Annotated in this window: 72 protein-coding genes and 2 other annotated features; of the genes, 70 read left to right on the forward strand and 2 right to left on the reverse strand. The window is 41.3% G+C overall.

Annotated elements, in window-relative coordinates; genetic code table 11:
* Positions 1 to 238 precede the first annotated feature (238 nt).
* From CS060_RS08730 to salA, 69 genes are all read left to right on the forward strand, one after another.
* Positions 239 to 649, forward strand: coding sequence for a CtsR family transcriptional regulator (locus CS060_RS08730; RefSeq protein ID WP_369795720.1), 411 nt, complete (start codon positions 239 to 241; stop codon positions 647 to 649).
* Positions 650 to 663: 14 nt separating this feature from the next.
* Positions 664 to 1218 carry a protein-arginine kinase activator protein McsA gene (gene mcsA / locus CS060_RS08735; RefSeq protein ID WP_035046908.1) on the forward strand — a complete coding sequence of 185 codons (555 nt, stop codon included), beginning with the start codon at positions 664 to 666 and terminating at the stop codon, positions 1216 to 1218.
* The gene (mcsB, locus tag CS060_RS08740; RefSeq protein ID WP_035046906.1) at positions 1211 to 2275 is read left to right on the forward strand and encodes a protein-arginine kinase McsB; all 1065 of its coding nucleotides are present in this window, start codon (positions 1211 to 1213) and stop codon (positions 2273 to 2275) included. The genes mcsA and mcsB overlap by 8 nt, the downstream gene beginning before the upstream one ends.
* Before the next feature lie 20 nt (positions 2276 to 2295).
* Positions 2296 to 4728, forward strand: a complete 2433-nt coding sequence (gene clpC / locus CS060_RS08745; RefSeq protein WP_035046904.1) for an ATP-dependent protease ATP-binding subunit ClpC — start codon at positions 2296 to 2298, stop codon at positions 4726 to 4728.
* A gap of 58 nt (positions 4729 to 4786) precedes the next feature.
* Entirely contained in the window at positions 4787 to 6181 is a 1395-nt protein-coding gene (gene radA / locus CS060_RS08750) for a DNA repair protein RadA (protein ID WP_035046902.1), read from the forward strand.
* Positions 6182 to 6271: 90 nt separating this feature from the next.
* Positions 6272 to 7360, forward strand: a complete 1089-nt coding sequence (locus tag CS060_RS08755; RefSeq protein WP_099668884.1) for a PIN/TRAM domain-containing protein — start codon at positions 6272 to 6274, stop codon at positions 7358 to 7360.
* 19 nt (positions 7361 to 7379) lie between these two features.
* Complete coding sequence (ispD, locus tag CS060_RS08760; protein ID WP_035046915.1) at positions 7380 to 8066, forward strand: 2-C-methyl-D-erythritol 4-phosphate cytidylyltransferase; 687 nt, start codon at positions 7380 to 7382, stop codon at positions 8064 to 8066.
* Positions 8066 to 8548, forward strand: a complete 483-nt coding sequence (gene ispF, locus CS060_RS08765) for a 2-C-methyl-D-erythritol 2,4-cyclodiphosphate synthase (RefSeq protein WP_035046913.1) — start codon at positions 8066 to 8068, stop codon at positions 8546 to 8548. Before ispD ends, ispF begins: the two co-directional genes overlap by 1 nt.
* 63 nt (positions 8549 to 8611) lie before the next feature.
* On the forward strand, positions 8612 to 10072 hold the full coding sequence (gltX, locus tag CS060_RS08770; protein WP_035046900.1) for a glutamate--tRNA ligase: 1461 nt from the start codon (positions 8612 to 8614) through the stop codon (positions 10070 to 10072).
* Positions 10073 to 10114: 42 nt separating this feature from the next.
* Positions 10115 to 10334 (forward strand) — a binding site (T-box leader).
* A 53-nt stretch (positions 10335 to 10387) separates the two neighbouring features.
* On the forward strand, positions 10388 to 11053 hold the full coding sequence (cysE, locus tag CS060_RS08775; RefSeq protein WP_032101439.1) for a serine O-acetyltransferase: 666 nt from the start codon (positions 10388 to 10390) through the stop codon (positions 11051 to 11053).
* A complete protein-coding gene (gene cysS / locus CS060_RS08780; protein WP_099668885.1) occupies positions 11034 to 12431 on the forward strand; it encodes a cysteine--tRNA ligase in 1398 nt (465 codons plus the stop codon). Before cysE ends, cysS begins: the two co-directional genes overlap by 20 nt.
* A 4-nt stretch (positions 12432 to 12435) precedes the next feature.
* On the forward strand, positions 12436 to 12861 hold the full coding sequence (locus tag CS060_RS08785) for a Mini-ribonuclease 3 (protein WP_035046898.1): 426 nt from the start codon (positions 12436 to 12438) through the stop codon (positions 12859 to 12861).
* A gap of 2 nt (positions 12862 to 12863) precedes the next feature.
* Complete coding sequence (gene rlmB, locus CS060_RS08790; RefSeq protein ID WP_035046896.1) at positions 12864 to 13601, forward strand: 23S rRNA (guanosine(2251)-2'-O)-methyltransferase RlmB; 738 nt, start codon at positions 12864 to 12866, stop codon at positions 13599 to 13601.
* Position 13602: 1 nt separating this feature from the next.
* Entirely contained in the window at positions 13603 to 14112 is a 510-nt protein-coding gene (locus tag CS060_RS08795; RefSeq protein ID WP_099668886.1) for an NYN domain-containing protein, read from the forward strand.
* A 67-nt stretch (positions 14113 to 14179) separates the two neighbouring features.
* Positions 14180 to 14830, forward strand: coding sequence for an RNA polymerase sporulation sigma factor SigH (gene sigH, locus CS060_RS08800; protein ID WP_035046894.1), 651 nt, complete (start codon positions 14180 to 14182; stop codon positions 14828 to 14830).
* Positions 14831 to 14893: 63 nt separating this feature from the next.
* Entirely contained in the window at positions 14894 to 15043 is a 150-nt protein-coding gene (gene rpmG, locus CS060_RS08805; RefSeq protein WP_035046891.1) for a 50S ribosomal protein L33, read from the forward strand.
* Positions 15044 to 15074: 31 nt separating this feature from the next.
* On the forward strand, positions 15075 to 15257 hold the full coding sequence (secE, locus tag CS060_RS08810) for a preprotein translocase subunit SecE (RefSeq protein ID WP_032101432.1): 183 nt from the start codon (positions 15075 to 15077) through the stop codon (positions 15255 to 15257).
* Between the two features lie 120 nt (positions 15258 to 15377).
* Positions 15378 to 15911, forward strand: a complete 534-nt coding sequence (nusG, locus tag CS060_RS08815) for a transcription termination/antitermination protein NusG (protein WP_035046889.1) — start codon at positions 15378 to 15380, stop codon at positions 15909 to 15911.
* A gap of 151 nt (positions 15912 to 16062) precedes the next feature.
* On the forward strand, positions 16063 to 16488 hold the full coding sequence (rplK, locus tag CS060_RS08820) for a 50S ribosomal protein L11 (RefSeq protein ID WP_003397643.1): 426 nt from the start codon (positions 16063 to 16065) through the stop codon (positions 16486 to 16488).
* Between the two features lie 103 nt (positions 16489 to 16591).
* Complete coding sequence (gene rplA, locus CS060_RS08825; RefSeq protein ID WP_006322669.1) at positions 16592 to 17293, forward strand: 50S ribosomal protein L1; 702 nt, start codon at positions 16592 to 16594, stop codon at positions 17291 to 17293.
* Between the two features lie 52 nt (positions 17294 to 17345).
* Positions 17346 to 17491, forward strand: a sequence feature (ribosomal protein L10 leader region).
* 42 nt (positions 17492 to 17533) lie between these two features.
* A complete protein-coding gene (rplJ, locus tag CS060_RS08830; RefSeq protein ID WP_004888648.1) occupies positions 17534 to 18034 on the forward strand; it encodes a 50S ribosomal protein L10 in 501 nt (166 codons plus the stop codon).
* 45 nt (positions 18035 to 18079) lie between these two features.
* Positions 18080 to 18445, forward strand: a complete 366-nt coding sequence (gene rplL / locus CS060_RS08835; protein WP_035046887.1) for a 50S ribosomal protein L7/L12 — start codon at positions 18080 to 18082, stop codon at positions 18443 to 18445.
* A gap of 87 nt (positions 18446 to 18532) precedes the next feature.
* Positions 18533 to 19132, forward strand: coding sequence for a class I SAM-dependent methyltransferase (locus CS060_RS08840; RefSeq protein WP_099668887.1), 600 nt, complete (start codon positions 18533 to 18535; stop codon positions 19130 to 19132).
* A 207-nt stretch (positions 19133 to 19339) separates the two neighbouring features.
* On the forward strand, positions 19340 to 22900 hold the full coding sequence (gene rpoB, locus CS060_RS08845; RefSeq protein WP_035020781.1) for a DNA-directed RNA polymerase subunit beta: 3561 nt from the start codon (positions 19340 to 19342) through the stop codon (positions 22898 to 22900).
* Positions 22901 to 22949: 49 nt separating this feature from the next.
* Positions 22950 to 26549, forward strand: a complete 3600-nt coding sequence (gene rpoC / locus CS060_RS08850) for a DNA-directed RNA polymerase subunit beta' (RefSeq protein WP_035046884.1) — start codon at positions 22950 to 22952, stop codon at positions 26547 to 26549.
* A gap of 125 nt (positions 26550 to 26674) precedes the next feature.
* The gene (locus CS060_RS08855; RefSeq protein WP_035046882.1) at positions 26675 to 26923 is read left to right on the forward strand and encodes a 50S ribosomal protein L7ae-like protein; all 249 of its coding nucleotides are present in this window, start codon (positions 26675 to 26677) and stop codon (positions 26921 to 26923) included.
* Positions 26924 to 27024: 101 nt separating this feature from the next.
* Positions 27025 to 27447, forward strand: a complete 423-nt coding sequence (gene rpsL, locus CS060_RS08860) for a 30S ribosomal protein S12 (protein WP_003397652.1) — start codon at positions 27025 to 27027, stop codon at positions 27445 to 27447.
* Between the two features lie 44 nt (positions 27448 to 27491).
* On the forward strand, positions 27492 to 27962 hold the full coding sequence (gene rpsG / locus CS060_RS08865; RefSeq protein ID WP_004888658.1) for a 30S ribosomal protein S7: 471 nt from the start codon (positions 27492 to 27494) through the stop codon (positions 27960 to 27962).
* 134 nt (positions 27963 to 28096) lie between these two features.
* The gene (fusA, locus tag CS060_RS08870) at positions 28097 to 30175 is read left to right on the forward strand and encodes an elongation factor G (protein ID WP_035020779.1); all 2079 of its coding nucleotides are present in this window, start codon (positions 28097 to 28099) and stop codon (positions 30173 to 30175) included.
* Positions 30176 to 30302: 127 nt separating this feature from the next.
* On the forward strand, positions 30303 to 31490 hold the full coding sequence (tuf, locus tag CS060_RS08875) for an elongation factor Tu (RefSeq protein ID WP_003397655.1): 1188 nt from the start codon (positions 30303 to 30305) through the stop codon (positions 31488 to 31490).
* Between the two features lie 276 nt (positions 31491 to 31766).
* Entirely contained in the window at positions 31767 to 32075 is a 309-nt protein-coding gene (gene rpsJ, locus CS060_RS08885; protein WP_021095335.1) for a 30S ribosomal protein S10, read from the forward strand.
* 23 nt (positions 32076 to 32098) lie between these two features.
* Positions 32099 to 32725 (forward strand): 50S ribosomal protein L3, encoded by a 627-nt coding sequence (rplC, locus tag CS060_RS08890; RefSeq protein ID WP_004888665.1) that lies wholly within the window; start codon positions 32099 to 32101, stop codon positions 32723 to 32725.
* 27 nt (positions 32726 to 32752) lie between these two features.
* The gene (rplD, locus tag CS060_RS08895) at positions 32753 to 33376 is read left to right on the forward strand and encodes a 50S ribosomal protein L4 (protein WP_099668888.1); all 624 of its coding nucleotides are present in this window, start codon (positions 32753 to 32755) and stop codon (positions 33374 to 33376) included.
* Positions 33376 to 33663 carry a 50S ribosomal protein L23 gene (gene rplW / locus CS060_RS08900; RefSeq protein ID WP_035046878.1) on the forward strand — a complete coding sequence of 96 codons (288 nt, stop codon included), beginning with the start codon at positions 33376 to 33378 and terminating at the stop codon, positions 33661 to 33663. The genes rplD and rplW overlap by 1 nt, the downstream gene beginning before the upstream one ends.
* A gap of 27 nt (positions 33664 to 33690) precedes the next feature.
* Positions 33691 to 34521, forward strand: coding sequence for a 50S ribosomal protein L2 (gene rplB / locus CS060_RS08905; RefSeq protein WP_035046876.1), 831 nt, complete (start codon positions 33691 to 33693; stop codon positions 34519 to 34521).
* A 57-nt stretch (positions 34522 to 34578) separates the two neighbouring features.
* Positions 34579 to 34857, forward strand: a complete 279-nt coding sequence (gene rpsS, locus CS060_RS08910) for a 30S ribosomal protein S19 (protein WP_004888674.1) — start codon at positions 34579 to 34581, stop codon at positions 34855 to 34857.
* 20 nt (positions 34858 to 34877) lie between these two features.
* On the forward strand, positions 34878 to 35219 hold the full coding sequence (rplV, locus tag CS060_RS08915; protein ID WP_006322652.1) for a 50S ribosomal protein L22: 342 nt from the start codon (positions 34878 to 34880) through the stop codon (positions 35217 to 35219).
* A gap of 3 nt (positions 35220 to 35222) precedes the next feature.
* Positions 35223 to 35879 carry a 30S ribosomal protein S3 gene (gene rpsC, locus CS060_RS08920; protein WP_003397666.1) on the forward strand — a complete coding sequence of 219 codons (657 nt, stop codon included), beginning with the start codon at positions 35223 to 35225 and terminating at the stop codon, positions 35877 to 35879.
* A 2-nt stretch (positions 35880 to 35881) separates the two neighbouring features.
* On the forward strand, positions 35882 to 36316 hold the full coding sequence (rplP, locus tag CS060_RS08925) for a 50S ribosomal protein L16 (RefSeq protein ID WP_003397670.1): 435 nt from the start codon (positions 35882 to 35884) through the stop codon (positions 36314 to 36316).
* Positions 36306 to 36506 carry a 50S ribosomal protein L29 gene (gene rpmC / locus CS060_RS08930; RefSeq protein ID WP_003397671.1) on the forward strand — a complete coding sequence of 67 codons (201 nt, stop codon included), beginning with the start codon at positions 36306 to 36308 and terminating at the stop codon, positions 36504 to 36506. Before rplP ends, rpmC begins: the two co-directional genes overlap by 11 nt.
* Positions 36507 to 36531: 25 nt before the next feature.
* Positions 36532 to 36795, forward strand: a complete 264-nt coding sequence (gene rpsQ / locus CS060_RS08935; RefSeq protein ID WP_003397674.1) for a 30S ribosomal protein S17 — start codon at positions 36532 to 36534, stop codon at positions 36793 to 36795.
* 48 nt (positions 36796 to 36843) lie between these two features.
* Positions 36844 to 37212 carry a 50S ribosomal protein L14 gene (gene rplN, locus CS060_RS08940; protein ID WP_003397675.1) on the forward strand — a complete coding sequence of 123 codons (369 nt, stop codon included), beginning with the start codon at positions 36844 to 36846 and terminating at the stop codon, positions 37210 to 37212.
* A 36-nt stretch (positions 37213 to 37248) separates the two neighbouring features.
* Positions 37249 to 37560: a 50S ribosomal protein L24 gene (rplX, locus tag CS060_RS08945; protein WP_003397676.1), complete on the forward strand. Its 312-nt coding sequence runs from the start codon at positions 37249 to 37251 to the stop codon at positions 37558 to 37560.
* Between the two features lie 29 nt (positions 37561 to 37589).
* A complete protein-coding gene (gene rplE, locus CS060_RS08950) occupies positions 37590 to 38129 on the forward strand; it encodes a 50S ribosomal protein L5 (protein WP_032101421.1) in 540 nt (179 codons plus the stop codon).
* Positions 38130 to 38163: 34 nt separating this feature from the next.
* The gene (gene rpsN / locus CS060_RS08955; protein ID WP_003397678.1) at positions 38164 to 38349 is read left to right on the forward strand and encodes a 30S ribosomal protein S14; all 186 of its coding nucleotides are present in this window, start codon (positions 38164 to 38166) and stop codon (positions 38347 to 38349) included.
* Between the two features lie 33 nt (positions 38350 to 38382).
* A complete protein-coding gene (gene rpsH / locus CS060_RS08960; protein ID WP_003397680.1) occupies positions 38383 to 38781 on the forward strand; it encodes a 30S ribosomal protein S8 in 399 nt (132 codons plus the stop codon).
* A 29-nt stretch (positions 38782 to 38810) separates the two neighbouring features.
* On the forward strand, positions 38811 to 39350 hold the full coding sequence (rplF, locus tag CS060_RS08965) for a 50S ribosomal protein L6 (protein ID WP_003397681.1): 540 nt from the start codon (positions 38811 to 38813) through the stop codon (positions 39348 to 39350).
* Positions 39351 to 39382: 32 nt separating this feature from the next.
* On the forward strand, positions 39383 to 39745 hold the full coding sequence (rplR, locus tag CS060_RS08970) for a 50S ribosomal protein L18 (RefSeq protein WP_009361496.1): 363 nt from the start codon (positions 39383 to 39385) through the stop codon (positions 39743 to 39745).
* A gap of 19 nt (positions 39746 to 39764) precedes the next feature.
* On the forward strand, positions 39765 to 40265 hold the full coding sequence (rpsE, locus tag CS060_RS08975) for a 30S ribosomal protein S5 (RefSeq protein WP_004888691.1): 501 nt from the start codon (positions 39765 to 39767) through the stop codon (positions 40263 to 40265).
* A gap of 14 nt (positions 40266 to 40279) precedes the next feature.
* Positions 40280 to 40468 carry a 50S ribosomal protein L30 gene (gene rpmD, locus CS060_RS08980; protein WP_035020776.1) on the forward strand — a complete coding sequence of 63 codons (189 nt, stop codon included), beginning with the start codon at positions 40280 to 40282 and terminating at the stop codon, positions 40466 to 40468.
* Between the two features lie 14 nt (positions 40469 to 40482).
* The gene (rplO, locus tag CS060_RS08985; protein WP_032101416.1) at positions 40483 to 40923 is read left to right on the forward strand and encodes a 50S ribosomal protein L15; all 441 of its coding nucleotides are present in this window, start codon (positions 40483 to 40485) and stop codon (positions 40921 to 40923) included.
* Positions 40923 to 42215 (forward strand): preprotein translocase subunit SecY, encoded by a 1293-nt coding sequence (secY, locus tag CS060_RS08990; RefSeq protein ID WP_035049792.1) that lies wholly within the window; start codon positions 40923 to 40925, stop codon positions 42213 to 42215. The genes rplO and secY overlap by 1 nt, the downstream gene beginning before the upstream one ends.
* A 59-nt stretch (positions 42216 to 42274) precedes the next feature.
* Complete coding sequence (locus CS060_RS08995) at positions 42275 to 42925, forward strand: adenylate kinase (RefSeq protein WP_035049791.1); 651 nt, start codon at positions 42275 to 42277, stop codon at positions 42923 to 42925.
* Positions 42925 to 43671 (forward strand): type I methionyl aminopeptidase, encoded by a 747-nt coding sequence (gene map, locus CS060_RS09000; protein ID WP_035049789.1) that lies wholly within the window; start codon positions 42925 to 42927, stop codon positions 43669 to 43671. Before CS060_RS08995 ends, map begins: the two co-directional genes overlap by 1 nt.
* A gap of 98 nt (positions 43672 to 43769) precedes the next feature.
* A complete protein-coding gene (gene infA / locus CS060_RS09005) occupies positions 43770 to 43988 on the forward strand; it encodes a translation initiation factor IF-1 (RefSeq protein ID WP_003247618.1) in 219 nt (72 codons plus the stop codon).
* A gap of 30 nt (positions 43989 to 44018) precedes the next feature.
* Complete coding sequence (gene rpmJ, locus CS060_RS09010) at positions 44019 to 44132, forward strand: 50S ribosomal protein L36 (protein WP_000868344.1); 114 nt, start codon at positions 44019 to 44021, stop codon at positions 44130 to 44132.
* A gap of 22 nt (positions 44133 to 44154) precedes the next feature.
* Complete coding sequence (rpsM, locus tag CS060_RS09015) at positions 44155 to 44520, forward strand: 30S ribosomal protein S13 (RefSeq protein ID WP_003397691.1); 366 nt, start codon at positions 44155 to 44157, stop codon at positions 44518 to 44520.
* 25 nt (positions 44521 to 44545) lie between these two features.
* Positions 44546 to 44935, forward strand: coding sequence for a 30S ribosomal protein S11 (rpsK, locus tag CS060_RS09020; RefSeq protein WP_003397692.1), 390 nt, complete (start codon positions 44546 to 44548; stop codon positions 44933 to 44935).
* Between the two features lie 168 nt (positions 44936 to 45103).
* The gene (locus tag CS060_RS09025; RefSeq protein ID WP_099668889.1) at positions 45104 to 46048 is read left to right on the forward strand and encodes a DNA-directed RNA polymerase subunit alpha; all 945 of its coding nucleotides are present in this window, start codon (positions 45104 to 45106) and stop codon (positions 46046 to 46048) included.
* A gap of 60 nt (positions 46049 to 46108) precedes the next feature.
* Entirely contained in the window at positions 46109 to 46471 is a 363-nt protein-coding gene (gene rplQ / locus CS060_RS09030) for a 50S ribosomal protein L17 (RefSeq protein ID WP_003397694.1), read from the forward strand.
* Positions 46472 to 46584: 113 nt separating this feature from the next.
* On the forward strand, positions 46585 to 47439 hold the full coding sequence (locus CS060_RS09035; RefSeq protein ID WP_035049787.1) for an energy-coupling factor ABC transporter ATP-binding protein: 855 nt from the start codon (positions 46585 to 46587) through the stop codon (positions 47437 to 47439).
* Entirely contained in the window at positions 47397 to 48266 is an 870-nt protein-coding gene (locus CS060_RS09040) for an energy-coupling factor ABC transporter ATP-binding protein (RefSeq protein ID WP_099668890.1), read from the forward strand. The genes CS060_RS09035 and CS060_RS09040 overlap by 43 nt, the downstream gene beginning before the upstream one ends.
* Complete coding sequence (locus CS060_RS09045; protein ID WP_035049784.1) at positions 48263 to 49060, forward strand: energy-coupling factor transporter transmembrane component T family protein; 798 nt, start codon at positions 48263 to 48265, stop codon at positions 49058 to 49060. The genes CS060_RS09040 and CS060_RS09045 overlap by 4 nt, the downstream gene beginning before the upstream one ends.
* A 12-nt stretch (positions 49061 to 49072) precedes the next feature.
* The gene (gene truA, locus CS060_RS09050; protein WP_306559373.1) at positions 49073 to 49816 is read left to right on the forward strand and encodes a tRNA pseudouridine(38-40) synthase TruA; all 744 of its coding nucleotides are present in this window, start codon (positions 49073 to 49075) and stop codon (positions 49814 to 49816) included.
* Positions 49817 to 49962: 146 nt separating this feature from the next.
* A complete protein-coding gene (rplM, locus tag CS060_RS09055; RefSeq protein WP_009361506.1) occupies positions 49963 to 50397 on the forward strand; it encodes a 50S ribosomal protein L13 in 435 nt (144 codons plus the stop codon).
* Positions 50398 to 50419: 22 nt separating this feature from the next.
* Positions 50420 to 50812, forward strand: coding sequence for a 30S ribosomal protein S9 (gene rpsI, locus CS060_RS09060; RefSeq protein WP_003397701.1), 393 nt, complete (start codon positions 50420 to 50422; stop codon positions 50810 to 50812).
* A gap of 91 nt (positions 50813 to 50903) precedes the next feature.
* The gene (locus CS060_RS09065; protein WP_035049782.1) at positions 50904 to 51308 is read left to right on the forward strand and encodes a DUF2521 family protein; all 405 of its coding nucleotides are present in this window, start codon (positions 50904 to 50906) and stop codon (positions 51306 to 51308) included.
* A gap of 55 nt (positions 51309 to 51363) precedes the next feature.
* A complete protein-coding gene (gene cwlD, locus CS060_RS09070; protein ID WP_035049780.1) occupies positions 51364 to 52062 on the forward strand; it encodes an N-acetylmuramoyl-L-alanine amidase CwlD in 699 nt (232 codons plus the stop codon).
* 79 nt (positions 52063 to 52141) lie between these two features.
* Positions 52142 to 53149 (forward strand): iron-sulfur carrier protein/transcriptional regulator SalA, encoded by a 1008-nt coding sequence (gene salA / locus CS060_RS09075; RefSeq protein WP_099668891.1) that lies wholly within the window; start codon positions 52142 to 52144, stop codon positions 53147 to 53149.
* 61 nt (positions 53150 to 53210) lie between these two features.
* On the opposite strand, the gene gerD is transcribed toward salA, so the two are convergent.
* Positions 53211 to 53810, reverse strand: coding sequence for a spore germination lipoprotein GerD (gene gerD / locus CS060_RS09080; RefSeq protein ID WP_099668892.1), 600 nt, complete (start codon positions 53808 to 53810; stop codon positions 53211 to 53213).
* 128 nt (positions 53811 to 53938) lie between these two features.
* Here gerD and CS060_RS09085 point away from each other — a divergent pair, with 128 nt between their 5' ends.
* Positions 53939 to 54535 (forward strand): KinB-signaling pathway activation protein, encoded by a 597-nt coding sequence (locus CS060_RS09085; protein WP_035049778.1) that lies wholly within the window; start codon positions 53939 to 53941, stop codon positions 54533 to 54535.
* Positions 54536 to 54551: 16 nt separating this feature from the next.
* On the opposite strand, the gene pdaB is transcribed toward CS060_RS09085, so the two are convergent.
* Entirely contained in the window at positions 54552 to 55313 is a 762-nt protein-coding gene (pdaB, locus tag CS060_RS09090) for a polysaccharide deacetylase family sporulation protein PdaB (protein ID WP_099668893.1), read from the reverse strand.
* Between the last annotated feature and the right edge of the window lie 317 nt (positions 55314 to 55630).

Genomic DNA, 55630 nt, shown 5'->3' on the forward strand with positions numbered 1-55630 from the left:
ACCGTACGTACGGTGGTGTGAGAGGACGGAGGTTAATCACCTCCTCCTACTCGATTTTTATTGATCGAAGGTAGTGGGTAAAATATAATAAGAAGAAAAGAAGGGATTCTTGCATTTTTGCAGAATTCCGTATATATTAAAATTAAAGTCAAATATAGTCAAAGTCAACTGGCAGAGGAGGGATTATGTGAGGAATATCTCTGATGTCATTGAGCAATATTTAAAGCAAGTATTAAATATGAGCGGAAAAGATATCGTTGAGATTAAACGTAGCGAAATTGCAGATAAGTTTCAGTGCGTTCCTTCGCAAATTAACTATGTCATTAATACACGGTTTACATTAGAAAGAGGGTACATTGTTGAGAGTAAGCGAGGCGGCGGTGGTTATATCCGCATAATGAAAGTGAAGACTCAAAGTGCCTCTCAGCTTATTGATCATTTATTGTCGCTTGTTCAAGACCGAATTAGCCAAACAAATGGAGAACATATTATTCAACGCTTATTAGATGAAAAGGTAATTTCAAAACGAGAAGCGAATATGATGTTAAGCATTATTGATCGCACGGTTTTATCTCTTGATCTTCCTCATCGTGACGAGCTGCGTGCGCGCATATTAAAAGCGATGCTGACATCGTTAAAGTATATGTAGAGAGGGTGAATGCTTTGATATGTCAAGAGTGTAATCAACGACCAGCAACGCTCCATTTTACTAAAATTGTTAATGGGGAGAAAACAGAAATTCATCTTTGTGAGCAATGCGCTCACGAAAAAGGCGAAATGTTTATGTTCCCACATCAAGGAGCTTTTTCAATCAACAATTTAATTGCCGGACTATTAAATATGGATGCATCGCTAAAAGAACAAAAAGCTCCATCTTTTCACAATGAACATGTATTACAATGCGAGCGTTGTAAAATGACATACGCCCAGTTTGTTAAAGTCGGTCGTTTTGGTTGTGCGAATTGTTATGAAACGTTTCGCAGCCATTTACCACCTATTTTTCGAAAGTTACATGGAGGACATGTAGCACATGAGGGAAAAATTCCGAAGCGAGTAGGAGGTACGTTGTACGTCCGTAAGCAAATCGGGCAGTTGAAACAAATGTTACAGGAGCTTATTGCTAAAGAACAATTCGAGAAAGCTGCTGAAGTGCGTGACCAAATTCGAGAACTCGAAGCAAAATTAAATACGGAAGGGGGCGCTTCATTATATGAATGAACATTTGTTTTTCCAACGCGCTCTCAGTCCATGGATGAACGAAGAGGGACCAGATTCTGATATTGTGTTAAGTAGCCGTATTCGTTTGGCGAGAAATATGAAACGATATTCATTTCCGACCGTATTTACAAATGAAGAGGCCATACAAATTGTTCAATTGTTTGAACAGTTGTTTTCGCAAAAGCAATTCGGTGATCTTGGTCCTTTTGTTTTATTGAAAATGAATGAATTGCAAGCCATTGAAAAGCGTGTGTTAGTCGAAAAACATTTGATTAGTCCTCATTTAGCTGAAGATTGTACATTTGGTGCATGTTTATTATCGGAACAAGAAGAAGCAAGCATTATGATCAATGAGGAAGATCATATTCGTATCCAATGTTTGTTTGCAGGTTTTCAATTAAAAGAAGCGTTAAAAATGGCTAACGCTTTAGACGACTGGATTGAACAACACATTGACTATGCTTTTGATGAAAAGTACGGTTATTTGACGAGCTGTCCTACAAATGTCGGAACAGGACTACGTGCGTCTGTTATGATGCATTTGCCAGGTCTTGTGTTAACGCAGCAAATGAATCAAATTATTCCTGCAATTAATCAGCTCGGTTTAGTTGTTCGTGGCACGTATGGAGAAGGCAGCGAAGCGTTAGGAAACATTTTTCAAATTTCAAATCAAATTACATTAGGAAAAAGTGAAGAGGATATTGTTGAAGATTTAACAGGAGTTGTTCGTCAATTAATTGAACAAGAACGAATGGCACGTGAGGCATTAGTCAAAACTTCTAACATACAATTAGAAGATAGGGTATATCGTTCTTACGGTGTGTTAACAAACAGTCGAATCATCGGTTCAAAAGAAGCGGCCCAATGTTTATCTGATGTACGGTTAGGCATTGATCTCGGATATATTACGAACGTACCAAAAACAATTTTAACAGAGCTGATGATTTTGACGCAGCCCGGCTTTTTACAAAAATATGCTGGTGGTGCATTACGCCCGCAGGAACGGGATGTTCGTCGTGCGTCGCTCATTCGTGAACGATTATACCAATGGAAGTGAATTAAAGGAGGTTGATGGAAATGATGTTCGGACGTTTTACAGAACGAGCACAAAAGGTGTTAGCATTAGCGCAAGAAGAAGCTGTTCGATTAGGACATAATAATATTGGGACAGAGCACATTTTACTTGGTCTTATTCGGGAAGGGGAAGGAATTGCAGCAAAAGCTCTTATGGCACTCGGACTAGGACCAGATAAAATTCAAAAAGAAGTAGAATCGCTCATTGGACGCGGAAATGAGGTTGGACAAACAATTCATTACACACCTCGTGCCAAGAAAGTAATTGAATTGTCAATGGATGAAGCTAGGAAGCTTGGACATTCTTACGTTGGGACAGAACACATTTTGCTCGGTCTTATTCGAGAAGGAGAAGGCGTAGCTGCTCGCGTTCTAAATAATTTAGGGGTAAGCTTAAATAAAGCTCGTCAGCAAGTACTTCAATTATTAGGAAGCAATGAGTCTGCCTCAGGACATCATGGGGGAACCACGCATGCGAATACGCCAACGTTAGACAGTTTAGCCCGTGATTTAACAGCGATCGCACGTGAAGGCGGTTTAGATCCTGTCATTGGAAGAAGTAAAGAAATTCAACGTGTTATTGAGGTGTTAAGCCGCAGAACGAAAAATAACCCTGTTTTAATCGGAGAGCCAGGTGTAGGGAAAACGGCTATTGCTGAAGGACTAGCTCAACAAATTGTCAATAACGAAGTACCAGAGACGCTTCGCGATAAGCGCGTCATGACGCTTGATATGGGAACAGTCGTTGCAGGTACAAAATATCGTGGTGAATTTGAAGATCGTTTGAAAAAAGTGATGGATGAAATTCGCCAGGCTGGCAACATCATTTTGTTTATTGACGAATTGCATACGCTCATCGGAGCAGGCGGTGCGGAAGGGGCTATTGATGCATCAAATATTTTAAAACCGTCCCTTGCGCGTGGAGAATTACAATGCATCGGGGCAACAACATTAGATGAATACCGAAAATATATTGAAAAAGACGCCGCATTAGAAAGACGTTTCCAACCAATTCACGTTGGGGAACCAACGGTTGAGGAATCGATTCAAATTTTAAAAGGCTTGCGAGATCGTTACGAAGCTCATCATCGCGTTTCTATTTCAGATGAGGCGATTGAGCAGGCAGTAAAGCTTTCAGACCGCTATATTTCGGATCGATTTTTACCAGATAAAGCAATTGATTTAATTGACGAAGCTTGCTCGAAAGTACGCTTACGTTCGTTTACGACACCACCAAATTTAAAAGAGCTTGAACAAAAACTTGAGGAAATTCGCAAAGAAAAAGATGCAGCTGTGCAAAGTCAAGAGTTTGAAAAAGCAGCATCATTACGAGATGCAGAACAAAAATTGCGCGAACAACTTGAAGAAACAAAGCGGGCATGGAAAGAGAAACAAGGTCAAGAAAACTCTGAAGTGACTGTAGAAGATATTGCAGCTGTTGTATCAAGTTGGACGGGAATTCCGGTATCTAAATTAGCTCAAACAGAAACAGAACGATTATTAAAGTTAGAAGAAATTTTACATTCTCGCGTCATCGGGCAAGAAGAGGCAGTAAAAGCTGTTGCTAAAGCGGTTCGTCGTGCTCGTGCAGGATTAAAAGATCCAAAGCGTCCAATTGGCTCGTTTATTTTCCTCGGACCGACGGGTGTAGGAAAAACAGAGTTAGCGCGAGCGCTTGCTGAAGCGATGTTTGGCGATGAAGATGCGATGATTCGTATCGATATGTCTGAATATATGGAGAAACATTCGACATCACGTCTTGTCGGTTCACCTCCAGGATACGTCGGCTATGAAGAAGGGGGACAATTAACGGAAAAAGTTCGTCGCAAACCGTATTCTGTCATCTTATTAGATGAGATTGAAAAAGCGCATCCAGATGTATTTAACATTTTATTACAAGTGCTAGAGGATGGACGTTTAACTGATTCGAAAGGACGCACTGTTGATTTCCGCAATACGATCATTATTATGACATCAAACGTTGGTGCTGACGCCTTGAAGAGAAATAAATACGTTGGATTTAATGTACAAGATGAGAGCCAACAGTATAAAGATATGAAAGGGAAAGTGATGGACGAGTTGAAAAAGGCGTTTCGTCCGGAATTTTTAAACCGAATTGACGAAATTATTGTGTTCCATTCCCTTGAAAAGAAACATTTGAAGGAAATTGTTTCATTAATGGTTGAGCAATTGAAAAAGCGTCTACAAGAACAACAAATTGATTTAGAGTTAACAGATGCAGCGATTGAAAAATTAGCTGAAGAAGGTTATGACTTAGAATACGGTGCACGTCCATTGCGTCGAGCGATTCAAAAACATGTTGAAGATCGTTTATCTGAAGAACTGTTAAAAGGAACGATTAGCAGCGGACAGAAAGTCGTTATGGATGTAAAAGACGGTCAGTTTGTTGTGCTAACGAAAGAGACAGTAAAATAATGAAAACAAGGTATGCTTACACGCATACCTTGTTTTTCATCATGAAAGGAATGGAGTCATGGTTAAACGAAAAACAAAATTCGTTTGTCAACATTGTGGATATGAAACGGCGAAATGGATGGGAAAATGTCCAGGTTGTCATTCATGGAACACAATGGTCGAAGAAACGGAAATAGTAAAACCACATAACCGTGCGTTATTTGTGCATACAGAAGGGATAGCAACCAAACCTGTATCAATTACGACGGTAGAAACAACACAAGAACCGAGAATCGACACGGAGTTTACAGAGTTTAATCGCGTGCTCGGGGGCGGAATTGTTCGAGGTTCCCTTGTTTTAATTGGCGGGGATCCAGGTATTGGGAAATCGACGTTGTTGTTACAAATTTGTGCTCAACTCGCAAGCGATGCCCACTCCGTTTTATATATTTCGGGGGAGGAATCAGTAAAACAAACGAAGTTGCGCGCTGAGCGGTTACATGTGACAGCTGAACATTTATACGTTTTATCTGAAACAAATTTAGAACATATTATCCAAACGGTTGATGAAATGAAGCCGGCGTTTGTCGTTATTGATTCGATCCAAACGATATACCGCTCAGAAATTACATCTGCACCAGGGAGTGTTTCACAAGTTCGTGAATGTACAGCAGAGTTAATGCGAGTAGCTAAAACGAAAGGTATTGCGATTTTTATTGTTGGGCATGTTACGAAGGAAGGGGCGCTTGCAGGGCCGCGCATTTTAGAGCATATGGTTGACACCGTATTATATTTTGAAGGAGAGCGCCATCATACGTATCGCATTTTACGAGCGGTGAAAAATCGATTTGGTTCCACAAATGAAATCGGTATTTTCGAAATGAAAGAAGTGGGGCTTACAGAAGTTAAAAACCCGTCAGAAATTTTTTTAGAAGAGCGTTCGAAAGGGGCAGCAGGGTCAACGGTTGTCGCTTCGATGGAAGGAACGAGACCGGTATTAGTGGAAATTCAAGCATTAGTATCGCCAACTAGTTTCGGAACGCCGCGTCGAATGGCAACAGGAATAGATCATAATCGCGTTTCTTTACTAATGGCTGTGCTTGAAAAAAGAGTTGGTTTGCTTCTCCAAAACCAAGATGCTTATTTAAAAGTAGCTGGTGGCATAAAGTTAGATGAACCTGCGATTGACTTAGCGATTGCGGTAAGCATTGCATCTAGTTTTCGTGATCAACCAACAAATCATACGGATGTCGTTATTGGGGAAGTCGGATTGACAGGTGAGGTGCGTCGTGTATCCCGTATTGAACAGCGCGTGCAAGAAGCTGCTAAACTTGGCTTTCAGCGCATCATTATTCCGAAAAGCAATCTCGGCGGTTGGAACATTCCAAAAGGTGTTGAAATTATCGGAGTAGTTAATGTAGAAGAGGCGCTATACTACGCATTAGGAGAAGGGAAAAATGGTCCAATATTTTAACAAAACCATTAAAAAATGATTAAAAATGATGTTCAGATTGGTTTCAAACATTGGAAACTGTTTATAATGTAATAGAGGAGGTGAAAAAACGTGTTAAAACGAATTGTGCAAGCATCTTTTTTAATTACTGGGGGAATGCTAGGAATTATTTTCTTTCCTACTTTGTTAAAACTATTGCATCTAAACGATCTTCCTTATGTCGATAGCCCATATGTAGCGGCCCCAGTCGGTGCGATCATCGTATTCCTTCTCACGTTCTGGTTAGTCGATCATGTGGTTGGACTTATTCATTGGATGGAAGAAACGTTAGTCAAAGCGCCCGTAACAGACTTGTTATTCGGGAGTCTCGGTTTAATTTTTGGGCTTATTGTTGCCTTTTTAGTCGTCATTCCATTAAACTCTATTCAAATTCCGCTTGTTAATACGATATTGCCCATTTTTCTTACGTTATTATTAGGCTATTTAGGATTTCAAGTTGGATTTAAAAAACGTGATGAGTTAATGAATCTCTTTTCTTTGCCAAATCGGAGCGGAAAGAAAAAAGGTGGCGAGGAAGAAGAGAAAAAGGGGAAATCGCTGAAAATTTTAGATACGAGTGTCATTATTGACGGGCGTATTGCGGATATTTGTCAAACGGGCTTTTTGGAAGGGACGATTGTCATTCCTCGTTTTGTCCTAGAAGAATTGCAGCATATTGCTGATTCTTCGGATGCGTTAAAAAGAAATCGCGGACGGAGAGGGCTTGATATTTTAAACCGTATCCAAAAAGAGTTAGCCATTAACGTTGAAATATACGAAGGTGATTTTGAAGGAGTTCAAGAAGTCGACAGCAAGCTCGTCAAATTGGCTCAATTGACATCAGGTGTTGTTGTCACAAATGACTTTAATTTAAATAAAGTATGTGAACTACAAAATGTTCCCGTATTAAATATTAACGACTTGGCGAACGCAGTAAAACCGATTGTTCTTCCAGGTGAAGAATTGAATGTTCACGTCATTAAAGACGGAAAAGAACAAAATCAAGGTGTTGCTTATTTAGATGACGGAACGATGATCGTTGTAGAAGATGGGAAGGATTATATCGGAAAACGAGTGGATGTGCTTGTAACGAGCGTGTTACAAACGTCAGCTGGAAGAATGATTTTTGCCAAACTAAAGCTACTTGAAAAAGCATTATAAGCTGTTAGGAGATAGGAAAATGAATTACCACGTCGTTATACCGGCAGCTGGCCAAGGAAAACGAATGAATGCAGGAATCAATAAACAATTTATCGAACTTGGAGGCGTACCCGTTATTATCCATACGTTACGTGTATTCGAACGAGATGATTTTTGTCAAGGCATTGTGTTAGTCATTAATAATCAAGAACGTGAGCAGTTTGTTCATATGCTTCATCGTTTTGAAATAAAAAAAGTGAAATCCCTCGTTTTAGGAGGGGAAGAAAGGCAGCAAAGCGTCTATAATGGATTAAAAGCGGTGAATGACGGTCATATTGTGCTCATTCATGATGGTGCTCGTCCGTTTGTAACGATAAATAAAATTCACGAACTCGTTCGAGTGACAAAAGACACAGGAGCAGCTGTGTTAGCTGTTCCTGCCAAAGATACGATGAAACAGGTGATCGATGGCCATATTGAAAAAACGGTCGATCGATCGAGCTTGTGGGCTGTACAAACGCCACAAGCTTTTTCCATGCCGTTAATTCTCGACGCTCATGAGCGTGCAAAAAAAGAACAGTTTATCGGAACAGATGATGCAAGTCTTGTTGAGCGGATCGGTCATCGCGTCGTTGTTGTAGAAGGCGAATATACAAACATTAAACTTACAACAAAAGAAGATTTATTATTTGCGGAAGCGATTTTACGTGCGAGAGGGGATCGATGATGTATCGAATTGGACAAGGGTTTGATGTCCATCAGTTTGCTGAAGGGCGTCCACTTATTATTGGTGGAATCAACATTCCGTATGAGAAAGGATTGCTGGGGCATTCCGATGCGGACGTGTTGTTACATGCGATTGCTGATGCTTGTTTAGGAGCTATTGGTGAAGGAGATATTGGGAAACATTTTCCTGATACAGATGAGGCTTACAAAGATGCTGATTCTGCACTCCTTCTGCAACGCGTATGGAACCTTGTGCAGCAACATGGATATGCGCTTGTGAATGTTGACTGCACAATTATTGCTCAAAAACCAAAAATGGCACCACATATTCCAAATATGCGAAAACGAATTGCTGAGTTGTTAAAAGGAGATGTTTCACAAGTTAATGTAAAAGCGACGACGACGGAAAAGCTTGGCTTTACAGGGAGAGAAGAAGGAATTGCCGCACAAGCTGTTGTTTTGTTACAAAAAAATAATGAATGATGGATTTTGTATGCGGTTTACGGTACAATGAGGTACAGAAATTAGGTAGATGGAGGTCATGACATGTCACAGGAAGTAAGGGTGCGCTACGCGCCGAGTCCGACGGGTCATTTACATATTGGTGGTGCGCGCACAGCATTATTTAACTATTTGTTTGCTCGTCATCATCATGGAAAATTTATCGTTCGCATTGAAGATACAGATATTGAGCGGAATGTAGAAGGTGGCGAACAGTCACAACTTGAAAATTTAAAATGGCTCGGTATTGAATATGATGAATCGGTAGACAAAGATGGAGGATATGGTCCCTATCGTCAAACGGAGCGTCTGCACATATATCGCCAATATACAAACGAATTGTTAGAAAAAGGACATGCATATAAATGTTTTTGTACACCTGAGGAACTAGAACAAGAGCGTGAAGCACAGAAAGCGGCAGGTATTGCAGCGCCACAGTATAGCGGCAAATGCCGTCACCTAACGCCAGAGCAAGTCGAACAGCTTGAAGCAGAGGGGAAACCATATACGATTCGTTTAAAAGTGCCAGAAGGAAAAGTGTATGAATTTGAAGATATGGTGCGCGGTCGTGTATCGTTCGAATCGAAAGATATTGGCGATTGGGTGATCGTCAAAGCGAATGGTATCCCAACGTATAACTTCGCTGTTGTCATTGATGATCATCTCATGAAAATTACACATGTATTCCGCGGTGAAGAGCATTTATCGAACACACCGAAACAGTTAATGGTGTATGAATATTTTGGCTGGGAGCCGCCAAAATACGCTCATTTAACATTAATTGTAAATGAAAATCGCAAAAAATTATCAAAGCGTGATGAATCGATTATTCAATTCGTTTCCCAATATAAAGAACTTGGATATTTACCAGAAGCGATGTTTAACTTTTTTGCGCTATTAGGTTGGTCGCCAGAAGGGGAAGAAGAGATTTTTACAAAAGAAGAGCTTATTCGCATGTTTGATGTTTCTCGTTTATCAAAATCCCCGTCCATGTTTGATAAGCAAAAGTTAACATGGATGAACAACCAATATATCAAAAAACTTGATTTGGACCGATTAGTTGAACTATCGCTTCCACATTTAATTCGAGCTGGTCGTTTGCCAGAACAAATGACAGATGAACAAAAAAAATGGGCTCGTGATTTAATTGCACTATATCAAGAGCAGATGAGCTACGGTGCTGAAATTGTTGAGCTATCAGAGTTGTTCTTTAAACAAGAAATCGAGTATGATGAAGAAGCAAAGGCTGTTTTAGCAGGTGAGCAAGTACCGCTTGTGTTAAAAGCATTTTACGAGCAAATTGAACAGCTTGCAACGTTTGATAGTGACCACATTAAAGTGGCAATTAAAGCGGTACAAAAAGAAACCGGACAAAAAGGGAAAAACTTATTTATGCCGATTCGTGTAGCGGTAACAGGGCAAACGCACGGTCCAGAACTTCCAGAGGCGATTCGTTTGCTTGGAAAAGAAACAGCAATGTCTCGATTAGCAAAATTCATCCGTTAACATTTCCTCGTTTATATAATAAAATAGGTGTAACCTATATTGATGAAAGCGTTGATGAGGAGAAGTAAAAAGAATCAGCATGTCAGAGAGAACCACCTTGGCTGGAAGTGGTTTATGCTTGATTCTTTTGAAATGCACCTCGGAGCCTCCTTTCGAACCAGAGACGTTCTGTAGTAGAATGGAGCGGATTCCCTTCCGTTATAAGGGCAAGAGTGAGCCTTCGGCTAAACAGAGTGGAACCGCGCAATGAAGCGTCTCTGTGTCATCGTACACAGAGACGTTTTTTATTTAGAAGATAACAAAGGGGGGAACAACATGTTTAAAACATTAAAAGAGGACATTGAAGTTATTTTTGAACAAGATCCGGCAGCAAGAAGTTATTTAGAAGTCATTTTAACGTATTCGGGGCTACACGCCATTTGGGCACACCGCATTGCCCACGCGCTGTATAAACGAAAATTTTATTTTTTAGCACGCCTCATTTCGCAAATTAGTCGTTTTTTTACTGGTATTGAAATTCATCCTGGTGCAAAAATTGGCCGCCGCTTTTTCATTGATCACGGCATGGGAGTTGTCATTGGGGAAACGTGCGAGATCGGTGATAATGTGACCGTGTATCAAGGTGTCACACTCGGTGGAACCGGTAAAGAAAAAGGAAAACGTCATCCGACGATTAAAGATAATTGCTTGATTGCTACCGGTGCAAAGGTGCTTGGTTCGATTACTGTTGGGGAAAACAGTAAAATTGGGGCAGGATCGGTCGTATTGAAAGATGTCCCACCGAACTCAACGGTTGTCGGAATTCCAGGTCGTGTCGTTGTACAAAATGGTGTGCGTGTGAATAAAGATTTAAATCATTGTGATTTGCCGGACCCGATTGCAGATCGTTTTAAAGAGTTAGAATCAGAAATCGAGCAACTAAAAGCGCAATTAGAAGAACTAAAGAAAGGAACGGTGAACCATGAGCATTCAAGTGTATAATACGTTAACGCGGAAAAAGGAGCCATTTGTCCCATTAGAACCAAATAAAGTGAAAATGTATGTATGCGGTCCGACAGTATATAACTACATTCATATTGGCAATGCCCGCCCGGCCATTGTGTTTGATACGATTCGACGCTACTTACAATTTCGTGGATATGAAGTGCAATACGTATCAAATTTCACAGATGTAGACGATAAACTCATTCGTGCAGCAAAAGAATTAGGAGAAGATGTACCGACCATTGCAGAACGTTTCATTGAAGCATACTTTGAAGATATTACAGCGCTTGGCTGCAAAAAAGCAGACGTTCATCCACGAGTGACAGAAAACATGGATGCGATCATCCAATTTATTGAACAACTCATTGAAAAAGGGTATGCGTATGAAGTTGACGGTGATGTATATTATCGAACGCGCCGCTTCTCAAGTTATGGGAAATTGTCTCATCAATCGATTGATGAACTAAAATCAGGAGCTCGCATTGAAATTGGTGAGAAAAAAGAAGATCCTCTGGACTTTGCGCTCTGGAAAGCGGCGAAAGAAGGTGAAATTTACTGGAATAGCCCATGGGGGAAAGGGCGTCCGGGTTGGCATATTGAATGTTCAGCCATGGCGCGTAAATATTTAGGAGATACGATTGACATTCATGCTGGGGGGCAAGATTTAACGTTTCCGCACCACGAAAATGAAATTGCCCAATCTGAAGCGTTAACAGGAAAACCTTTTGCGAAATATTGGTTGCATAACGGTTACATCAATATCGATAATGAAAAAATGTCAAAATCGCTCGGGAACTTTATTTTAGTGCACGACATTATTAAGCAAGTTGATCCGCAGGTGTTACGTTTCTTTATGCTTTCTGTTCATTATCGCCATCCGATCAACTATAGCCAACCGTTGCTTGACAGTGCAAAAAGTGGGTTAGAACGTTTAAAGACAGCATATGCGAATTTAAAACATCGTTTAGAAAGCAGTACAAATTTAACGATAAACGATGAACAATGGCTGACGAAAATTGAAGATTTAAAAAATGAATTTATTCGTGAAATGGATGATGATTTTAATACAGCAAACGGGATCGCCGTTTTGTTTGAACTAGCTAAACAAGCGAACGTATATTTGATGGAGAAGCATACATCCCAAGCGGTTATTCAAAAGTTTTTACAACAATTTGAACAGCTTTTTGATGTACTCGGTCTTTCTTTAAAACAAGATGAATTACTTGATGAAGAAATTGAAGCGCTCATCCAACAGCGAATTGAAGCAAGAAAAAATCGCGATTTTGCATTAGCTGACCGCATTCGTGATGAACTAAAGGCGAAAAACATTATTTTAGAAGATACACCACAAGGAACGAGATGGAGAAGAGGATAAAACAATGCTGCATTTGTTTCCTAAAATTAAAGATTTTCAACAGTTAAACGGTTTAACGTTAGCTTATATTGGTGATGCCGTATATGAATTATTCGTACGGCATCACCTCCTTACCTTAGGAAAAGTAAAACCAAACGATTTACACAACTTAGCAAAAACATACGTTTGTGCGAAAGCGCAAGCACAAGTGTTGCAATGGTTGCTCAATCATAACCAGCTTTCTGAACAGGAAGTTTCCATTGTTCGAAGAGGTCGCAATGCAAAATCAGGGAGTACCCCGAGGAATACAGACGTGCAAACATATCGTCAAAGTACAGGGTTTGAAGCGTTGATCGGCTACCATTTTTTAAGCAGAAATGAAGAACGTCTCCATCAATTAATACGGTGGGCGTTAGAGGTACATCGCAATGATGAGGAAAGGAGGAAGTAATGATGGATCTCATTATTGGTAAAAACCCCGTGTTAGAAGCATTAAAGTCCGGACGCGAGATGAATAAAATATGGATTGCTGAAGGTTCGCAACGCGGTCAAATGCAATCGATCATTCAGCTCGCAAAAGAGATGGGGATTACAGTACAATATGTTCCTAAAAAAAAGATGGATCAATTAAGTGAGGGCAATCATCAAGGAGTCATTGCGCAAGTTGCTGCATATCGATACTATGACATAGATGATTTATTCAAACAGGCAGAAGAAAAAGGGGAAGCACCATTTTTTATTATTTTAGACGAACTTGAAGATCCACACAATTTAGGATCGATTATGCGAACAGCCGATGCGGTAGGTGCTCATGGCATCATTATCCCGAAGCGGCGCTCGGTCGGTTTAACTGCAACGGTAGCGAAAGCGTCAACGGGTGCGATTGAATATGTGCCTGTTGCGCGTGTAACAAACTTAGCGCGAATAGTAGACGAATTAAAAGAGAGAGGTGTTTGGATTTTTGGAACAGATGCGAAAGGAAATCAAGATTATCGTCAACTTGATGGGGTTATTCCGTTAGCCTTAATTATCGGTAGTGAAGGGAAAGGAATAAGCCGTTTATTGCGAGATAAATGCGATGTACTCGTTCGCTTGCCGATGATTGGACATGTCACATCGTTAAATGCTTCTGTTGCGGCGAGCTTGTTAATGTATGAGGTGTATCGAAAGCGTCATCCATTAGGTGAGTAAAATGGATATTTTAATCGTTGATGGCTATAACATCATCGGTGCCTGGCCAGAACTGCGTGAGTTACGCGATACAGATTTATCGTTAGCTCGCGACCGACTTGTCGAGAAAATGGCAGAATATCAAGCATTTACTGGTTGTAAAGTTATTATTGTTTTCGACGCACACCTCGTACAAGGAACAACAAAAAAATATGTCGATCATCAAGTAGAGGTCATTTTCACAAAGGAAAACGAAACGGCTGATGAGCATATCGAGAAATTGGCGAAATCGCTCCAACGAGTTCGGACAAAAGTATATGTCGCTACGTCAGACTATACGGAACAATGGGCGATTTTCGGTCAAGGGGCGTTACGGAAATCAGCTCGAGAGCTACTCATTGAAGTGGATGCGGTGCAGCGGAATATTTCAACGAACGTCAAGCACATTCAACAAAAAAAGCCAATATCAAAAATTCCTCTGACAGACGAAGTGGCAAAAATTTTCGAAAAATGGCGAAGAGGGGAAAAATGAACGATTGACCCTGTAAAAAAATGTACTGTATAATACTTTTATCCATGTGCAGGGCGGGGGGATCGGCGTGAGCGCAAATGCAAACGAAAAACAACAAAGCCGTTACGAACAACTAGAAGATGAAATGATTGTAGAACTCGTACATCAAGGTGATAGTGAGGCGCTTGATTACTTAATTCATAAGTATAAAAATTTTGTCCGAGCGAAAGCACGTTCATATTTTTTAGTCGGTGCAGATCGCGAAGATATTGTGCAAGAAGGGATGATTGGGCTGTATAAAGCAATCCGAGATTTTAAAGAAGATAAGCAGTCTTCGTTTAAGGCGTTTGCGGAGCTATGTATTACTCGGCAAATGATTACAGCCATTAAAATGGCCACCCGACAAAAACATATTCCACTCAATTGTTACGTTTCATTGGACAAGCCGATTTACGAAGATGATTCTGCCCGTACATTGATGGACGTTCTTTCGGGGACCAAAATAACAAACCCTGAAGAGCTAATTATTAATAGAGAAGAGTTTGATCATATTGAAGAGAAGATGACAGAACTACTTAGCGATTTAGAGAGAAAAGTACTTCTCCTTTATTTAGAAGGTCGATCATATCAGGAAATTTCGGAAGAGCTTAATCGTCACGTGAAATCCATTGACAACGCGTTGCAGCGCGTGAAACGCAAATTAGAAAAGTATGTAGAAATTCAAGGAATTCGTTTATAATATTGACATAAAAAAATATTGTATGATACAGTTTTTAAGACGTAGTATCCCGGAGGGAAACGTATGCGCAAAAAAGTGATTTTAGCGTGTAGCCAATGTTTAAGCCGAAATTATTCAACGATGAAAAATATAGCTCATCACCATGAGCGACTCGAAATAAAGAAGTTTTGTAAAACATGCCATACGCATACGATTCACCGCGAAACGAAGTAGTTGATGATCCCGAGATGTTGGAGGGTTTCCTATGCAACGAGTAACGAAATTTTTCCGCGAAGTTGTTCGCGAGATGAAAAAAGTCAGCTGGCCAAAACGAAAAGAATTGGTGAACTATACGATTACCGTTTTAGCGACAGTAGCATTTTTCACCGTATTTTTTGCTGTTATTGATTTAGGAATTTCAGAGTTAGTTCGTTTTATACTTGAATAGTAGTAGTATATCCATGGTATAATGAAAGATAACAAACAAGAAAATAAAGCCCGGTAACGGGTTTTTATTTTGCCTAAAAAAGATTTGTTTAGGGAGGGAAGGACGATATCGTCCCAACGAATGGAAAAGAATTGGTATGTTATTCATACGTACTCGGGTTATGAAAATAAAGTAAAAACGAACTTAGAGAAGCGTGTTGAGTCGATGGGTATGCAAGATAAAATTTTTCGCGTGGTCGTGCCTGAAGAGGAAGAAACAGACACAAAAGGGGGCAAAAAGAAAGTTGTCAAAAAGAAAGTGTTTCCAGGTTACGTGCTCGTGGAAATGATTATGACAGACGACTCTTGGTATGTCGTTCGTAATACCCCGGGGGTAACAGGGTTTGTCGGTTCAGCTGGTGCTGGATCGAAGCCGACGCCACTTCTGGAAGAAGAAGTTTCCGCGATTTTAAAACGAATGGGCGTTGATTTAACTGAGTTAGATTTTGATTTCGAATTAAATGAAGCCGTTAGAATTAAAGAAGGTCCATTTGCGAATTTTGTTGGAACGATCCAAGAAATCGAAATGGATAAGCAAAAAGTAACTGTGCTCGTTGACATGTTTGGACGTGAAACACCAGTAGAGCTTGACTTTTCACAAATTGAAAAAATATAATAGTAAACAACTTGCAAACGAGCAAGAAAAGTGATAATATTTTAAGGTCAGTATGTCTCAATCATTGAGACGAATGCGATGATTGTTTTCATATATGGAGTGGGAGGGAATATCCCTAATACCACATCACGGACTTAAGGAGGTGTGTCTCGTGGCTAAAAAAGTAATTAAAGTTGTCAAATTGCAAATTCCTGCAGGGAAAGCGAATCCAGCACCACCAGTCGGTCCAGCATTAGGTCAAGCTGGTGTTAACATCATGGGATTCTGTAAAGAATTCAACGCTCGTACAGCTGATCAAGCAGGTTTAATTATTCCTGTTGAAATTACGGTATACGAAGACCGTTCATTTACATTTATTACGAAAACTCCACCTGCTGCTGTATTACTTAAAAAAGCGGCTGGTATCGAGTCTGGTTCTGGTGAGCCAAACCGTAATAAAGTGGCAACAGTAAAGCGCGACAAAGTGCGCGAGATTGCTGAAACAAAAATGCCAGACTTAAACGCGGCGAGCATTGAAGCAGCTATGCGCATGATCGAAGGAACAGCGCGCAGCATGGGTATCGTCATCGAAGATTAATGAAGATCTGGCTGGAGAAGGTTGCGGAAGCGAACTATATAGTTTTCGCAACCTTTATTCGTGGGAGGTCTTTCCGTTAAAACCACAAAAGGAGGAAATAAAAATGCCAAAAAGAGGAAAACGTTACTTAGAGGCAGCGAAGTTAATTGATCGCTCAAAAGCATACGCTGTGCAAGAGGCGATCGAATTAGTGAAAAAGACAAATGTTGCAAAATTTGATGCAACAGTAGAGGTTGCTTTCCGTTTAGGAGTTGATCCGAAGAAAGCAGATCAACAAATTCGCGGTGCGGTTGTATTGCCACACGGTACAGGTAAAGTACGCCGCGTGTTAGTGCTTGCGAAAGGTGAAAAAGCGAAAGAAGCAGAAGCAGCAGGTGCAGATTACGTAGGTGATACAGATTACATCAACAAAATTCAACAAGGTTGGTTTGAGTTTGATGTTATCGTTGCGACTCCTGATATGATGGGTGAAGTAGGTAAAATCGGTCGTATTTTAGGACCAAAAGGTTTAATGCCGAACCCTAAAACAGGAACAGTTACATTTGATGTGGCGAAAGCAGTCAATGAAATTAAAGCTGGTAAAGTAGAATACCGCGTTGACAAAGCTGGAAACATCCACGTGCCAATCGGTAAAGTATCATTTGATACTGAAAAATTAGTAGAAAACTTCGCGACAATTTATGAGACAATCTTAAAAGTGAAACCAGCAGCGGCGAAGGGCACATACGTGAAAAACGTAACAGTTGCTTCAACAATGGGTCCTGGCGTAAAAGTGGATCCTTCCACTGTTGCTGTTGCTAACTAATTATAGATATTGACTTCTTAGAGATGCTTTAGTATACTATCTATTGTTTGAAAAGCGAATATCATTTGTACCGTAGACAGTAGGTGCCTCAAACAGGCTTAATTTCCTACCGAGGTGTTGAGACTGATAAATAAGCGCATACGTGCGTTTTTAGGGGCCTCCATGTCTACGTTGGCATGGAGGTTTTTTATTGGACGGTATAAGTGATGTCGAAACTCAACTTCTACAGGAGGTGTTGACATGAGCAGCGTACTTGAACAAAAGCAGCAGCTAGTAGCGGAGATTGCTGAAAAGCTTCGCGCGAGCAAATCAACGATCATCGTTGATTACCGTGGTTTGAATGTCGCTCAAGTTACAGAACTTCGTAAGCAACTTCGTGAAGCGGGCATCGAGTTTAAAGTGTACAAAAACACATTAACTCGTCGTGCTGTTGCTGAGTTAGGCTTAGAAGGTTTAGATGAAACATTAACAGGTCCGAATGCGATTGCATTCAGCAATGATGATGTCGTTGCTCCTGCAAAAATTTTAAACGAATTCGCGAAAAAGAACGAAGCGTTAAAAATTAAAGCAGGTATCATCGAAGGCAACGTAGCAACACTTGAAGAAGTTAAGGCGCTTGCAGAGCTTCCATCTCGCGAAGGCTTGCTCTCTATGTTGCTTAGCGTTCTTCAAGCACCAATTCGTAACTTTGCTCTTGTTACAAAAGCAGTTGCTGAGAAAAAAGAAGAACAAGGTGCTTAATTTACAAATCGCCTAAAATTAAAACATTAAGGAGGAAGATCGATCATGACTAAAGAACAAATCATTGAAGCGGTTAAAAATATGACTGTTTTAGAATTAAACGACTTAGTAAAAGCAATTGAAGAAGAATTTGGTGTAACTGCTGCTGCTCCTGTAGTAGTTGCTGGCGGTGCTGCTGCTGGTGCTGCTGTTGAAGAAAAAACTGAATTTGACGTTATCCTTGCGGATGGCGGCGCGCAAAAGATCAAAGTTATCAAAGTTGTACGCGAACTTACTGGTCTTGGCTTAAAAGAAGCAAAAGACTTAGTAGACAACACTCCAAAGCCAGTTAAAGAAGGCGTTTCTAAAGAAGAAGCTGAAGAAATCAAAGCGAAGCTTGAAGAAGCTGGCGCGAAAGTTGAAATCAAGTAATGATATAAAAAAGCTCGCTCAAAGTGGCGAGCTTTTTTGTGTTTTTATGTGCATTCGTTTACAATAAAGGAAAGAGAGGTGAAAGTGATGGGTGATCACTACTATACGGAGCGACCTGTTGTAGAAAGTAAGCCGTTTCAATGGACGTATACGTTGCGAGGTCATCAGTTTTTATTTACCGTTGATCAAGGTGTGTTTTCAAAAAAAGAAGTCGATTTCGGTTCTCGGCTACTAATTGAAACATTCGTGGAACCAGATGTGTATGGAAATATTCTTGATGTTGGTTGTGGATATGGACCAATCGGGTTGGCGCTAGCAAAAGATTTTCCACATCGAACCGTTCATATGATCGATGTAAATGAGCGAGCAATTGAGTTGGCCAAGAAAAATAAACAGCAAAATGGTATTGGAAATGCCTGTATTTACATAAGTAACTTATTTGACCGAGTAGAAGGGGTATTTGCATCGATCGTGACAAACCCACCGATTCGTGCCGGAAAAGCAGTTGTTCATTCCATTTTTGAGCAAAGTGCAAACTATTTGCTTCCGGGTGGTCAACTATGGGTTGTTATTCAAAAGAAACAAGGGGCTCCATCCGCTTTAGAAAAGTTAAAAATGATTTTTGATGAAGTTGATGTTGTGGAAAAGAAAAAAGGTTACTTCATTATTCGGGCACAAAAAGCTTGACGCCTAATTTTGTGTATGATACCATTATAAAATGCTAAATGTGTATTTTTTTTAGTTTACGTATGCTGTGTATGTATGTATAATTTTAGTTTTAAAGGAAAAACTTATAAAATATATAATAGGTCAAACATGTGGTTTTCTTATAAGAAACCATTTCTTTTTTGTCTGATGACAAGTTATTAATGTTTGATTTGAGGGGTGAATCAGTTGACAGGTCAACTAGTTCAATACGGACGACACCGCCAACGAAGAAGTTATGCGCGCATTAGTGAAGTGTTAGAACTACCAAACTTAATCGAAATTCAAACTTCTTCTTATCAGTGGTTTCTCGACGAAGGATTGCGTGAAATGTTTCAAGATATTTCACCGATCGAAGATTTTACAGGAAATTTGTCACTAGAATTTATTGATTACAGCTTAGGAGAACCGAAGTACTCTGTCGAAGAGTCAAAAGAACGCGATGTTACATACGCAGCGCCGCTTCGGGTCAAAGTGCGCCTAATCAATAAAGAAACAGGTGAAGTAAAAGAACAAGATGTGTTTATGGGGGACTTCCCATTAATGACAGAAACGGGCACATTCATTATCAATGGTGCTGAACGTGTTATCGTTTCTCAGCTTGTTCGTTCACCGAGCGTATATTACAGCGGAAAAGTAGATAAAAACGGAAAACGTGGGTTTACGGCTACTGTCATTCCGAACCGCGGTGCATGGCTCGAATACGAAACAGACGCAAAAGACGTTGTGTATGTTCGCATTGATCGTACGCGTAAGTTACCTGTAACCGTGTTATTGCGAGCGTTAGGTTTTGGCTCAGACCAAGAGATTGTCGATTTACTTGGTGATAACGAGTATATTCGTAATACGTTAGAAAAAGACAATACGGAAAGTACAGAAAAAGCATTGCTTGAAATTTATGAACGGTTACGTCCAGGGGAGCCGCCTACCGTTGAAAACGCAAAAAGTTTGTTGATCTCTCGTTTCTTTGATCCAAAACGATATGATTTAGCAAGCGTTGGTCGTTATAAAATCAACAAAAAGCTCCATATTAAAAACCGTTTATTCGGTCAACGTTTAGCAGAAACACTCGTTCATCCGGAAACGGGTGAAGTGATTGCTGAAAAAGGAACGGTTCTCGATCGGAGAACGCTCGACCGCATTTTACCTGAGCTTGAAAAAGGGATCGGTATACGTAAATACCAACCGCTTGGGGGCGTTGTCGAAGATGAGTTTGCTTTGCAAGCAATCAAAATTTATGCTCCAAACGATCCAGATGGCGAAAAAGTCATCACAGTCATTAGTAATGGATATATTCCAGAAACAGTAAAACATATTACACCTGCAGATATTATTGCATCTATTAGCTACTTCTTTAACTTGTTGCATGGCGTTGGTGATACAGACGATATCGACCATTTAGGAAATCGTCGACTCCGTTCTGTTGGGGAGTTGTTGCAAAATCAGTTCCGAATTGGTCTTTCGCGCATGGAGCGCGTTGTTCGTGAACGGATGTCCATTCAAGATACAAACACAATTACACCACAGCAACTCATTAACATTCGTCCGGTCATTGCGGCTATTAAAGAGTTTTTCGGAAGCTCACAATTATCACAATTCATGGACCAGACAAACCCGCTTGCAGAATTGACACATAAGCGTCGTCTCTCTGCGCTTGGTCCTGGCGGTTTAACGCGTGAACGTGCTGGTTTTGAAGTGCGTGACGTTCACTATTCGCACTATGGCCGCATGTGTCCGATTGAAACGCCAGAAGGTCCGAACATCGGATTAATTAACTCGCTTTCGACATACGCGAAAGTGAATAAATTCGGCTTTATTGAAACGCCTTATCGTCGTGTTGATCCTGAGACAGGAAAAGTAACGAATCAAATTGACTATTTAACAGCGGATGAAGAAGATAACTACGTTGTTGCCCAAGCAAACGTTCCAATTGCAGAAGATGGAACATTTTTGGAAGAAAATGTTGTTGCTCGTTTCCGTGGTGAAAACATTGTTGTTAAGCGAGATCGCGTTGACTATGTAGACGTTTCACCAAAGCAAGTTGTATCCGTAGCGACGGCTTGCATCCCATTCTTAGAAAACGATGACTCAAACCGTGCGCTTATGGGTGCCAACATGCAACGTCAAGCTGTTCCACTGATGCAACCGGAAGCTCCAATCGTTGGTACAGGAATGGAGTATGTCGCAGCGAAAGACTCTGGTGCTGCAGTCATTTGTAAGCATCGTGGAATTGTTGAACGAGTCGAAGCGAAAGAAATTTGGGTGCGCCGTTTAATTGAAGTCGATGGAAAAGAAGTCAAAGGTGATTTAGATAAATATCGTTTATTGAAGTTTGTTCGTTCAAACCAAGGAACGTGCTACAATCAACGCCCGATTGTCAAAGCGGGTGACATTGTAGAGAAAGGCGAGATTTTAGCTGACGGTCCATCGATGGAAAAAGGGGAGTTAGCGCTTGGTCGCAACGTGCTTGTTGCGTTCATGACATGGGATGGATACAACTACGAAGACGCGATTATTATGAGCGAGCGTCTTGTAAAAGACGATGTGTATACATCCATTCATATTGAGGAATATGAATCCGAAGCGCGCGACACGAAGCTCGGTCCAGAAGAAATTACGCGCGATATTCCAAACGTCGGTGAAGATGCACTTCGCAACTTAGATGAACGAGGTATTGTACGCATCGGTGCAGAAGTGAAAGATGGAGACTTGCTTGTCGGTAAAGTTACTCCAAAAGGTGTTACTGAGTTAACTGCTGAAGAGCGCTTGTTGCACGCTATCTTTGGCGAGAAAGCACGCGAAGTTCGAGATACTTCTTTACGTGTACCGCACGGTGGAGGTGGAATTGTCCTCGATGTCAAAGTGTTTACTCGCGAAGACGGCGATGAGCTGCCACCAGGTGTAAATCAACTTGTTCGTGTGTACATTGTACAAAAACGGAAAATTTCCGAAGGTGACAAAATGGCAGGACGCCACGGAAATAAAGGGGTTATTTCCCGTATTTTGCCTGAAGAAGATATGCCGTTTTTACCAGATGGTACACCAGTTGATATTATGTTAAACCCGTTGGGCGTACCTTCGCGTATGAACATCGGGCAAGTACTCGAGTTGCATCTCGGAATGGCAGCAAGAAAGTTAGGTCTTCATGTTGCTTCGCCTGTATTTGACGGTGCTCGTGAAGAAGATGTATGGGCGACGTTAGAAGAAGCAGGAATGGCGCGTGATGCGAAAACAGTTTTATACGATGGACGCACTGGAGAGCCGTTTGATAATCGAGTTTCTGTCGGCATTATGTACATGATTAAGCTTGCGCACATGGTTGACGATAAATTGCATGCTCGTTCGACAGGTCCGTACTCGCTTGTGACGCAACAACCACTTGGTGGAAAAGCGCAGTTTGGTGGTCAGCGTTTCGGTGAGATGGAAGTATGGGCGCTTGAAGCATACGGTGCAGCTTATACGTTACAAGAAATTTTAACTGTCAAATCAGACGATGTAGTTGGCCGTGTGAAAACATATGAAGCGATCGTAAAAGGCGAAAACGTTCCAGAACCAGGCGTTCCTGAATCGTTTAAAGTATTAATTAAAGAGTTACAAAGCTTAGGTATGGACGTAACAGTTTTATCAAGTGATGAAAAAGAAATTAGTATGGAAAACTTCGGGGAAGATGATGACGTTCAACCAGTTGACATCATCCCACCTACAGATGAGTCAGCCAAAGAAGATGAAGGCGTTGTTGTAAAAGAATAGTGTGTTGACATAAGGGTAAAACCTGGATATTAAAAGGGAGGTAGGCCCCTTGTTAGATGTAAATAAGTTTGAATATATGAAGATCGGACTCGCTTCACCCGAGAAAATTCGTTCTTGGTCGTATGGTGAAGTTAAAAAACCAGAAACGATTAACTATCGAACATTAAAGCCAGAAAAAGATGGCCTGTTTTGCGAACGTATTTTTGGTCCGACAAAAGACTGGGAATGTCATTGCGGAAAGTATAAGCGCGTTCGTTATAAAGGTGTCGTTTGTGACCGATGCGGTGTCGAAGTCACACGCGCAAAAGTTCGCCGTGAGCGCATGGGTCATATTGAACTAGCAGCCCCTGTTTCACATATTTGGTACTTTAAAGGAATTCCTAGCCGCATGGGACTTGTCTTAGACATGTCCCCTCGCGCGCTAGAGGAAGTCATTTACTTTGCATCTTACGTTGTGACCGATCCAGGCGATACGCCGCTAGAAAAGAAACAGTTACTCTCTGAAAAAGAATATCGCGCGTATCGCGAGAAGTATGGAAATTCGTTCCAAGCTTCAATGGGTGCGGAAGCGATTAAAAAATTGTTACAAGACATCGACCTTGAAAAAGAAGTAGAAACGTTAAAAGAGGAATTGAAAACAGCACAAGGGCAGCGTCGTGCCCGTACAATTAAGCGCCTTGAAGTGCTTGAAGCGTTCCGTAACTCTGGCAACGATCCGTCTTGGATGATATTAGATGTTTTACCGGTTATCCCACCGGAGTTGCGTCCGATGGTACAGTTAGACGGTGGACGTTTTGCGACATCTGACTTAAACGATTTATATCGTCGAGTCATTAACCGGAACAATCGTTTAAAGCGTCTATTAGACCTTGGAGCGCCGAACATTATTGTTCAAAACGAAAAACGAATGCTTCAAGAAGCTGTCGATGCGCTAATTGATAACGGTCGTCGTGGCCGCCCGGTCACAGGACCAGGAAATCGTCCACTTAAATCGCTTTCTCATATGTTAAAAGGAAAGCAAGGTCGTTTCCGTCAAAACTTGCTCGGTAAGCGCGTTGACTATTCTGGTCGTTCGGTAATCGTTGTCGGCCCGAACTTAAAAATGTATCAATGCGGCTTGCCAAAAGAAATGGCGCTTGAGTTGTTTAAACCGTTCGTTATGAAAGAATTAGTAGAACGCGGCTTAGCGCACAACATTAAAAGCGCGAAGCGGAAAATTGAGCGCGTTCACCCAGAAGTTTGGGATGTTTTAGAGTCTGTCATTAAAGAGCATCCGGTGTTATTAAACCGCGCACCAACGCTTCACCGTCTTGGTATTCAAGCTTTCGAGCCGACGCTTGTAGAAGGGCGTGCGATCCGATTACATCCACTTGTATGTACGGCGTACAATGCGGACTTCGACGGTGACCAAATGGCTGTGCACGTACCGCTTTCGGCAGAAGCGCAGGCAGAAGCACGTCTACTTATGCTCGCAGCACAAAATATTTTGAACCCGAAAGATGGAAAGCCAGTCGTTACGCCTTCACAAGACATGGTTTTAGGAAACTACTATTTAACGATGGAACGTGAAGGTGCAGTCGGAGAAGGAATGGTATTTAAAGATACGGACGAGGCGTTGTTAGCTTACCATAATGGTTATGTTCATTTGCATACACGCATCGCTGTTCATGCCGGTTCGTTGAAAAACGAAACGTTTACAGAAGAGCAAAACAATAAATTGCTTATCACAACAGTTGGAAAGTTAATCTTCAATGAGATTTTGCCGAAGTCATTCCCGTATATTAATGAACCGACGCAAGAAAACATTGAAGAACGAACACCAGATAAGTATTTCTTAGATAAAGGTGTGAACGTGAAAGAAGAAATCTGTAAGCGTGCACTCGTTCCACCATTTAAGAAAAAAATTCTCGGTAATATCATCGCGGAAGTCTTTAAACGTTTCAAAATTACAGAAACGTCTAAAATGCTTGACCGCATGAAAGATCTTGGCTTTAAATACTCAACAAAAGCTGGTATTACAATTGGTGTAGCCGACATCGTTGTCTTGCCTGAAAAACAAGAAATTTTAGAAGAAGCACAAGCAAAAGTTGATACGGTATTAAAGCAATTTAGACGCGGTTTGATTACTGATGAAGAACGTTATGAGCGCGTTATTTCGATTTGGAGTGCAGCGAAAGACAAAATTCAAGGTCGCTTAATGGAGTCGCTTGATAAGCGAAATCCAATTTTCATGATGAGTGACTCTGGAGCCCGCGGTAACGCGTCGAACTTTACGCAACTTGCAGGTATGCGCGGATTAATGGCGAACCCAGCTGGACGTATTATCGAGCTTCCGATTAAATCTTCGTTCCGTGAAGGTTTAACCGTACTTGAGTACTTCATTTCAACCCACGGGGCACGTAAAGGTCTTGCGGATACAGCGTTAAAAACAGCAGACTCTGGTTATTTAACACGTCGTCTCGTTGATGTTGCACAAGACGTCATTATTCGTGAGGATGATTGTGGCACAGATCGTGGTACGTTGATCCGTGCGTTAAAAGACGGTACAGAAGTGATCGTGAAGCTTGAAGATCGTCTCATTGGACGTTATGCACGTAAGACGGTGAAACATCCGGAAACGGGCGAAGTGCTCGTGCGTGAAAATGAAATGATTACAGAAGACATTGCGACCGCGATTGTCAAAGCAGGTATTGAAGAAGTATGGATTCGTTCGGCGTTTACATGTAACACCCGTCATGGTGTATGTAAAAAATGTTATGGACGCAACTTGGCAACAGGTGCGGAAGTTGAAGTTGGTGAAGCGGTCGGTATTATCGCAGCCCAATCGATCGGTGAGCCGGGCACACAGCTTACAATGCGTACGTTCCACACAGGTGGGGTAGCAGGAGACGATATCACACAAGGTTTACCGCGCGTACAAGAGTTATTTGAAGCACGTAATCCAAAAGGTCAAGCCGTCATTTCAGAAATTGATGGTGTTGTTGTGGCGATTAACGAAACGCGTGATCGTCAACGTGAAATTGTTATTCAAGGTGAAGTCGAGACACGTATGTATACAGCCCCTTATAGTGCCCGCTTGAAAGTGCAAGAAGGGCAGAAAGTTGAGCGTGGTCAAGAATTAACAGAAGGCTCGATCGACCCGAAAGAGTTGTTGAGAGTCAAAGATATGAACGCTGTACAAGAATACTTGTTGCGCGAAGTACAAAAAGTGTACCGCATGCAAGGGGTAGAAATTAGCGATAAACATATCGAAGTTATGGTCCGTCAAATGCTCCGAAAAGTGCGCGTCATTGACGCGGGCGATACAGACTTGTTGCCTGGCACATTGCTTGATATCCATCAATTCACAGATGCGAACGCAAAAGTGTTGATGGAAGGCAAACGTCCAGCGACAGCTCGCCCAGTATTACTTGGAATTACGAAGGCATCGCTTGAAACAGATTCGTTCTTGTCTGCGGCTTCATTCCAAGAGACAACGCGCGTCTTAACGGATGCAGCAATTAAAGGAAAACGTGACGAGTTACTTGGATTAAAAGAAAACGTCATTATCGGTAAACTTGTTCCAGCGGGAACAGGCATGGCTCGTTACCGCAAAGTAAAGCCGGTAATTAAAACAACAAAAGACGAGGATGCTGTTACAACGAAATGATGATGATCCTGTTGCTAGCTCTGTTTGCTAGCAACAGGTCAAAAAATAATAGTTGACACAGCACTCAGAAAGTGATAGTATAACAAAGGTGTTCCGAAAACCTGTCACTTTGGAGGATATGTTACATGTCTTATGAAAAAGTCGCACAGGCGAAACAGATTATTGTAGGAACGAAACAAACAGTACGTGCTCTGAAAGATGGGAACGTTAAAGAGGTAGTCATTGCTGAAGATGCTGACGTAGCTGTGATTGAAAAAGTCATAAAAGCAGCGAACGATCGAAACGTTCCAATTGTAAAAGTCGATTCAACGAAAAAGCTTGGAAAAGCATGTGGGATTGACGTAGGAGCTGCAACTGTTGCGATTATTCGTTAAAAACTGTTTTTGTGGGTTACTACAAAAACTTTGTTTTTGCATAAAAATGAGCCACCTGGATGTGTGGGCTTGAATTTGATTGTGAAGGGAGGAAATTTACCATGCCTACAATTAACCAGCTTGTACGTAAAGGTCGTACAAAAAAGGTAGTGAAATCTAAATCACCTGCGTTAAATAAAGGGTATAACAGCTTCAAAAAAGTTCAAACAACTGTTTACTCTCCGCAAAAACGTGGAGTATGTACACGTGTAGGTACAATGACACCAAAGAAGCCAAACTCTGCGCTTCGTAAATATGCCCGTGTACGTTTATCTAACGGTATCGAGGTAACTGCATACATCCCAGGTATCGGTCACAACTTACAAGAACACAGCGTTGTATTAATTCGCGGTGGACGTGTAAAAGACTTACCAGGGGTACGTTACCACATCGTCCGCGGTGCTTTAGATACAGCAGGTGTAGCGAACCGTATGCAAGGTCGTTCTAAATACGGTGCGAAAAAACCAAAAGCAGCTAAGAAATAATATTCGACATCTTTTGTTGATTTTTACTGAAAGGAGGAAAAACTATGCCACGTAAAGGTCCGGTTCCTAAACGAGATGTGTTACCAGATCCAATTTACAATTCAAAGCTAGTTACACGTTTAATCAATAAAATTATGATTGACGGTAAAAAAGGTAAAGCACAAAAAATTCTTTACACAGCGTTCGATATCATTCGTGAGCGCACAGGTAAAGATCCAATGGAAGTGTTTGAGCAAGCGTTGAAAAACGTTATGCCAGTTCTTGAAGTTCGCGCACGCCGTGTTGGTGGTGCAAACTACCAAGTTCCTGTTGAGGTGCGTCCAGAGCGCCGTACAACATTAGGTCTTCGTTGGCTCGTGAACTACGCTCGTCTTCGTGGAGAAAAAACGATGGAAGAGCGTTTAGCAAACGAAATCATGGATGCAGCAAATAACACAGGTGCAGCTGTGAAAAAACGCGAAGATACACACAAAATGGCAGAAGCAAACAAAGCGTTTGCACACTATCGTTGGTAATTTTTTCGTTAAATTAAGAATAGGTGAGAGCGATGCGGTTGAAACTAAAAAGGCATGCCCATCGCTCATTCGCCTATATTCCTATATGCAAATAAAATTACGATACTTCATTTAAGGAAGGAGAAAAAATCCATATGGCAAGACAGTTCTCCTTGGAAAACACTCGCAATATTGGAATCATGGCTCATATTGACGCCGGTAAAACAACTACGACAGAGCGTATTCTTTTCTACACAGGACGCGTTCATAAAATCGGTGAAGTTCATGAAGGCGCAGCAACGATGGACTGGATGGAGCAAGAACAAGAGCGCGGAATTACGATCACATCCGCAGCGACAACTGCTCAATGGAAAGGCCATCGTATTAACATCATCGATACACCTGGACACGTCGACTTCACGGTAGAAGTTGAGCGTTCATTGCGTGTATTAGACGGTGCAGTCGCGGTATTAGACGCACAATCAGGCGTAGAGCCGCAAACAGAAACAGTATGGCGCCAAGCGACTACATACGGCGTTCCACGTATCGTTTTCGTTAACAAAATGGACAAGATTGGCGCAGATTTCTTATACTCTGTTAAAACGCTTCATGAGCGTTTACAAGCGAATGCGCACCCTGTTCAATTACCAATTGGTGCAGAAGATCAATTTACAGGCATCATCGATCTTGTTGAAATGTGCGCATATCACTATCACGATGAATTAGGAAAAAACATCGAGCGCATCGAGATTCCTGAAGACTATCGTGATATGGCGGAAGAATACCGCGGTAAGTTAATCGAAGCGGTTGCAGAACTTGATGAAGAATTAATGATGAAATATTTAGAAGGGGAAGAAATTACGAAAGAAGAGTTAAAAGCTGCAATTCGTAAAGCGACAGTTTCTGTGCAATTCTTCCCAGTATTTTGTGGTTCTGCATTCAAAAACAAAGGTGTTCAATTAATGCTTGACGGAGTTGTTGACTACTTACCATCGCCAGTCGACATTCCTGCGATTAAAGGAACTGTTCCTGATACAGAAGAAGAAACAGTTCGTGAAGCGCGTGACGATGCTCCTTTTGCAGCGTTAGCGTTCAAAATTATGACAGACCCTTACGTTGGTAAGTTGACGTTCTTCCGCGTATACTCTGGTACATTAAACTCTGGTTCTTACGTGTTGAACTCAACAAAACGTAAGCGTGAACGTATCGGTCGTATTCTACAAATGCACGCAAACCACCGCGAAGAAATTGCACAAGTTTACGCTGGTGACATTGCGGCAGCTGTAGGTTTAAAAGATACAACAACTGGTGATACGCTGTGTGATGAAAAAGACCCAGTCATCTTGGAGTCTATGCAATTCCCAGAGCCAGTTATTCAAATCGCGATCGAACCGAAGTCAAAAGCTGACCAAGATAAGATGAGCACAGCATTGCAAAAACTTCAAGAAGAAGACCCAACATTCCGTGCATGGACAGACCAAGAAACAGGTCAAACGATCATCGCGGGTATGGGTGAGCTTCATCTTGACATCATCGTTGACCGTATGCGTCGCGAGTTTAAGGTAGAAGCAAACGTTGGTGCTCCTCAAGTTGCGTACCGCGAAACATTCCGTAAATCTGCACAAGTTGAAGGTAAATTTGTGCGTCAGTCTGGTGGTCGCGGTCAATACGGTCACGTTTGGATCGAGTTCTCGCCAAACGAAGAAGGAAAAGGCTTTGAATTCGAAAACGCGATTGTCGGTGGGGTTGTTCCGAGAGAATACATCCCTGCAATTCAAGCAGGTCTTGAAGATGCAATGCAAAACGGTGTTCTTGCTGGATACCCAGTTGTTGACATTAAAGCGAAATTATTTGACGGTTCTTACCACGATGTTGACTCAAGCGAAATGGCGTTCAAAATCGCTGCTTCTATGGCATTGAAAAACGCAGCGGCAAAATGTGACCCTGTATTGCTTGAGCCAATCATGAAAGTAGAAGTCATCGTCCCTGAAGAATATTTAGGTGACATCATGGGTGACATCACTTCTCGTCGCGGTCGCGTCGAAGGTATGGAAGCTCGCGGTAACGCACAAGTTGTTCGCGCGATGGTTCCACTTTCTGAAATGTTTGGATACGCAACTTCATTGCGTTCAAATACACAAGGTCGCGGAACGTTCACAATGGTATTTGACCATTATGAAGAAGTTCCGAAGAGCATTGCTGAGGAAATCATCAAAAAAAATAAAGGTGAATAATTGATTTTCTAGCATTGTTCAAGTATAAATACTTATGTAAGACTTGGAAGTGGACGTGCCTGTGCACTTTCACTTCCGAGCATTCTATATTCTATACTTAATAAAAAACACTAAGGAGGATATTATAATGGCTAAAGCGAAATTCGAACGCACGAAACCACACGTCAACATTGGTACAATCGGCCACGTTGACCATGGTAAAACAACTTTAACAGCTGCAATCACAACAGTTCTTGCGAAACAAGGTAAAGCAGAAGCACGCGCGTATGATCAAATCGACGCTGCCCCAGAAGAGCGTGAGCGCGGAATTACAATCTCAACTGCACACGTTGAGTACGAAACTGACAACCGTCACTATGCACACGTTGACTGCCCAGGTCACGCTGACTACGTGAAAAACATGATCACAGGTGCTGCGCAAATGGACGGCGCGATCCTTGTTGTATCTGCTGCTGACGGTCCAATGCCACAAACTCGTGAGCACATTCTTCTTTCTCGCCAAGTAGGCGTACCTTACATTGTTGTATTCTTAAACAAATGCGACATGGTAGACGACGAAGAGCTTTTAGAGCTTGTTGAAATGGAAGTTCGCGATCTATTATCTGAATACGACTTCCCTGGAGACGAAGTTCCTGTAATTAAAGGTTCTGCGTTAAAAGCGCTTGAGGGAGATCCAGCTTGGGAAGCGAAAATCATCGAGCTTATGAACGCTGTTGATGAGTACATCCCAACTCCACAACGCGAAGTTGACAAACCATTCATGATGCCAGTTGAGGACGTATTCTCAATCACTGGTCGTGGTACAGTTGCTACAGGTCGCGTTGAGCGCGGTATCTTAAAAGTTGGTGACCAAGTAGAAATCATCGGTCTTTCTGAAGAGCCAAAAGCAACAACTGTTACAGGTGTTGAAATGTTCCGTAAGCTTCTTGACCAAGCTGAAGCTGGTGACAACATCGGTGCGCTTCTTCGTGGTGTTTCTCGTGACGAAGTACAACGCGGTCAAGTATTAGCGAAACCAGGAACAATCACTCCACACACAAAATTTAAAGCACAAGTTTACGTATTAACAAAAGAAGAAGGTGGACGTCATACTCCATTCTTCTCTAACTACCGTCCACAATTCTACTTCCGTACAACGGACGTAACAGGTATTATCCAACTTCCAGAAGGTGTTGAGATGGTAATGCCTGGTGACAACATCGAAATGACAGTAGAATTAATTGCGCCAATCGCGATCGAAGAAGGTACAAAATTCTCGATCCGCGAAGGTGGACGTACAGTAGGTGCAGGTTCTGTATCTGAAATCATCGAGTAATCGATAAAGTGGTCTAGCTTGCTGCTAGACCACTTATTTTTTACTTCATTGAAAATGTATAGCGAAATATGTATAATAGGAAAGGCAGTTTGGGAAGAAAAGAAATAAAAAAACTTGCATTAGGTATGAATTTTATATATAATAATAAACGTTGGTCTTTGACTGCGATGAAGTGGAAGGTTGCTGACACACCCGGCCGCTTTGCCATGGCGAGTGTGAAGGAAATTTCCATGGAGAATGTCTATTTTAAAAATAGGCGAAGAAGGAGGGAAAATAATGGCAAAAGAAAAAATTCGTATTCGTTTAAAAGCATATGATCATCGAATTCTTGATCAATCTGCTGAGAAAATTGTGGAAACTGCAAAGCGTTCAGGCGCGACTGTATCTGGACCGATTCCGTTACCAACTGAAAAAACGGTGTACACGATCTTACGTGCGGTTCATAAATACAAAGACTCTCGTGAGCAGTTCGAAATGCGCACACATAAACGCTTAATTGATATCGTCAATCCGACTCCACAAACAGTAGATTCTTTAATGCGTTTAGACTTACCGTCTGGTGTCGATATTGAAATCAAGTTGTAATTGCGATATAGGAGGTGTGAAAGATGAAAGGAATCTTAGGAAGAAAAATCGGCATGACTCAAGTGTTCGCTGAAAACGGAGATCTTATTCCTGTAACAGTTATTCAAGCGACTCCAAACGTAGTTCTTCAAAAGAAAACGATTGAAAACGACGGTTATGAAGCGATTCAATTAGGTTTTGAAGATTTACGTGAGAAGTTGGCGAACAAGCCTCAAAAAGGTCATGCTGCGAAGGCAAACACCACACCTAAGCGCTTCATTCGTGAAATTCGTGGTGTAAATCTTGCAGAGTATGAAGTAGGTCAAGAAGTAAAAGTGGACATTTTCAACGAAGGTGAAATCGTTGACGTAACAGGTACGTCAAAAGGTAAAGGTTTCCAAGGTGTAATTAAACGCCACGGACAATCTCGTGGACCAATGGCTCACGGTTCTCGTTACCATCGTCGTCCTGGTTCAATGGGTCCGATCGCTCCAAACCGTGTATTTAAATCGAAAGAGCTTCCAGGCCGCATGGGTGGCGAGCGTGTGACGGTACAAAACTTAAAAGTTGTTAAAGTGGATCCAGAACGCAACTTAATCTTAATTAAAGGAAATGTACCAGGTCCAAACAAAGGACTTGTAATTATTAAAAGCGCGGTTAAAGCGAAATAATTTCTTTAAGAAAGGAGGAAATACCCAATGCCAAAAGTAGCATTGTACAACCAAAACGGAGAAAACATCGGTGAAATTGAATTAAACGATGCCGTATTTGGTGTTGAACCGAACAAACATGTGTTATTTGAAGCGGTAATTATGCAACGTGCTTCCTTGCGTCAAGGAACTCATAAAACAAAAAATCGTGCAGAAGTAAGCGGCGGTGGCCGTAAACCATGGCGTCAAAAAGGTACTGGACGGGCTCGCCAAGGATCGATCCGTTCTCCACAATGGCGTGGCGGTGGTATTGTATTCGGTCCAGTTCCACGTAGCTACAGCTATAAACTTCCAAAAAAAGTTCGTCGCTTAGCAATTAAATCAGCTTTATCTTCAAAAGTGCTTGAAAACAGCATCGTTGTATTAGACAATTTAACGCTTGAAGCACCGAAAACAAAAGAAATGGTTAAAATTCTAAACAATCTTTCTGTTGATCGCAAAGCGTTAATTGTAACAGCAGATGCAAATGAGAACGTTATTCTTTCAGCTCGTAACATTCCAGGAGTCACAGTTGTTACAGCAAGTGGAATTAATGTTCTTGATGTACTCAACCACGACAAGCTTATCATTACGAAAGCTGCTGTGGAAAAAGTAGAGGAGGTGCTTGCATAATGAAAGATCCTCGCGATATTATTAAGCGCCCCGTCATTACTGAACGTTCAACAGAGTTAATGACTGAGAAAAAATATACGTTCGAAGTTGATGTGAAAGCGAATAAAACAGAAGTAAAAGACGCGATCGAAGCGATTTTCGGCGTGAAAGTAGCGAAGGTCAACATTATGAACTATAAAGGGAAGTTCAAACGTGTTGGCCGCTATAGCGGATTAACAAATCGCCGTCGCAAAGCGGTTGTTACATTAACGCCTGACAGCAAAGAAATCGAGCTATTTGAAGTATAAGTTTAAAAGTGAAGGAGGGAAACGGACATGGCGATTAAAAAATATAAGCCAACGTCTAACGGTCGTCGTGGTATGACGGTTTTAGACTTCTCTGAGCTTACAACAGATAAGCCGGAAAAATCGTTGCTTGCCCCTTTAAAGAAAAAAGGTGGTCGTAACAATCAAGGTAAATTAACAGTTCGTCACCAAGGTGGCGGTCATAAGCGTCAATATCGTATTATTGACTTTAAACGCGATAAAGATGGCATTCCAGGACGCGTTGCTACAATCGAATACGATCCAAACCGTTCTGCGAACATCGCGTTAATCCATTACGCTGATGGTGAAAAGCGTTACATCATCGCACCGAAAAACTTAGAAGTTGGCATGGAAATCATGTCAGGTCCAAATGCGGACATTAAAGTAGGTAACGCATTACCTTTAGCAAACATTCCAGTTGGTACAGTTATTCACAACATCGAATTAAAACCTGGTAAAGGCGGACAATTAGTGCGCGCTGCAGGTACATCTGCACAAGTGCTTGGTAAAGAAGGTAAATACGTACTTGTTCGTTTATCTTCAGGTGAAGTTCGCATGATTTTAGCAACTTGCCGCGCAACAGTCGGTCAAGTTGGTAACGAACAACATGAGCTTGTGAACATCGGTAAAGCTGGACGCGCTCGTTGGTTAGGCATTCGTCCAACAGTTCGCGGTTCTGTTATGAACCCAGTCGATCACCCACACGGTGGTGGTGAAGGTAAAGCACCAATCGGACGTAAGTCTCCAATGACTCCATGGGGCAAACCAACGCTTGGATTCAAAACGCGTAAGAAGAAAAATAAATCTGATAAATTTATCGTACGTCGTCGTAAAAAATAACGGGGTTGAGCTACGGTTCAAAAGAACCGTAGAGCAATCACGAAAGGAGGTTCACTTATGGGTCGCAGCTTGAAAAAAGGTCCTTTTTGTGATGATCATTTAATGAAAAAAATCGAGAAGTTGAATGAAACTGGACAAAAACAAGTGATCAAAACATGGTCTCGTCGTTCGACAATTTTCCCACAATTCATTGGTCACACAATCGCTGTTTACGATGGGCGTAAACACGTTCCAGTTTACATCACAGAGGACATGGTCGGTCATAAGCTCGGTGAGTTCGCGCCAACGCGCACGTACAAAGGTCACGCTGCTGATGACAAGAAAACAAAACGTTAATATGAGAGGAGGCTTCATTTATGCAAGCTAAAGCTGTTGCTAGAACGGTTCGAATTGCTCCTCGTAAAGCTCGTTTAGTAATTGATTTAATTCGAGGAAAGCAAGTGAGTGAAGCAGTTGCGATTCTTCGCCATACGCCAAAAGCTGCTTCTCCGATTATCGAGAAAGTATTAAAATCTGCAGTGGCAAACGCAGAACATAACTATGACATGGACGTGAACAAACTCGTTGTTACAGAAGCTTATGTGAACGAAGGACCAACATTGAAACGTTTCCGTCCTCGTGCACAAGGTCGTGCGAGCGCAATTAACAAACGCACAAGCCATATCACGATCGTTGTTTCAGAAAAGAAGGAGGGATAATCAGTGGGTCAAAAGGTAAATCCAATCGGTCTTCGCATTGGTATTATCCGTGATTGGGAGTCAAGATGGTACGCTGAAAAAGATTACGCGGACCTTTTACACGAAGATCTTAAAATTCGCGAATACCTCACAAAGCGCTTAAGCGATGCAGCTGTTTCTCGCATTGAAATCGAGCGTGCAGCAAATCGTGTAAATATTACAATCCATACAGCGAAACCAGGAATGGTAATCGGTAAAGGTGGATCTGAAGTTGAAGCGCTTCGTAAAGCGTTAAACGAATTAACTGGAAAACGTGTTCATATCAACATCGTTGAAATTAAAAAGCCAGACTTAGAAGCAAAACTTGTTGCGGAAAATATCGCGCGTCAAATTGAAAACCGCGTATCATTCCGTCGTGCGCAAAAACAAGCAATCCAACGCACAATGCGCGCAGGTGCTAAAGGAATTAAAACGATGGTATCTGGTCGTTTAGGTGGAGCAGATATCGCTCGCTCAGAACATTACAGCGAAGGAACAGTTCCACTTCATACTCTTCGCGCTGACATCGACTATGCAACGGCAGAAGCGGACACAACATATGGAAAAATCGGCGTGAAAGTATGGATTTATCGTGGAGAGGTCCTTCCTACGAAAAAGAAAACTGAGGAAGGAGGAAATTAATCATGTTAATGCCAAAACGCGTAAAATATCGTCGTGAACATCGCGGTCGCATGAAAGGTCGCGCAAAAGGCGGTACAGAAGTACATTTTGGTGAATACGGCTTACAAGCGTTAGAGCCAGCATGGATTACAAACCGTCAAATTGAGGCTGCTCGTCGTGCGATGACTCGTTACATGAGACGTGGCGGTAAAGTGTGGATTAAAATTTTCCCTTCAAAACCATACACAGCAAAACCACTTGAAGTGCGCATGGGTTCCGGTAAAGGTGCTCCAGAAGGTTGGGTAGCTGTTGTTAAACCTGGCAAAGTAATGTTCGAAATCGCGGGAGTTTCTGAAGAAGTCGCTCGTGAAGCGTTACGTCTTGCTTCTCACAAACTTCCAATCAAATGTAAATTTGTAAAACGTGAAGAAATTGGTGGTGAATCAAATGAAAGCTAAAGAAATTCGTGAACTTACCACTGCCGAGATTGAACAAAAAATTAAAGCGTTGAAAGAAGAGTTATTCAACCTTCGCTTCCAATTGGCAACAGGTCAATTAGAGAATACAGCACGTATTCGTGAAGTACGCAAAGCGATTGCGCGTATGAAAACTGTTATTCGCGAAAGAGAGATCGCTGCTAACAAATAATTGATATCGAGAGGAGGTTCGCACAATGAGTGAACGCAACAATCGTAAAGTTCTCGTCGGCCGTGTTGTTTCCGATAAAATGGATAAAACAATTACGGTTCTTGTAGAAACTTATAAAAAGCATCCTCTTTACGGCAAGCGCGTAAAGTATTCAAAAAAATATAAAGCACATGACGAAAACAACGTAGCAAAAGTGGGCGATATCGTAAAAATTATGGAAACACGTCCTCTTTCTGCGACAAAACGTTTCCGTCTTGTTGAAGTAGTTGAAAAAGCTGTTATTGTTTAATTAATATGTTCGGGATGATGGATACAAATCCGAAAGGAGGTTTCGTCAATGATTCAACAAGAAACTCGTATGAAAGTTGCTGATAACTCTGGTGCACGTGAAGTGCTTGTTATTAAAGTGCTAGGTGGTTCTGGTCGTCGTTATGCGAACGTTGGCGATATCGTTGTGGCGACAGTTAAAGATGCAACACCAGGTGGCGTTGTTAAAAAAGGTCAAGTCGTTAAAGCGGTTGTCGTTCGTACAAAACGCGGCGTGCGCCGTACAGACGGTTCTTACATCCGTTTTGATGAAAATGCTTGCGTAATCATTCGTGATGACAAGAGCCCACGTGGTACACGTATTTTCGGACCAGTTGCTCGTGAATTACGTGAGAAAGACTTTATGAAAATCGTTTCTTTAGCTCCAGAAGTGATTTAATGAAAAGGAAAAGCCTTTTAAGGAGGTGCGATTCAGATGCATGTAAAAAAAGGTGATAAAGTACAAGTAATCTCTGGTAAAGATAAAGGCAAACAAGGCGTTATTCTTGCTGCGTTTCCAAAGAAAAACCGAGTGCTTGTTGAAGGTGTAAACATCGTAAAAAAACACGTAAAACCTTCTCAAGCAAATCCACAAGGCGGCATCATCAGCCAAGAGGCGCCAATCCACGTATCAAACGTAATGCCTCTTGATCCAAAAACAGGATTACCAACTCGTGTTGGATACAAAGTAGTTGACGGTAAAAAAGTTCGCTATGCGAAACGTTCTGGTGAAATCTTAGACAAATAATGAAGTGATCGAGGAAGGGAGGTACTCAAATGAACCGCCTTAAAGAAAAGTATGTGAAAGAAGTTGTTCCTGCTCTTATGAGCAAGTTTAACTATAAGTCTGTGATGCAAGTTCCAAAAATCGAGAAAATCGTCATCAACATGGGTGTTGGTGATGCGGTACAAAACGCAAAAGCGTTAGATAACGCAGTAGAAGAACTCGCATTAATTTCTGGTCAAAAGCCAGTTGTTACACGCGCGAAAAAATCAATCGCTGGTTTCCGTCTTCGTGAAGGAATGCCAATTGGTGCGAAAGTAACGCTTCGCGGTGAGCGTATGTACGAGTTTTTTGATAAGCTCGTGTCTGTTTCTTTACCGCGTGTTCGCGACTTCCGTGGTGTTTCTAAAAAGTCTTTTGACGGACGCGGCAACTACACATTAGGTGTAAAAGAGCAATTAATTTTCCCTGAAATTGACTACGATAAAGTAAACAAAGTTCGCGGTATGGACATCGTCATCGTTACAACTGCGAAAACAGATGAGGAAGCTCGTGAATTACTTACGTTGCTCGGTATGCCATTCCAAAAATAATCATTCCCATTCGTAAAAAGAGGGAGGCGAAAACGTGGCTAAAAAATCAATGATCGCGAAACAAAAACGTACACCAAAGTTTAAAGTGCAAGCGTACACTCGTTGTGAGCGTTGTGGACGTCCACACTCTGTATATCGTAAATTTAAACTTTGCCGTATTTGTTTCCGTGAATTAGCGTATAAAGGTCAAATTCCTGGTGTGAAAAAAGCAAGCTGGTAATAAACCCATGAGTTGGGAAGGAGGTAAAACATAATGGTGATGACAGATCCAATTGCAGATATGCTTACTCGCATTCGTAATGCGAACATGGTGCGTCACGAGAAACTTGAAGTTCCTGCTTCAAAAATTAAAAGAGAAATCGCTGAAATTTTAAAGCGTGAAGGTTTCATTCGTGATGTCGAGTACATTGAAGATAACAAACAAGGTATTCTTCGAATTTTCTTAAAGTACGGTCCAAATAACGAGCGCGTAATTACAGGTCTTAAACGCATTAGCAAACCTGGTTTGCGCGTGTATGCGAAAGCTGATGAGGTACCACGTGTATTGAACGGTTTAGGAATCGCAATTCTTTCAACATCTCAAGGTATTTTAACTGACAAAGAAGCACGTCAAAAACGTACTGGCGGCGAAGTGTTAGCATATATTTGGTAATTATTTTGCAACGAATGGAGGTGTAGTACATGTCACGTGTTGGTAAAAAACCATTGGAAATTCCAGCTGGTGTTACAGTTACATTAAACGGTAACACAGTTACTGTAAAAGGTCCGAAAGGTGAACTTACTCGTACGTTCCATCCAGATATGGTCATTAAATTAGAAGGAAACGTTTTAACAGTTGAGCGTCCAAGCGATGAAAAACATCATCGTGCGCTTCACGGAACGACTCGTAGCTTACTTGCGAACATGGTTGAAGGTGTTTCAAAAGGTTATGAGCGTGGGCTTGAGCTTGTCGGTGTCGGTTACCGTGCGACAAAACAAGGTAAAAAGCTTGTATTAAGCGTTGGATACTCTCATCCTGTTGAAATCGAACCAGAAGAAGGACTTGAAATTGAAGTGCCTTCACAAACAAAAATTATCGTTAAAGGTGCGGACAAACAACGTGTTGGTGAATTAGCAGCAAACATTCGTGCCGTTCGTTCACCAGAGCCTTACAAAGGAAAAGGTATTCGCTATGAAGGCGAAGTTGTACGTCGTAAAGAAGGTAAAACAGGTAAGAAATAATGCTGCTTAGGTAAATGAAAGGAGTGACACGAATGATCACTAAGCTTGATAAAAATGCAGTTCGCAAAAAAAGACACGCTCGTGTTCGTCGTAAAGTAGTAGGAACTGCGGAACGTCCACGCTTAAATGTGTTCCGTTCAAACAAACACATTTATGCGCAAATTATTGACGATATGAAAGCTGTGACACTTGTTAGCGCGTCAACATTAGATAAAGAGTTTGACTTAGAATCAACAGGCAATGTTGAAGCAGCTCAAAAAGTGGGCGAATTAATTGCTAAACGTGCGCTTGAAAAAGGAATTACATCGGTTGTATTTGACCGTGGCGGATATTTATATCATGGACGTGTTAAAGCACTTGCAGACGCTGCTCGTGAAGCTGGATTACAATTCTAATTAAGAAGGAGGGACAGAGATGCGTCGCATTGATCCAAATAAACTTGAACTAGAAGAACGCGTTGTTGCCGTTAACCGCGTAGCCAAAGTTGTAAAAGGTGGACGTCGTTTCCGTTTCGCTGCGTTAGTCGTTGTTGGTGACAAAAACGGTCATGTCGGCTTTGGAACAGGAAAAGCTCAAGAAGTTCCAGATGCTATTCGCAAAGCGATTGAAGACGCGAAGAAAAACTTAATTACTGTACCGATCGTTGGTACAACAATTCCACATGAAGTGATTGGACATTTCGGAGCAGGTGAAATCATTTTAAAACCAGCATCTGAAGGTACAGGGGTTATCGCTGGTGGTCCTGCACGTGCGGTATTAGAATTAGCAGGCATTAGTGATATTTTATCGAAGTCAATCGGCTCCAACACACCAATCAACATGGTGCGCGCAACAATCGACGGTTTGAAACAGTTGAAACGGGCTGAAGAGGTAGCAAAATTGCGCGGTAAAACAGTTGAGGAACTGTTAGGATAAGGGAGGGAAAAATGATGGCGAAAAAATTAGCAATTACCCTCACTCGCAGCGTAATTGGTCGTCCGCAAGACCAACGCGTGACGGTTAAAACATTAGGTTTGAAAAAATTGCATCAAACAGTTGTTCATAACGATAATCCAGCCATTCGTGGAATGATTAATAAAGTTTCTCACCTTGTAACAGTAAAAGAATTAGAAGAATAAGGAGGTGCCTAGACATGAAGCTACATGAATTACAACCAGCACCGGGTTCCCGTAAAGAACGCAATCGTGTTGGTCGTGGTATCGGCTCTGGTAACGGAAAAACTTCTGGTAAAGGACATAAAGGGCAAAACGCTCGCTCTGGTGGCGGTGTACGCATCGGCTTTGAAGGTGGTCAAACACCTTTATTCCGTCGTTTACCAAAACGCGGCTTTACAAACATTCATCGTAAAGAATATGCGATCGTTAACCTGGAAGCATTAAATCGCTTTGAAGACGGTACGGAAGTAACACCAGAATTGTTGCTTGAAACAGGCGTAGTAAGCAAGCTAAAAGCAGGCATCAAAGTTCTTGGCAACGGTGAGCTTACGAAAAAATTAACAGTGAAAGCTCATAAATTCTCTGCTTCTGCAAAAGAAGCGATCGAAGCTGCTGGCGGTACAACTGAGGTGATTTAATGTTTCGAACAATCTCCAATTTTATGCGCGTGGGTGATATAAGAAGAAAAATTTTGTTCACCCTTCTTATGCTCATTGTATTTCGCATCGGTACGTTTATTCCTGTGCCGGGCGTCAATGCAGACGTATTAAAAATGCAAGACCAGTTCAATGCCTTTGGGGTATTGAACACATTCGGTGGTGGCGCCTTGAAAAATTTCTCTATTTTCGCGATGGGCGTCATGCCATACATTACGGCATCTATCATCGTACAACTATTGCAGATGGATGTTGTTCCTAAATTTACGGAATGGTCGAAACAAGGAGAAGTAGGCCGCCGTAAGCTCGCTCAGTTTACTCGCTACTTTACAATTGTGCTTGGTTTTATCCAAGCGTTCGCTATGTCATACGGTTTTCATAATATGTCTGGTGGTGTACTCATTAAAAACCCAGGCATTCCGACATATTTGCTTATTGCGCTCGTTTTAACAGCTGGAACAGCCTTTTTAATGTGGCTTGGTGAGCAAATTACGGCGAAAGGTGTTGGGAACGGCATTTCTGTTTTGATTTTTGCAGGGATTGTCTCAGGTATCCCAACAACGCTCAATCAAATTTACGTTCAGCAGTTTGAAAATGCTGGCGATCAGCTGTTTTTACGCATCGTCACAGTACTACTAGTCGCTTTAGCAGTTGTTGCAGTCATCGTTGGTGTCATTTATATGCAACAAGCTTTCCGGAAAATTCCGATTCAGTACGCAAAGCGATTAGAAGGACGTAGTCCAGTTGGTGGTCATTCGACACACATTCCATTAAAAGTGAATCCGGCGGGTGTTATTCCGGTTATTTTTGCAGTGTCGTTTATTATTACTCCACCGACGATTGCATCGTTTTTCGGCTCGAATGATGTAACATTGTGGATTAAAAAAGTTTTTGACTACACGCAACCAGTTGGGATGATTATATACATCGCTTTAATTGTTGCCTTTACGTATTTTTATGCGTTTGTTCAAGTTAATCCAGAACAAATGGCGGACAATTTGAAAAAGCAAGGTGGTTATATTCCAGGCATTCGTCCAGGAAGAAACACGCAAGAATTCATTACACGCGTTTTATATCGATTAACTTTCGTCGGAGCTCTATTTTTAGCAGCAATCGCTGTTCTTCCTGTCTTCTTTATCGAGTTCGCTAAACTACCGCCTTCTGCTCAAATTGGGGGAACGAGTTTGCTGATCGTCGTCGGCGTTGCTTTAGAGACGATGAAACAGCTAGAAAGCCAATTAGTAAAGCGCCATTATAAAGGCTTTATTAAATAAAAAGAGGTGTTGGGAATTTTATTCCCTCTACCTCATATAGAGCTGAGGGGGAGAAATTGATGAATTTAGTATTAATGGGTCTGCCGGGCGCTGGAAAAGGAACGCAGGCAGAAAAAATTGTTGAGAAATACAAAATTCCTCACATTTCTACTGGGGATATGTTTCGAGCAGCGATCAAAGAAGGAACAGAGCTCGGTTTGCAGGCGAAGTCATATATGGATCGCGGTGATCTTGTGCCAGATGAAGTGACCATTGGCATTGTTCGTGAACGATTAAGCAAGGACGATTGCCAAAACGGATTTTTGCTTGACGGTTTTCCACGAACAGTCGCTCAAGCAGAAGCGTTAGAAACACTTCTTCAACAATTGGACCGTTCCATTGACTATGTCATTAACATTGAAGTAGATAAGAGCATTTTAATGGAACGTTTAACAGGGAGACGCATTTGTAAAGAATGTGGAGCGACGTATCATCTTGTATTTAATCCACCAACTCAAGCAGGTGTTTGCGACAAGTGCGGTGGAGAGTTATACCAACGTGCAGATGATAACGAAGCGACCGTAGCAAATCGTCTTGAAGTCAATATGAAGCAAGCGCAACCGTTGCTTGATTTTTATGCAGCGAAAGGATACTTGCGCAACATTAATGGACAACAACATATTGATCAAGTGTTTGCTGACATTTGTGAATTACTTGGGGGCTTACAATAATGATCATTTGCAAAACCCCACGCGAAATTGAAATTATGCGTGAAGCTGGCCGTATTGTTGCCTTAACTCATCAAGAATTACAAAAATATATCGAGCCAGGCATCACGACAAGAGAGCTCGATCATATTGCTGAAACGTTCATTCGTAAACATGATGCAATTCCTTCGTTTAAAGGATATAATGGATTCCAAGGGAGCATTTGTACGTCCGTCAATGAAGAACTCGTTCACGGCGTTCCGGGAGACCGTGTGCTTCGCGAAGGAGATATTATTAGCATCGATATTGGTGCAAAATATAATGGATATCATGGCGATTCGGCTTGGACATATCCGGTCGGGGCCATCTCCGAAGAGGCAAAAAAACTGTTAGAAGTGACAGAACAGTCATTGTATCGCGGATTGGAAGAAGCGAAACCTGGCGCACGGTTAACGAACATTTCTCATGCAATCCAAACGTACGTTGAGGCGCATAACTTTTCCGTTGTGCGTGAGTATGTTGGGCATGGAATTGGTCAAGACTTACATGAAGATCCGCAAATCCCACATTACGGTCCGCCAAACAAAGGACCGCGGTTAAAGCCAGGAATGGTTCTATGCATTGAACCGATGGTGAATGCAGGAACCCGTTATGTTCGCACGTTAGAAGATAATTGGACGGTTGTCACAGTAGATGGCAAACTTTGTGCTCATTTTGAGCATACGATTGCGATTACTGAGACGGGATATGAAATTTTAACAACACTTTGAACGCTTTAACCTTCTTTGCGGATGCGCATCGTAAGCTTTAAACTGGTCGTGTTAGTTGAACATGTTACTCATTTCAAAAAAGAAGGGAGAGCCGTTCAATGGCGAAAGACGATGTAATTGAAGTGGAAGGTACAGTCGTTGAAACGTTGCCTAATGCGATGTTCCGAGTAGAACTTGAAAACGGTCATACTGTTTTAGCTCACGTTTCAGGTAAAATTCGTATGCATTTTATTCGTATTTTACCAGGTGATAAAGTGACGGTGGAATTATCACCTTACGATTTAACACGTGGAAGAATTACGTATCGATATAAATAACACTCCGCACGAACAAGGAGGTAAGTTCACATGAAGGTTAGACCATCTGTAAAACCGATTTGCGAAAAATGTAAAGTCATTCGCAGACGCGGAAAAGTTATGGTTATTTGTGAAAATCCAAAGCATAAGCAAAAACAAGGATAAAACTTGAGGAGGTGTACAAATCATGGCACGTATTGCAGGTGTAGATATTCCTCGTGACAAACGTGTAGTCATTTCATTAACATACATTTACGGAATCGGTAAAGCAACTGCACAAAAAATCTTAGCAGAAGCTGGTGTATCTGAAGACACTCGTGTTCGCGATTTAACAGAAGAAGAATTAGGAAAAATTCGCGAAATCGTAGATCGCTTAAAAGTAGAAGGAGATCTTCGTCGTGAAGTATCTTTAAACATTAAACGTTTAATGGAGATCGGTTGCTACCGTGGTCTTCGTCATCGTCGCGGATTGCCAGTTCGTGGCCAAAATACGAAAAACAATGCACGTACACGTAAAGGTCCACGTCGTACAGTAGCGAATAAGAAAAAATAATTAAGTAAAGGAGGTTCATGAACGAATGGCACGTAAAACGAATACGCGTAAACGTCGTGTAAAAAAGAATATTGAATCTGGTATTGCTCATATCCGTTCGACTTTTAACAACACAATCGTCACAATTACAGACGTTCATGGAAATGCAATTTCTTGGTCAAGTGCAGGTGCATTAGGCTTCAAAGGTTCTCGTAAGTCTACTCCGTTTGCTGCACAAATGGCTGCAGAAGCTGCTGCAAAAGCATCAATGGAGCATGGCATGAAAACTGTTGAAGTAAACGTAAAAGGTCCGGGTGCTGGTCGTGAAGCAGCGATTCGTGCACTTCAAGCGGCTGGATTAGAAATTACAGCAATTAAAGATGTTACACCGGTTCCACATAACGGATGCCGTCCGCCAAAACGTCGTCGTGTTTAATTTCCCTGTATAGAATTTGCGTATGTGTCAATAATGGGATATAGTCATTCTTACAGGGAAATGAAAAACAGTTGTTGTGCACATTCGGGAACTTATTCATGGGGGAATTTCGATTGAGCTGTCATCGGTTTAATCGGGGTTTCGACGTTTTGAAGGAGGGTTAAAGGAATGTTGGAAATCGAAAAGCCGAAAATCGAAACGGTTGAAATCAGCGAGGATGCCAAATATGGCAAATTCGTCGTTGAACCACTTGAGCGTGGATATGGTACAACTTTGGGTAACTCCTTACGTCGTATCCTGTTATCCTCACTCCCTGGTGCCGCTGTAACATCTGTTCAAATAGATGGTGTATTGCACGAGTTTTCAACAATTGATGGCGTCGTGGAAGATGTAACAACAATCATTTTAAACATTAAGAAGCTAGCGCTAAAAATTTATTCGGACGAAGAAAAGACGCTTGAGATTGATGTACAGGGTGAAGGAGTCGTTACAGCTGCCGATATTACTCACGATAGCGACGTAGAAATTCTCAATCCAGACCTTCATATTGCGACATTAGCAAAAGATGGTCGTTTACGGGTGAGAATGACAGCAAAACGCGGACGTGGGTATACGCCAGCTGACGCTAACAAGCGCGAGGATCAACCGATAGGTGTTATCCCGATCGATTCCATTTATACGCCGGTATCGCGCGTATCGTACCAAGTCGAAAATACGCGCGTCGGTCAAATGACAAATTACGACAAGTTAACGATCGACGTGTGGACAGATGGTAGCATCGGCCCGAAAGAAGCAATCTCACTAGGGGCAAAAATTTTAACAGAGCACTTAAACATTTTTGTGAACTTAACAGATGAAGCGCAACACGCGGAAATCATGATCGAAAAAGAAGAAGATCAAAAAGAAAAAGTGCTCGAGATGACAATTGAAGAGCTTGATCTTTCTGTTCGTTCGTACAACTGCTTGAAGCGTGCTGGCATTAATACAGTGCAAGAACTTGCGCAAAAAACAGAAGAAGATATGATGAAAGTGCGCAACTTAGGCCGCAAGTCGCTTGAAGAAGTAAAGGCGAAGTTAGAAGAGCTAGGATTAAGCTTACGTAAAGATGACTAGTTAAGCGTTTGGTTAACTAGGCATTTTCATGTTAAAAGTGAAATAAAGGAGGGACATCACATGTCTTACAGAAAATTAGGACGCACAAGCTCTCAACGTAAAGCATTGCTTCGTGATTTAGTGACAGACTTAATCATTAATGAGCGAATTGAAACAACAGAAGCTCGTGCAAAAGAGTTGCGTTCTGTTGTAGAAAAAATGATTACATTAGGAAAGCGTGGCGATTTGCATGCACGTCGTCAAGCTGCTGCATTCGTACGCAAAGAAGTCGCAAACACGGAAACAGGTCAAGATGCGATTCAAAAATTGTTTAGCGACATCGCACCTCGTTACCAAGACCGTCAAGGTGGTTATACGCGCATTATGAAACTTGGACCACGCCGCGGTGACGGTGCTCCAATGGTCATTATTGAACTAGTTTAATACGTTTTTACAAGGGCGAGACAGTTTTTGAACTGGATCTATGCCCTTTTTTTGTTTTCTTTTTTGTAGTAGAGTAGAGAGTAAGAAAATTCAGAAGAGATGAGGAGAGAGACGTGGAAGTTGTAGTACGTGTAGAAAATGTAAGTTTTCAATATGTAAACGAACAAACATATGCTTTACAAAACGTATCGTTTCAAGTATACAAAGGCGAATGGGTAACGATTGTTGGGCATAACGGGTCAGGAAAATCGACGCTTGCGAAGTTGTTAATTGGGTTATTGCCACCGACAAGCGGAACAATTCACGCATGTGGGATTTCATTAAATGAAAAAACGGTTTGGGATGTTCGGAAGCGATTAGGCATTGTTTTTCAAAATCCAGATAACCAGTTTGTTGGAACGACTGTTCAAGATGATGTTGCCTTTGGTCTTGAAAATCGTGGCGTACCAAAAAATGAAATGGAAAAGCGCATAAAAGATGCGTTACAAAAAGTAGGTATGGAAAATTTCGCTAATGACGAACCGCACCGTCTGTCAGGTGGGCAAAAACAGCGTGTTGCCATTGCAAGCGCCATTGCTCTTCAGCCGCATATCATCATTTTAGACGAAGCAACATCTATGCTTGATCCGAGTGGAAAAAGAGAAGTACTTCAAGTGATACAATCGCTTCGTCACGAACATGATATGACTGTTATTTCAATTACTCATGATTTAAATGAAGTGGCAAAAGCTGACCGAGTAATTGTCATGAATAAAGGAAGGATCGCATTAGAAGGAACACCTGAACATATTTTTGCGCACGGAGCGAAGTTGGAAGAAATGGGGTTAGACTTACCATTCTCGCTCCAACTAAGTCAACGGTTGAAGGAAAATGACATTCCGATTACAACCGATCACTTGACAATGGAGGGGTTGGTGAGTGAATTATGGACATTGTATTCCGCGATGTCGAACATCGCTACCAAATAAATACCCCTTTCGAAAAGCGAGCGCTGTACGACATTCATATGGATATTCGTAACGGTTCATACGTAGCTGTTGTAGGGCATACAGGATCGGGAAAGTCTACCCTTTTGCAACATTTAAATGGTTTACTTCAACCGACAAAAGGGACGGTTCATCTTGGCAAATATACAATTACAGCAGGAAAAAAAGAAAAACATTTAAAGTCTTTAAGAAAAAAAGTAGGGATTGTTTTTCAATTTCCTGAACATCAACTATTTGAGGAAACAGTAGAAAAAGATATTTGTTTTGGACCGATGAATTTTGGCATGTCAGAACAAGAAGCAAAAGCTCGTGTTGGTGAGTGGTTAGCGCTTGTTGGATTGCCGGAAGAAGTGCGACATAAATCTCCATTTGCTTTAAGCGGTGGGCAAATGCGTCGTGTGGCTATTGCAGGTGTGTTAGCAATGAACCCAGAAGTGCTCGTGTTAGATGAACCTACTGCTGGATTAGATCCTCGTGGGCGAAAAGAAATGATGGATATGTTTGCGCAGCTTCAACGCCGAAAAGGAATGACGATTGTGCTTGTTACACATAGCATGGAGGAGGCAGCACGTTATGCGGATGACATCATCGTGATGCATCAAGGAACGATTGTGCGAAGAGGAGCACCAGAACATATTTTTCGTCATGTTGATGATTTGATAGGCCTCGGGCTAGATGTCCCTGAAACCGTTTTGTTTCAGCGGGCAATCGAACAAAAATTTGGAGTGCAATTTCATGCCCCTTGTTTGACGATAGAAGACGTCATCAAAAACTTACAAACGTTATTTACTAGGGTGAAGCGCATATGATGAACAATATGATTATCGGAAAATATGTTCCTGGAGATTCTCTTATTCATCGTCTTGATCCACGTACAAAACTGCTGCTCATGTTTATATATGTATTCATTGTTTTTCTTGCTAATAATGAATGGACATACGGGGTGTTGACTTTTTTTACGTGTGCGTTATTGTTTTTATCGCGCATAAAGCTTTCGTTCATAATTAAAGGATTAAAGCCCGTTTTATGGGTCATTGTGTTTACGTTTCTTCTTCATGTATTGTTTACAAAAGAGGGGAATATTGTTTTTCAATGGCTTGGGATCGAAGTGTACGATAAAGCGATTCAACAAGGGGCATTTATTTCTTTGCGCTTTTTGCTCCTTATCGTTGTTACAACGCTATTGACGTTAACAACGACGCCCATTGAAGTAACAGATGGTATGGAATCATTGCTTTCGCCGTTAAAAAAGTGGAATATACCTGTTCATGAACTAGCGTTAATGATGTCGATTTCCCTCCGTTTTATTCCAACATTAATGGAAGAAACTGAGAAAATTATGAAAGCTCAAATGGCTCGCGGTGTCGATTTTGCAAGCGGACCGCTATCAGAACGAATGAAGGCGATGACGGCGTTGCTTGTTCCGCTATTCATTAGCGCCTTTAAACGAGCAGAAGAGCTAGCGGTTGCTATGGAAGTGCGGGGATACCGTGGCGGGAACGGTCGAACAAAATGGCGCGAGTTGACGTGGAGGGGCATAGATACCGCTTTTATGATTTTGCTTGGCTTTCTAGCGATTGTATTATGGCTACTTCGTTCATAAAAAGGAGCGGAAATGGTGAGAAGAATCAAATGCACTATTGCATATGATGGCACATATTTTGCAGGTTATCAAATTCAGCAACAAAAGCGGACCGTACAAGGAGAGCTTGAGCGTGCGCTTTCGATCATCCATAAAGGACAATTTGTTCGCGTATATGCTTCAGGCAGAACGGATGCAACCGTTCATGCACACGGACAGGTGATTCATTTTGACACACCGCTGTCCATTCCAGATGAGAAATGGCCGAAAGCGCTAAATGCGCTCCTTCCCGATGATGTCATTGTTAAGGAGGCAAGTGAAGTAGCGCCTTCTTTCCATGCGCGATTTAGTGTGAAAAAGAAAGAATATCGTTACCGTGTCTGGACGGGAGAGAAAAACGTGTTTTTGCGTCATCATGTATATCACTATCCGTATCAACTTCATGTAACGAACATGAAAGAAGCGCTTCATTATTTCATCGGCACGCATGATTTCACAAGCTTTTGTTCCGCAAAAACGGAAATAGAAGATAAAGTTCGTACCATTTATGAAGCGGAATTGATTGAAGAAGGGGAAGAACTCATTTTCCGTCTTGTTGGTAACGGTTTTTTGTACAATATGGTTCGCATTATCGTTGGAACGGTGTTAGAAGTCGGACGCGGGGAACGGCGAGCTGAAGAGATAAAAACAATTTTAGAACAAAAAAATCGCAATGCTGCCGGAAAGACCGCACCGGGTCATGGTCTTTATTTGTGGAGCGTTTCGTATGACAACTAATCCAGGTGTAACATTTTCTTGACATTGGGTAATGAAAGAGATATTATATCATATGGTATGTATTTTAAACCCACGATTAGCCCCGGAAATTAATCGTGTTGAAATAAATATCGCTTGTTTATTTTTTATTTTAGGAGGGAAAACAAATGCGTACGTATATGGCGAAGCCAAATGAAGTAGAACGTAAATGGTACGTTGTTGATGCAGAAGGCAAAACGTTAGGACGTCTTGCTAGCGAAGTTGCTGCAATTTTGCGCGGTAAACATAAACCAACTTACACACCGCATGTTGATACAGGTGATCATGTGATCATTATCAACGCAGAGAAAATTGAATTAACAGGTAAAAAATTAACAAACAAATTATACTATCGTCATAGCTTACATCCAGGTGGATTAAAAGTAAGAACAGCTCTTGAAATGCGCACAAATTACCCAGAGCAAATGCTTGAAAGAGCAATTCGCGGCATGCTTCCAAAAGGTAGCCTTGGTCGTCAAATGTTCAAAAAATTACATGTCTATCGTGGAAGTGAACATCCACATCAAGCACAAAAACCAGAAGTTTATGAACTTCGCGGATAATTGATTAAAGGAGGGCATTATTTTGGCACAGGTACAATACTACGGCACAGGCCGTCGCAAAAGTTCAGTTGCGCGCGTGCGTCTCGTTCCAGGTGAAGGACGCATTATCGTAAATGGTCGTGACATTCGTGACTACGTTCCATATGAATCGTTAGTGGAAGTTGTAAAACAGCCACTTGTTTTAACAGAAACGTTCGGTAGCTACGATGTATTAGTAAACGTAAGCGGTGGTGGATTTACAGGTCAAGCAGGTGCGATCCGTCACGGTATCGCTCGTGCATTGTTACAAGTTGACCCTGAATACCGTCAAACATTAAAACGTGCAGGTTTATTAACGCGCGACTCTCGTGTGAAAGAGCGTAAGAAATACGGCCTTAAAGGCGCTCGTCGTGCACCACAATTCTCAAAACGTTAATCTCAACAAATCTCGGCAATTATTTGCCGAGATTTTTTTTTGTATCTCTCTCCTTCTTATGTGGACAATATGTGTGAGGAGGGATAAAAAGTTGGGAATACTTACGTCGTTTACGGTAAAAAAGGTAGAAAAGCAACTGATTGATGAACGAAATGCATTGCGCGATCTTTCTTATCGTGAACTGTGGGAACGTACGCGCACGTATTGGAAGCGATACATTGTTATTTCTGAATGTATTGAAACAATATGTATTGATGTGGCGATTGAAGCATATTTGATCGGAGTACATTATAGTCGTTTTATATATTATGGTGAATCAACGGAAACAGTGAAAAGACGTTGTGCTGATGAATATACGCAACTTATTTATGAATTGTATGAGCATATGAAGCAATACGGAGATGACTTGTACGATGTATGCGCTCGTTACATCGATGGATGGTGGAAAGAAGGAATCGAAAAAGGGCTGCGTCGTCTCCGTCTTCGTTTGAAGTAACCGTTCTAAATTCTCCTCTTGTCCCATATAACATAAATAGTGGGGAGGAGAAGGGATGAAAATACGTATTATTATTTTTTTCATTGTTTTTGTCCTTTTTTTACAGTTTTATGTCCTTCATGATCGCTCTTGGAAAGCATGGAGCTTACCGTTATCAGGAAAAATTATTGTTCTTGATCCGGGGCATGGAGGACCTGATGGGGGAGCGGTCGGAGGAGATGTTTTGGAGAAGGAAGTCGCGCTAGATGTGGCGTTAAAATTACGCGATTATTTACAACAACAAGGTGCACTCGTTCAAATGACGAGAGAAGGAGACCATGATTTAGCAAGCGAACAAACAAGGGGATATAGCCGAAGAAAAATAGAAGATTTACAACGTCGAGTCCAATTTGTGAATGAGTCAGAGGCACATTTTTTTATTAGCATTCATTTAAATGCCATCCCTTCGCCGAAATGGAGAGGCGCACAAGTTTTTTACTATCCTTCATTAGAGGAAAATGCAAGGCTAGCTAAGTTTATTCAACAAGAGCTACGCATCAATTTGGAAAATACACATCGATTGGCGAAGCCCATTCAAACCGTATATTTATTAAAAATGGCTAAAAAACCAGGAGCTTTAGTTGAAATCGGCTTTTTGTCAAATGAAGAAGAACGGAAATTACTAGCATCTTCAACGTATCAAGAACAGCTTGCCGCTTCGATTTACAAAGGTATTTTACGTTACGTGTCAAACGAACGCGATCCTTCTGAATGAGAAGGATTATTTTTTTTATACAGAAAATTATGTTATATTGAAAGTGTGAAACCGAATACATAAGGATTGGTGAGGCGCGATGTTGACAGAAAAACAAGTTGTGGAGCTACTCGAAACGATTTACGACCCTTTTTTGAAAAAAACGTTTAAAGAAACAGGAGCGATTCAAGAAGTCAAGATAAATGAGGAGAAAGGGTTAGTGAGCGTAAAAATCGCTTTAGCTAAAACAGGAACGGCAGAACAACTTCAAGTGCAACAGACGGTTGTACAACGTTTAAAAGATGCAGGAGCATCGTCTGTTGGGCTTCGTTTTGCTCAATTGCCATTAGAAGAGGGAAGTAAAACAAATGAGCCGATTTACTTAGCGATTGCAAGTGGAAAAGGTGGAGTAGGAAAGTCGACTGTATCAGTTAATTTAGCCGTTTCGCTTGCTCGACTTAGCAAAAAAGTTGGGTTAATTGACGCTGATATTTATGGATTTAGTGTGCCAGACATGATGGGCATTACAGAACGTCCAGTTGTTCGTGGAGAGAAAATTATTCCTGTTGAACGATTCGGTGTGAAAGTGATTTCGATGGGATTTTTTGTAGAAGATAACTCGCCGGTTATTTGGCGTGGACCGATGCTTGGTAAAATGTTAAAAAACTTTTTTGACGAAGTGGAATGGGGAGAATTAGACTACTTATTATTAGATTTACCACCAGGTACAGGAGATGTAGCGTTAGACGTGCATACGATGCTCCCGACATCGAAAGAAATCATTGTCACAACCCCTCATCCAACGGCTGCTTTTGTTGCCGCGAGAGCAGGGGCGATGGCGGTTCGAACGAATCACGAGGTTGTTGGTGTCATCGAAAACATGTCATATTTTGAAAGTAAAACAACGGGTGAAAGAGAATATATTTTTGGAAAAGGCGGTGGTCAAAAATTAGCTGAAGAATTACAAACGGACTTACTTGGTCAGTTACCGCTCGGACAACCTGACTGGAACGATGATGATTTTGCCCCTTCTGTATATGGCGAAGATCATCCAATTGGAAAAGTGTATATGGATATTGCTAAAAAAATTATCGCAAAGCTACGATGACGTTGCATTTTTCTTTCATGAGGATATATACAAAGGGTGTCTTGAGAATGGAGGGACACCCTTATGCTGTTTGATCCTCGCTTGATTCCTCTTGATCGGATTTTTTCTTACCGCCTTGCATTTCTTCTGCTGCTTTGATGAGAATGTCTTCAATTTTTGCTTTAAATAGCGGGCTACTAAATGTCTCTGTAATGACTTTTTGCAAATGGGCGCGGAAATCTTTATTTTTCATCTCTGTTTGTATTAATTTTTTCATTTCTGGGTTTTGCATAATGTCTACAATCATTGCTTGATATTCAGGGTCTTTCATTAGCGCTTTTAATAATTTTTCATGTTCTTCTTTCATGCTTTTCGCGAAATTTTGAGCGAACTTTGGGTCTTCAAACGCTTTTTTCCAAAACGCTTTTCCTTTGTCTGATGTTAACGTTTCTTCAATCGTTTTTTTTACAACTTCTTGATCCATGACGAGTTGCTGTTTTACTTTCTCATCGCTCATCACTTCTTGAATGGCTTTTTTTCCTTCATCTGTCTTTAAAATATCAACGACCATTTTTTTCGTTTGATCGTAATCAGGTTGTGCAGGAGTTTTTTCTTGTTGAGCGCACCCTGCTAGCGCTAATACACAACTAAATGCGAGGAGCAAAAATGTTCGATTCATCATTAAGGGCCCCTTTCAACAAGTTTCCTTACTGTTAATATTCAATATTCTTTGCAAAAATATTCGCTAGCATTTTTCTTATTTCGTTGATAGAATTTTGAAAGGGATATTGAGAAGTGGAGGGTACATTAGTGAATAGTCGAAAGTGGGTTCAATTGTTTTTTTCAACATTGTTTGTCGGTGGAATAAGTACAGGGATTGTTGGATTTGCTGTAAAATGGAATGAATACGCACATCTTTTTACATCGTTTGAGATAAAAGAAATTTTATCTGTTCTCGTTTGGCTCATTGGTGTTGGTTTCATTTTTAGTGTCATTAGTCAAATGGGCTTTTTTGCATATTTAACGATTCATCGTTTTGGTCTCGGAGTTTTTCGCTCTGTCAGTTTATGGAATGCAGTACAAATCGTTCTCATTGCTTTTGTTTTATTTGATCTCGTTTATTTTCGTTATCAACTGTTTGCTAAAGAAGGAGAATCCATTGTTAGTTACGTTCTTGTTGCTTTATTTATTTTTCTGTTTGGACTCATTGTTGCATACGTAAAAATGCGTGAAACAAACAAAGAGGCGTTTGTTCCTGCCCTGTTTTTTATGGTTGTTGTTACGGTGATTGAGTGGTTTCCGGTATTGAGAATTAACGAAGAAAACTGGTTGTACTTAATGTTGTTTCCCCTATTGATTTGTAATGCGTATCAATTGCTTACATTGCATAGACTTTTACGAAAATAAAATGAGGCTTGCTGCCTCATTTTATTTCTTTACTTTTTATATGGGCATTGTTCACAAGATCGGATATCGGTACGCTTTTATACTGTTCTTTTTTCATCCATGTGATAATTTGTTCTAGTGCTTGAGCGGTTTGTTTCGCTGAGTCTGATGCATGAAGTAACACAATATCTCCCCCTTTTGCATTTTGTGTCACATTTTCAACAATGGCATTTACGCCAGGATTAAGCCAGTCCTTTGAATCAACACTCCAATGAACAACAGTATGACCAAAAGAATGAACGACTTTTAAGACATTTTTATTAAAATTTCCTGTCGGTACACGAAGAAAAGGGGTATGTTTAATACCTAATGTATCAAATACTTTTTTGGCGTGTGCTAAGTCACGAACAATTTTCCCTCTCTCTAGTTCAGTATAGTTTTTGTATTCATAACCCATACTTCCGATCTCGTGCCCATCGTCTACGATTTTTTTTACGATGCGTGGATGGCGTTCAGCCCAAGAAGCAGATAGAAAAAATGTAGCTTTCACCCCATGTTTTTTTAACACGTTTAAAATAGGTATAGCATTTGTTTCTCCCCAACTAATATCAAATGTCAAAGCAAGTTCATTTTTTTTGTTTTCGACTTTGTAAATGGCTTTCGGTCCAGGATCCGTGGAAAATACAGATTTACTTGCAAGCTGTTGAATGTATAAAATCGAAGCTGTGACAAAGGCAATTGATATAACAAGAAGCCATGTTTTTATTGTTTTTCCGTTGATTATATAAAAAAATTTCAATGTTTGTCCCCCTTTGTCTTTTTTATGACCATCTTATGCAGGAAATAGAACGATATGATTAATGAATAAACGAGAACATTTTTTTAAAAAATATTGTTGACAAAAAAATAAAGCGTATGTTAAATTAATAAACGTCGTCAGCAATTAAAAAACACGGTTGACGATAAATGAAAGAAGTGTTAAAATACTAAAGCCGTCATTTGACGGAGATGTTCCTTGAAAACTGAACGAAGCGAAAAGCGTAAAGAAGCTAAGGATAACTTTTCTATGGAGAGTTTGATCCTGGCTCAGGACGAACGCTGGCGGCGTGCCTAATA

This window comes from Anoxybacillus flavithermus, from assembly GCF_002742685.1.
GTDB classification, from domain to species: Bacteria; Bacillota; Bacilli; order Bacillales; family Anoxybacillaceae; genus Anoxybacillus; species Anoxybacillus flavithermus_E.

Bases quoted from the DNA above. Each gene is read 5' to 3' on its own strand.
- CS060_RS08730 (WP_369795720.1), top strand. From the start codon at position 239: ATGAGCGGAAAAGATATCGTTGAGATTAAACGTAGCGAAATTGCAGAT.
- mcsB (WP_035046906.1), top strand. From the start codon at position 1,211: ATGAATGAACATTTGTTTTTCCAACGCGCTCTCAGTCCATGGATGAAC.
- clpC (WP_035046904.1), top strand. From the start codon at position 2,296: ATGATGTTCGGACGTTTTACAGAACGAGCACAAAAGGTGTTAGCATTA.
- radA (WP_035046902.1), top strand. From the start codon at position 4,787: ATGGTTAAACGAAAAACAAAATTCGTTTGTCAACATTGTGGATATGAA.
- ispD (WP_035046915.1), top strand. From the start codon at position 7,380: ATGAATTACCACGTCGTTATACCGGCAGCTGGCCAAGGAAAACGAATG.
- ispF (WP_035046913.1), top strand. From the start codon at position 8,066: ATGTATCGAATTGGACAAGGGTTTGATGTCCATCAGTTTGCTGAAGGG.
- gltX (WP_035046900.1), top strand. From the start codon at position 8,612: ATGTCACAGGAAGTAAGGGTGCGCTACGCGCCGAGTCCGACGGGTCAT.
- cysE (WP_032101439.1), top strand. From the start codon at position 10,388: ATGTTTAAAACATTAAAAGAGGACATTGAAGTTATTTTTGAACAAGAT.
- cysS (WP_099668885.1), top strand. From the start codon at position 11,034: ATGAGCATTCAAGTGTATAATACGTTAACGCGGAAAAAGGAGCCATTT.
- CS060_RS08785 (WP_035046898.1), top strand. From the start codon at position 12,436: ATGCTGCATTTGTTTCCTAAAATTAAAGATTTTCAACAGTTAAACGGT.
- rlmB (WP_035046896.1), top strand. From the start codon at position 12,864: ATGGATCTCATTATTGGTAAAAACCCCGTGTTAGAAGCATTAAAGTCC.
- CS060_RS08795 (WP_099668886.1), top strand. From the start codon at position 13,603: ATGGATATTTTAATCGTTGATGGCTATAACATCATCGGTGCCTGGCCA.
- rpmG (WP_035046891.1), top strand. From the start codon at position 14,894: ATGCGCAAAAAAGTGATTTTAGCGTGTAGCCAATGTTTAAGCCGAAAT.
- secE (WP_032101432.1), top strand. From the start codon at position 15,075: ATGCAACGAGTAACGAAATTTTTCCGCGAAGTTGTTCGCGAGATGAAA.
- nusG (WP_035046889.1), top strand. From the start codon at position 15,378: ATGGAAAAGAATTGGTATGTTATTCATACGTACTCGGGTTATGAAAAT.
- rplA (WP_006322669.1), top strand. From the start codon at position 16,592: ATGCCAAAAAGAGGAAAACGTTACTTAGAGGCAGCGAAGTTAATTGAT.
- rplJ (WP_004888648.1), top strand. From the start codon at position 17,534: ATGAGCAGCGTACTTGAACAAAAGCAGCAGCTAGTAGCGGAGATTGCT.
- rplL (WP_035046887.1), top strand. From the start codon at position 18,080: ATGACTAAAGAACAAATCATTGAAGCGGTTAAAAATATGACTGTTTTA.
- CS060_RS08840 (WP_099668887.1), top strand. From the start codon at position 18,533: ATGGGTGATCACTACTATACGGAGCGACCTGTTGTAGAAAGTAAGCCG.
- CS060_RS08855 (WP_035046882.1), top strand. From the start codon at position 26,675: ATGTCTTATGAAAAAGTCGCACAGGCGAAACAGATTATTGTAGGAACG.
- rpsL (WP_003397652.1), top strand. From the start codon at position 27,025: ATGCCTACAATTAACCAGCTTGTACGTAAAGGTCGTACAAAAAAGGTA.
- rpsG (WP_004888658.1), top strand. From the start codon at position 27,492: ATGCCACGTAAAGGTCCGGTTCCTAAACGAGATGTGTTACCAGATCCA.
- fusA (WP_035020779.1), top strand. From the start codon at position 28,097: ATGGCAAGACAGTTCTCCTTGGAAAACACTCGCAATATTGGAATCATG.
- tuf (WP_003397655.1), top strand. From the start codon at position 30,303: ATGGCTAAAGCGAAATTCGAACGCACGAAACCACACGTCAACATTGGT.
- rpsJ (WP_021095335.1), top strand. From the start codon at position 31,767: ATGGCAAAAGAAAAAATTCGTATTCGTTTAAAAGCATATGATCATCGA.
- rplC (WP_004888665.1), top strand. From the start codon at position 32,099: ATGAAAGGAATCTTAGGAAGAAAAATCGGCATGACTCAAGTGTTCGCT.
- rplD (WP_099668888.1), top strand. From the start codon at position 32,753: ATGCCAAAAGTAGCATTGTACAACCAAAACGGAGAAAACATCGGTGAA.
- rplW (WP_035046878.1), top strand. From the start codon at position 33,376: ATGAAAGATCCTCGCGATATTATTAAGCGCCCCGTCATTACTGAACGT.
- rplB (WP_035046876.1), top strand. From the start codon at position 33,691: ATGGCGATTAAAAAATATAAGCCAACGTCTAACGGTCGTCGTGGTATG.
- rpsS (WP_004888674.1), top strand. From the start codon at position 34,579: ATGGGTCGCAGCTTGAAAAAAGGTCCTTTTTGTGATGATCATTTAATG.
- rplV (WP_006322652.1), top strand. From the start codon at position 34,878: ATGCAAGCTAAAGCTGTTGCTAGAACGGTTCGAATTGCTCCTCGTAAA.
- rplP (WP_003397670.1), top strand. From the start codon at position 35,882: ATGTTAATGCCAAAACGCGTAAAATATCGTCGTGAACATCGCGGTCGC.
- rpmC (WP_003397671.1), top strand. From the start codon at position 36,306: ATGAAAGCTAAAGAAATTCGTGAACTTACCACTGCCGAGATTGAACAA.
- rpsQ (WP_003397674.1), top strand. From the start codon at position 36,532: ATGAGTGAACGCAACAATCGTAAAGTTCTCGTCGGCCGTGTTGTTTCC.
- rplN (WP_003397675.1), top strand. From the start codon at position 36,844: ATGATTCAACAAGAAACTCGTATGAAAGTTGCTGATAACTCTGGTGCA.
- rplX (WP_003397676.1), top strand. From the start codon at position 37,249: ATGCATGTAAAAAAAGGTGATAAAGTACAAGTAATCTCTGGTAAAGAT.
- rplE (WP_032101421.1), top strand. From the start codon at position 37,590: ATGAACCGCCTTAAAGAAAAGTATGTGAAAGAAGTTGTTCCTGCTCTT.
- rpsH (WP_003397680.1), top strand. From the start codon at position 38,383: ATGGTGATGACAGATCCAATTGCAGATATGCTTACTCGCATTCGTAAT.
- rplF (WP_003397681.1), top strand. From the start codon at position 38,811: ATGTCACGTGTTGGTAAAAAACCATTGGAAATTCCAGCTGGTGTTACA.
- rplR (WP_009361496.1), top strand. From the start codon at position 39,383: ATGATCACTAAGCTTGATAAAAATGCAGTTCGCAAAAAAAGACACGCT.
- rpsE (WP_004888691.1), top strand. From the start codon at position 39,765: ATGCGTCGCATTGATCCAAATAAACTTGAACTAGAAGAACGCGTTGTT.
- rpmD (WP_035020776.1), top strand. From the start codon at position 40,280: ATGGCGAAAAAATTAGCAATTACCCTCACTCGCAGCGTAATTGGTCGT.
- rplO (WP_032101416.1), top strand. From the start codon at position 40,483: ATGAAGCTACATGAATTACAACCAGCACCGGGTTCCCGTAAAGAACGC.
- secY (WP_035049792.1), top strand. From the start codon at position 40,923: ATGTTTCGAACAATCTCCAATTTTATGCGCGTGGGTGATATAAGAAGA.
- CS060_RS08995 (WP_035049791.1), top strand. From the start codon at position 42,275: ATGAATTTAGTATTAATGGGTCTGCCGGGCGCTGGAAAAGGAACGCAG.
- map (WP_035049789.1), top strand. From the start codon at position 42,925: ATGATCATTTGCAAAACCCCACGCGAAATTGAAATTATGCGTGAAGCT.
- infA (WP_003247618.1), top strand. From the start codon at position 43,770: ATGGCGAAAGACGATGTAATTGAAGTGGAAGGTACAGTCGTTGAAACG.
- rpmJ (WP_000868344.1), top strand. From the start codon at position 44,019: ATGAAGGTTAGACCATCTGTAAAACCGATTTGCGAAAAATGTAAAGTC.
- rpsM (WP_003397691.1), top strand. From the start codon at position 44,155: ATGGCACGTATTGCAGGTGTAGATATTCCTCGTGACAAACGTGTAGTC.
- rpsK (WP_003397692.1), top strand. From the start codon at position 44,546: ATGGCACGTAAAACGAATACGCGTAAACGTCGTGTAAAAAAGAATATT.
- CS060_RS09025 (WP_099668889.1), top strand. From the start codon at position 45,104: ATGTTGGAAATCGAAAAGCCGAAAATCGAAACGGTTGAAATCAGCGAG.
- rplQ (WP_003397694.1), top strand. From the start codon at position 46,109: ATGTCTTACAGAAAATTAGGACGCACAAGCTCTCAACGTAAAGCATTG.
- CS060_RS09040 (WP_099668890.1), top strand. From the start codon at position 47,397: ATGGACATTGTATTCCGCGATGTCGAACATCGCTACCAAATAAATACC.
- CS060_RS09045 (WP_035049784.1), top strand. From the start codon at position 48,263: ATGATGAACAATATGATTATCGGAAAATATGTTCCTGGAGATTCTCTT.
- truA (WP_306559373.1), top strand. From the start codon at position 49,073: ATGGTGAGAAGAATCAAATGCACTATTGCATATGATGGCACATATTTT.
- rplM (WP_009361506.1), top strand. From the start codon at position 49,963: ATGCGTACGTATATGGCGAAGCCAAATGAAGTAGAACGTAAATGGTAC.
- cwlD (WP_035049780.1), top strand. From the start codon at position 51,364: ATGAAAATACGTATTATTATTTTTTTCATTGTTTTTGTCCTTTTTTTA.
- salA (WP_099668891.1), top strand. From the start codon at position 52,142: ATGTTGACAGAAAAACAAGTTGTGGAGCTACTCGAAACGATTTACGAC.
- gerD (WP_099668892.1), bottom strand. From the start codon at position 53,810: ATGATGAATCGAACATTTTTGCTCCTCGCATTTAGTTGTGTATTAGCG.